Origin of the sequence: Trinickia symbiotica (genome assembly GCF_003028655.1) — a bacterium.
Classification (GTDB): Bacteria; Pseudomonadota; Gammaproteobacteria; order Burkholderiales; family Burkholderiaceae; genus Trinickia; species Trinickia symbiotica_A.
This window is the reverse complement of sequence record NZ_PYUC01000014.1, coordinates 1-55,207: the sequence shown is the minus strand read 5'-3', so window position 1 is coordinate 55,207 and position 55,207 is coordinate 1. Positions and strand designations below refer to the sequence as shown.

Below are 55,207 nucleotides of genomic sequence, written 5' to 3'. Positions count from 1 at the left end.
GCGGTGACGGGTGGGCCGATCGGCGTCGGCTGCACGTCGACGGTCGTCAACCTCGCGGCCGCGCTCTCGGGTATCGGCAAGGACGTGCTCGTGATCGACGAATGCCTTGGCGCGAACTCCGTCTCGACGATGGTGGGCGGCGTGCATGGCGCGGGCAGTCTGCGCGCCCTGCTGCAGGGCGAAATCGGTATCGAGGAGGCCGCGCCGCGTCATGAGCTCGGCTTTTCCGTGCTGGCAGCCTCGCGCGAGAACTGCGCGGGCTACAGCGCGGCGCAGCTCGGCGTCATGCTCTCGGGGCCGGCCGACGTCGTGCTCATCGATGCGCGGCTCGATCGCAAGGGCGCGCTGTCACTCCTCGGCGCGCAGGCGCATGACGTCATCATCGTCACGCGTGTGGCCGCGCAGGCGATCACCGAGGCGTATGCCTGCATGAAACGTTTGCACTACGAGCATGCGATCGGGCAGTTTCGCGTGCTCATCAATCACGTATCGAGCTTGGCCGATGCGCATACCACGTTCGAGAACCTCGCTGAGGTAGCGGGGCGTTATCTGACCGTTTCGATCGCAAATGCCGGTTGCGTGGCGTCGGACCCGCTGATGGAGCATGCGCTCGAGCTCGAGCGCTGTGTCGTCGATGCGTTTCCGTCGGCGCCGGCCGCGCGCGATTACCGGCACGTTGCGGCCGAAATGCTTTATTGGCCGATGCGCGCGGCGCTTTCGCCGCGCGAGGGTGCGCTCGTCGGCACGGGGATGCCGGCCTCGGCGCTCGCCGACGCGCCATCCGCGCGCCAGCATGCGTAACACGTAGGGGACAAGGAGAAAAGGGGGCCCTCGATGTACAACGCTCAAGGGAAAATGTCCCAGACGGATGTGCTGACGCAGTACGCGCCGCTCGTGAGACGGCTCGGACTGCAGCTCGTGGCGAAGATGCCGGCGAGCGTCGATCTCGACGATCTGATTCAGGCCGGCATGATCGGTCTGCTCGATGCGGCGAGCCGCTATAAGGAAGATCAAGGCGCGCAGTTCGAGACGTATGCGAGCCAGCGGATCCGCGGCGCGATGCTCGATGAGCTGCGCAACAACGACTGGCTGCCGCGCAGCCTGCGCAAGACGTCTCGCGAAGTGGAATCGGCCGTGCATCAGGTCGAGCAGAAGCTCGGGCGCTCGGCGAGCGAGACGGAGATCGCCGACCATTTGAAAATGCCGCTCGATTCGTATCAGACGATGCTGCAGGATCTGCATGGTTCGCAGCTCATCTATTACGAGGACTTCGATCGGTCGGCCGACGACGAGCCGTTTCTCGATCGGTATTGCGTCGATCATACGGATCCCCTGTCGGCGCTGCTCGACGAGAGCCTGCGCGCGGCGCTTGTCGAGGCGATCGAGAAGCTGCCGGAGCGGGAGAAGCTCTTGATGTCGCTCTATTACGAGCGCGGGATGAACCTGCGCGAGATCGGTGCGGTGATGGAGGTCAGCGAATCGCGGGTTTGCCAGTTGCATAGCCAAGCGGTGGCGCGGCTGCGCACGCGGTTGCGCGAAATGGCTTGGGCGGGGGTGGATTGAGGTTCGCTATGCTTGGCTAGGTGAACGTCGTAACGAATGGGCCGCTTATCCAAGCGGCCTTGTTGCTGGTTGTTCCGTCATTGTTGAAACAGCAAGCCTGCCTCGCGATCGGCGAGAAAATTTAGAGGCAGGGCGTCGCCGCGAGGCCACAACGGGACGCGGAACGCCTAAACCGCCGCCATCCGGCCATCCGGCCCGTACACATTGGCGGCGCCACCGCGCGTGGACGTTGCGCCGCGCAAGACGGCAAGCGCTTTGTCGTTGTAGTTCATTCGCACGCGGATCATCATGCCGTTGGTCAAATTCGCGTGACGCGCGCGCTGAACCACGCCCTGCAGCAGCTTCCACTGGTTGGCCACGCGCGCATCGTCGGCACCCGCGAGCTCCATCCCTTTCCAGCCGGCTGGCAAACCCATTTGGCGCAACTGCCCGTCTCGCTGCTTCTCGAGCGAGGCCAGCTTTTCGGTCAGTTCGGTTTTCTTTTCGATGATCGGAGGCAACTTCTCGAGCGGCGACACCTCGGCGAGGGCCTTTTGCTCGTATGCCAGAAGCGACGCGAACGCTTCGAGCGTCGCATGTTCTTCGATGAGGGTGTTGAGTAGGACGTCTTTCATCGGTTTCGCCAAAACACGAGCGCATGCGCCCGATCGATCAAATCAATCCAATCGTGTGCGACCGAAGGGAGTCCCTTCAGGGGTGACCGAACGAAATCCCTTTAGGGACGACCGCAGGAAGTCCCCGTGGGGGTGACCGAAGGAAATCCCTTCAGGGGTGACCGAAGGGAGTCCCTTCAGGGGTGACCGAAGGGAGTCCCTTCAGGGACGACCAACGGAAATCCCCCAGGGACTTTCCCGGCAAGACCGACGCTCGCGCGTCAGCCGCCCGACGATTGAGTTGCTTGCAGCAGATTGCGAGCGGTTTCCAGGATCCCGTCCGCGATCTTTCCGGTGTCGATCGTCAGCGTGCCGTCCTTGATGGCCTGCTTGATCGACTCGACTTGTGCTACGTCGATATCCGCGGCGCCCGACGTCGCAAGCGAGTGCAGCTGCGACGACAGCCCCGACAAGCTGACGTTGGCGTCGCCGCCCGACTCGCCGCTCGTCGCCGGCGTATAAGCCGCACCGGCGTTCGCGGCGCCCGTGCCGCCTGCCGCGCCGCCCTGGCGCGTGCCCTGCACGCCGCCTTTCGTCGACGACAGGCTGGAACTGGTGGATGAATCGACTTTCACGATTGGCTTCCCGAGGATCTCGATTTGAGTGTGATATCGGCGCTCCTTACCGAAACTTTAGCGCAACCCGCCACCCCTTTGCCCGTCCTGTTTCCGCCTTTTCCCCATCCGCTGCCGATCCTTTCGCCGGCATTCATCCACTTTCGAATCACCTTTCAGTCGTCGTCAGGCCAGGCTCGCCCTTGTCCCGCCACAGTTAGGACCGCCCGAATCTCCGCTTCACATCTGGATTTCGACCGTCGACCCATCCTTGACTATGCCCGAGATGATCTGCCCCCCGGGCGTCTTGACGCGCACTTGCTGGCCGGGCGACGCGTTGTTCATCACGCTGCCTTCCGACGAAATCGTGAATCCCGGGCCGACGGCGACGACGCGCACGGTCTGCCCGATCGTGACCGACGTGGCACTGCGCAGCATGTCCTGCCGCAGCGGCATGCCGGCGCTGATGCGCGAGAGCGCGACGGCGCCGACCGCCTGCGACGGATCGGTGACGATCTCGCGCGGCAGGTTCGACAAGTCGCCCTCGCGTGTGGTGAGGTCCGCCACCGTCAGCACGCTGCCCGGCTCGATCTGGCGAGCGGCCAGGTAGTAGGTCGCCTCGAGCGAGACGCGCGCCTGCAGGTACAGCGTCCACGGCCGCTCGCCCGCGCAGCGCACGCCGACGGTCGTGCGGCCCCAGAGGCGCGCGCCGGGCGGCGTGAACGGCACCATAGTGGTGCAGGCGGCAAGCCCGCGCGCAAATGCGGGCGCGACCGTGACGGTGACCTTGCCGGGCAAGCCGACCGTCTGCTGTTCGAGGTAAGTCTGCGCGACACGGCGGATCGATTCGCCGTCCTGTTGGCCGGTTGGTGCAGACGCGCCTTGCGCCGGCACAAGTGCGGCCGCAGGCGTCGCCGGTGCAAGCGCCGGCGCTTGAGCGGGCGAGGGCGAGGCCGGCATCGAAGGCGCGGGGGCGGGCGGAACGGCTTTCATCGACACCCGCGTCAGCGCGCCGGTGCCCGCGCTCGGGCCCGAGTTCGGCCCGAGGCGAGGCGGCTCGCCGCGCGCAGCGAGCGGATCGATGCTGATGCCGGCGTCATTCGCGCTGGCCGGCCGATCCACGACGATCGGCTGCGGCGCCCGAGCGGCACGCGCGGATGACGTGACGATGACAGGCATGACACGCTGATCACCCTGATTCATCGTTTCGCGCCGCAACCCGACGCTAGCGGCCGGCGTTTCAGTCACGGGCACGGGCTGGCTTGCGTGTTCGCCGGGCCCCGGGATGACGATCATCCCGCTTGCTGCGTTGGCATTGGCGCCCGCGACGGCCCCCGCATTCGCGGCAGATACCGTATTCGCCGCCGAGGCACCCGTCTCACCGGGACCGGGAATATAGATCTGTCCGCCGCTCACATGCTGCGCGTGAGCGGCCCCCATCGACAGCGCGCAGGCCGCGAACGCACCCACGGCCGCGCGCATCCATGCGCGCACGCCGGAACGCGCGCGGCATCGGGGCGGGCAAGCGGCCTCAAGCGGACAGGTCGGCGACAGCGGCGACATCGGTTCAGTTTCTCCATCGGACGGGCCCCGCGCTCATTGCAGCTCGCCCTGCACGCTGCATCGCATCGCCTGAGCACACAGACCCCATGACTGCAACGGCATTCTAGGAGTCCGTCGATTGGCGCAAACGTTGAATAGAGGGCTGCTTCCCCGGTTATTCGTCCGATTGCGGCTTGCGCCTCGCCCCTAACATGCAGCCCATGTGAAAAAGCCTTCCCGGCGCGCGCATGCCGTACGCCTGTTGTCGCCCGGGAGCCGTCAACCGTCACTCGTCTCGCGCCGCGAGTCGAAGCCAAGCCTGGCTGGCAACGGAGAACGCTCGATGCTGGATCAACTCGATGCCAATTTCGCTTTCAACCGCGAGGCGCTCGATGTGCGCGCCTATCGGCAGGAATTGCTGTCGTCGAACATCGCGAACGCGGACACGCCGGGCTACAAGGCGCGCGACGTCGATTTCTCGTCGTCCCTCGCCGGCGCGCTGAAGAAGGCTGGCGCGTCGGGCAGCACGAGCGCGGCGACGATGGCCGGTACCTCGAACGCGGCGCCGCTGCCGATGGCGCAGCCGGCCGGCGTGACGGTGAGCATGTCGATGGCGGCCACCGAGGCCGGCCATATGTCGGGCAACGCGAAGCTGATCCCGGTCGGCGGCGAGAGCGGGAGCTACGGCCAGCTTGCCTACCGCATTCCGAGGCAGCCCGCCCTCGACGGCAACACCGTCGATCTCGACGCCGAGCGCGTGCAGTTCGCCGACAACTCGCTGCACTACGAAGCGGGGCTCACGGTCGTCTCGCAGCAGATCAAGGGAATGCTCGCGGCGATCACGTCGGGCGGCTGACGCCGACGCGCGCCTGGAACGATGAACGATAAGCGACCGATGAATTCGATAAAACGCTACGGGGTTAATACCAAAGGCCGCAAGGAGGCTATGCCGCCATGTCATTGATGAACATCTTCACCGTCGCGGGTTCGGCGCTGTCGGCCCAATCCGAACGGCTCAACGTCACCGCGTCGAACCTCGCGAACGCCGACAGCACGACCGGCCCCGATGGTCAGCCTTACCGCGCGAAGCAGGTCGTCTTCGCGGTGAAGCCGATCGGCGGCGGGGCCACGAGCTCGGGCCAGCAGGTGGGCGGCGTCGAGGTGACGAACGTCATCGACGATCCGACGCCGATGAAGACGACTTACGACCCGAGCAACCCGGCGGCCGACGCCAACGGCTACGTGACGATGCCAAACGTCGACCCGGTGCAGGAAATGGTGAACATGATCTCGGCCTCGCGCTCGTATCAGGCCAACGTCGAGACGCTGAACACCGCCAAGAATCTGATGCTGAAAACCCTGACGATCGGCTCGTAAGGAGAGACCTGTTGAGCTCCACTTCCAGCACTTCCAGCGCGAGCAGCGTCTCGCAGCAGTTGCTCAATACGATGAACGGCACGACGTCGACGTCGTCGTCTTCGACGACGAGCTCGTCATCGTCGACGGGCTCATCGTCCGCGACCGATCTGCAGACCACGTTCCTGAAGCTGCTCGTCACGCAGCTGCAGAACCAGGACCCGACGAATCCGATGGACAGCTCGCAGATGACTTCGCAGCTTGCCCAGATCAACACGGTGTCGGGCATCAGCCAGTTGAACACGACGCTCACCTCGCTGGCCTCGCAACTGCAGGCAGGACAGAACGCGCAGTCGTCGCTGCTCATCGGCCAGAACGTGCTCGTGCCGGGCACTTCGGCGATTGTCTCGAGCGGCAAGTCGCCGGGCTTCGGTGTCGAGCTCACCTCGGCCGCAACCGACGTGCAAGTCACGATCAAGGATTCCTCGGGCAACCTCGTCAACACGATCGACCTCGGTGCGCAATCGGCAGGCACTATTCCCGTCTCGTGGACGCCGACCGATTCGTCGGGCAAGACACTCAGCGACGGCACCTACACGATTTCGGCCGCGGCGACGGTCGGCGGAAAAACCAGCAGCGTCACTACGCTTTCCGGCGAGCAGGTGCTCTCCGTCATCCAGCAAAGCTCGGGCACGACGGGCCTGCGGCTCTCGGATGGCTCGACAGTCGATGCGACGAGCGTCGCGGCGATCCTTTAATCAAATTCAGGACTAACCGGACAAGGACCAGCAATGGGCTACCAGCAAGGTTTGAGCGGCTTGGCCGCATCGTCGAGCGACCTCGATGTGATCGGCAACAACATCGCTAACGCGAACACGATCGGCTTCAAGCAAAGCACGGCCGAATTCGCCGACGTCTACGCGAACACAATCGCCACGTCGGTCAACAACCAGATCGGTATCGGCACGCAGCTCGCTAACGTCCAGCAGGATTTCGCGCAGGGCACGATCAACACGACGGGCACGGCGCTCAACGTCGCCATCAACGGCCAGGGCTTTTTCCAAATGTCGAACAACGGCTCGCTCGAGTACTCGCGCAACGGCGTATTCCAGCTCGACAAGAACGGCTACATCACGAACGCGCAAGGGCTGAAGCTGCAGGGCTATTCGGCAAGCTCGGGCGGCGTCGTCAACACGGCACAGACGGTTCCGATCCAGGTCCAGACGGCGAACATCGCACCCGTGGCGACGCAAACCATCACGGCGCAGCTGAACCTCGACTCGCAGGACACGATCCCGACCACGACGACATTTTCGGCGACGGACAAGACGAGCTACAACTACTCGACGTCGGTTCAGGTCTACGACTCGCTCGGCGGCTCGCAGCAGGTCGACATGTACTTCGTCAAGACGGCGGCGAACACGTGGCAGGTCTACGGCGGCACCTCGGGTGCGGTAAGCAGCCTCGGCACGGTGACCTTCAGCAGCTCGGGAGCATTGGCGACGCCGTCCAACGGCCAACTGACGATGTCGATCGCGAACGCCGACGGCAGCTCGACGCCGCAATCGATCACGCTGAACATGTCGGGCACGACGCAATACGGCAGCACGGACGGCGTCAACAATCTCGCTCAGGACGGCTATGCGAGCGGCCAGCTCTCGAACTTCACGATCGGCTCCGACGGCACGATCACCGGCAACTACTCGAACGGCAAGACCCAGACGCTCGGCCAGATCGTGCTCGCAAACTTCGCGAACCCGAACGGGCTCCTGAACCTCGGCGGCAACGAATTCCAGGAGACATCGGCTTCGGGCGTGGCGCAGGTGTCGGCCCCGGGCAGCACGAACCACGGCACGCTGACGGGCGGCGCGGTCGAGCAATCGAACGTCGATCTGACGACGCAGCTCGTCGACCTGATCACGGCGCAACGCAACTACCAGGCGAACGCGCAGACGATCAAGACGCAGCAGACCGTCGATCAGACGCTCATCAACCTGTAACGGCTGACGCTTCGATCGATATCGCGGGGAGTTGAGCGAATGGACCGATTGATCTACACGGCGATGACGGGCGCGAGCCAGGCGCTCGAGCAGCAGGACGTCGTCGCCAACAATCTCGCGAACGCGTCGACGACGGGTTTCCGGGCACAGCTCGCGGCATTTCGCGACGCGCCGCTCGCGTTCGGCGACGGCACGACAATCAACACCGACACGACGCGCACGTTCGTGCTCTCGTCGACGCCGGGTGCCGACTTCTCGCCGGGTCCGATTTCGCAGACGGGCAACCCGCTCGACGTCGCCATCGAGGGCCCGGGCTGGCTCTCGGTGCAGACGCCCGACGGCAATGAAGCGTACACGCGCGCGGGCAATCTGCATGTCGATCAGAACGGTCAGCTCGTCACCGCGAACAACCTGCAGGTGATCGGCACCGGCGGCCCGATTTCGGTCCCGCCCGGCGCCGATGTGACGATCGGCAAGGACGGCACCGTCTCGGCGCTGATCCCGGGCAACCCGCCCACGGCGATCGCCACCATCGATCAGTTGAAGCTCGTGAATCCCGATCCGGCCACGCTTCAGCGCGGCAACGACGGGCTCTTCCGCACGGCCGACGGCCAGCCCGCGGATGCGGACCCGACGGTGCAGGTGGCCTCGGGCGCGCTCGAAGGCAGCAACGTGAACTCGGTTGCGGCGATGGTCGCAATGATCACGAATGCGCGGCAGTTCCAGATGCAGACGAAGCTGCTTCAGACCGCCGACCAGAACGACCAGTCGGCCAACCAACTGCTGCAGTTCAGCTGATCCGCGCACCTCGTGTGAGCCGATCGATCTACCAGGAGAAGTTTTACCGTGAACCGCTCGCTCTATATCGCCGCCACGGGCATGAACGCCCAGCAGGCCCAGATGGACGTGATCTCGAACAACCTGTCGAACGTCAGCACGAACGGGTTCAAGGGCTCGCGCGCCGTGTTCCAGGATCTGATCTATCAGACGCTGCGCCAGCCCGGTGCGAACTCGACGCAGCAAACCGAGCTGCCGTCGGGCAGCCAGGTCGGCACCGGCGTCGAGCAAGTGGCGACCGAGCGTCTTTACACGCAGGGCAACCTGCAGCAGACCGGCAACTCGACCGACGTCGCCATCAACGGCAACGGCTTCTTCCAGGTGCAGATGCCTGACGGCACCACGGCCTATACGCGCGACGGCGGGTTCCAGAAGAACGCGCAGGGACAGCTCGTCACGGCGAGCGGCTATCAGCTCATTCCGGCGATCACGATCCCGAACAACGCCACGTCGCTCACGATCGGCACTGACGGCGTCGTCAGCATTACGGTGGCCGGCTCCACGAACACGCAGAACGTCGGCACCCTGCAGCTCGCCACGTTCATCAACCCGGCCGGCCTCGAGTCGAAAGGCCAGAACCTCTTTTCCGAGACGGCCTCGTCGGGCACGCCGAACGTGACGACGCCGGGCCTGAACGGCGCGGGCATGGTGCAGCAAGGCTACCTGGAGGCGTCGAACGTGAACGTCGTGCAGGAGCTCGTCAACATGATCGAGACGCAGCGCGCGTACGAAATCAACAGCAAGGCCGTTCAGACTTCGGACCAGATGCTGCAGACCCTCAGTCAGATGTCGGTGTAAGGGTCGGCCGTGTCGTCGTCGTCGAAGATCAGGCGGTAGAAAAAGATGTCGCAAACGAGCCCCATTCCGTTTCGCATGCGCACGCTGCGCGCGGCGCTCTCGCTGGTTCATGCGGGCGCGCTGGCCGGCATGCTCGCGGGCACGCTGGCCGGTTGCGCCCAGATCGAGCACCGGCAGCCGATCACGCAGCAGCCGATGACGGCCACGCCGCCCGTGCCGCCGCAGCTTCAGCCGCCGGGCTCGATCTACAACCCCGGCTTCGCCGGCCATCCGCTTTTCGAAGATCAGCGGCCGCGCAACGTCGGCGACATCCTGACGATCGTCATTCAGGAAAACATCAACGCGACGAAGACGTCGGGCGCGTCCGCGAATCGGAACGGCTCGACGGGATTCTCGGCAACGGGGCCCACGGGCGTATTGCCTGGTCTCTTCAGCCACCTGAACGGCTCGGGCACGGGGACCAACACGTTCTCGGGCACGGGCGGCGCGAACGCGTCGAATACGTTCAGCGGCACGATCACCGTGACCGTCACCAACGTGCTGCCGAACGGCAATCTCGTCGTGAGCGGCGAGAAGCAGATGCTCATCAATCAAGGCAACGAGTTCGTTCGGTTCTCGGGCGTGGTGAATCCGAATACGGTCACCGGCGAGAACACGGTCTATTCGACGCAGGTGGCCGACGCCAAGATCGAATATTCGGCGAAGGGCTACATCAACGAAGCCGAGACGATGGGCTGGCTCCAGCGTTTCTTCCTCAACATAGCGCCGTGGTGATCATGAAGACGGACTTCGCCCGACGCGTACACGCAGTGTTGCACCGTATCGCCGTACTGACGCTTGCCGCCGCCACCGTCGCTTGCGGCGTTTTTGCCGGCGCCGACGCCGCGCACGCCGAACGCCTGAAGGACCTCGTCTCGATCCAGGGCGTGCGCGACAACCCGCTCATCGGCTACGGTCTCGTCGTCGGCCTCGACGGCACGGGCGACCAGACTTCGCAAACGCCGTTCACGACGCAAACGCTCGCGAACATGCTCGCGAACCTCGGCATTTCGCTGCAAAGCGGCAGCGTGAACGGTGGCAACAATACCGCGCCGAGCAGTATCTCGAACATGCAGCTGAAGAACGTCGCGGCAGTGATGGTGACCGCGACGCTGCCGCCTTTCGCGCGCCCCGGCGAAGCGATCGACGTGACGGTCTCCTCGCTCGGCAACGCGAGCAGCCTGCGCGGCGGCACGCTGCTGCTCACGCCGTTGAAGGGTGCCGACGGTCAGGTCTACGCGCTCTCGCAGGGCAACGTGGCCGTGGGCGGCGCAGGCGCGCGGGCCAACGGCAGCCGCGTGCAGGTCAATCAGCTCGCGTCGGGCCGGATTCCGGCGGGCGCCATCGTCGAGCGCGCGGTGCCCACGCAAGTCGCGCAGGCGGGCGGCACGATGCAGATGGAGCTGAACGACATGGACTACGACACGGCGCAGCGCATCGTGTCGGCGGTCAACAGCCGGTTCGGCGGCGACACGGCCACGGCGCTCGACGGCCGCACGATCCAGTTGCGCGCGCCGGTCGACCCGACCCAGCAGGTGGCGTTCGTCGCCGAGCTCGAGAACATCGACGTCAAACCGGCCCAAGCCGCGGCCAAGGTGATCCTGAACTCGCGCACCGGCTCGATCGTCATGAACCAGATGGTGACGCTGCAAAACTGCGCCGTCGCGCACGGCAATCTGTCGGTCGTCGTGAACACGACGACGGCCGTCAGCCAGCCGGGCCCGTTCTCGAACGGAACGACCGTGGCGACGCCGCAATCGCAGATCCAGTTGAAGCAGGACAACGGGGCGCTCAAGTACGTCACGGCGGGCGCGAATCTCGCCGACGTCGTGAAGGCGCTGAACGCGCTCGGCGCCACGCCGGCCGACCTGATGTCGATCCTGCAGGCAATGAAGGCCGCCGGCGCGCTGCGCGCGGACCTCGAAATCATTTGATGCGCGGCTTACGGAGACGCAGATGGACTCCAATCTACCGAACGCCAACGTCGACTTGACGCAGCGCTTCGCGCTCGATTTGCAGGGCTTCGACAGCCTGCGCGCGCAGGCGGGCGCCTCGCCGCAGCAGAGCCTGAAGACCGTCGCCAAGCAGTTCGACGCCGTGTTCTTGCAGATGATGCTCAAGAGCATGCGCGAGGCGACGCCGAGCGACGGACCGCTCGATTCGCAAGACGGCAAGCAACTGACCTCGATGCTCGACGAGCAGCTTGCGCAGTCGATGTCGTCCAAAGGCGTCGGCGTGGCCAATGCGCTCATCTCGCAACTGTCGCGCAACGCGGGGCTTGCCGGCAGCAATACGAGCGCGGGCGGTGGCGCGGCCGGCATGCTCGGCGCGTTGACGGGCGGCGGCAACGCTAGTGGCGGAGATGCCGGCAACACGGCCATGCTCAACGCGCTTGCGCGCGCCTATTCGAACTCGGCGGCGAACGGGGCGCTCGCGAACGGCTCGGGCTACTCGGCGGCGAGCGCGCTGACGCCGCCGTTGCGCGGCAACGGCGAGTCGCCGAAAGTCGATGCGTTCGTCGAGAAAATGGCCGCGCCGGCGCAGGCGGCGAGCGCGGCGACGGGCATTCCGGCGCGCTTCATCATCGGCCAGGCCGCGCTCGAATCGGGCTGGGGCAAGGGTGAGATCAAGAATGCGAACGGCACGCTGAGCCACAACGTCTTCGGCATCAAGGCGACGAAGGACTGGACCGGCAAGACGGTCACGGCCGTCACGACCGAGTATGTGAACGGCAAACCGCAAAAGGTCGTCGAGAAATTCCGCGCCTATGATTCCTATGCCGATGCGATGACCGACTACGCGAAGATGCTGCGCAACAATCCGCGCTACGCCTCCGTCGTCAACAACTCGCATGACGCGGCGAGCTTCGCGCGCGGGATGCAGCGGGCCGGCTATGCGACCGATCCGCACTATGCGCGAAAGCTGATTTCGATCATGCAGCAGATGGTTTGACCGAGCGATAAAAAACGGGAAAAACTCACGCAACGCGCTGCGCGATATCGAGTGCGACGGGGCCCTCGTTGTCACGATTGCACCCAAAAAACAGAAAAATCAGTCAAACTATAAAAAATTTTCTGTAGGGCTACTAAACTTTGCACGTTTGATGCCGCTAATCAGATAGTCCCTGTTCGGATCGCTGTAAAGCATTCGAAAGCATGCGCGCCGGCGCCTTCGGGGCAGCGCGTTACTACGCATACGGCAAGACCATGGATACCAATCAGGCGAACGACTCGACTTCGGATGCCGCTCCGCACGCCGCGGAGCCCGAGTTCGATTTCGGCCGGCGCAACCCGCTCGAGATCGGCGTGCAGTTGCGCAACCTCGCCAACCGGGGAGACTTCCTGACCGTCCAGTACAAGGGCGGCCAGTTCGTGACGCGCATTCTCGAAGTCGACGTGCGCGCCCGCACGTTCCTGTTCGATTGGGGTGCGCTGCCCGAGCAGAACCGCGGTGCGCTCGCCTCGCCGGCGCTCACGTTCCGTGCCTCGCCCGAAGGCGTGCGCGTCGAGTTTTCGACGGCCACGCCGACGGAAACGCGCTTCGAGGGGCTTCCCGCATTCGAGGCGGCGTTCCCCGAGGTGCTCTTCTACATGCAGCGGCGCGAGTACTTCCGCGTCGACGCGCCCGTGCTCGATCCATACTTTTGCCGCGGCACGCTGCCCGAGGGCGACTCGTTTCGCTTCGAGATTCACGATCTTTCGCTTGGCGGCATCGGCCTGCGCACGACGGACGAGCGGGTCAGGGAGCTGCCGATGGGTGTCACGCTGCCCGACGTCGAGGTCAATCTTTCCGGCCACGGCACGCTTTCCGTCGACCTCGAACTCGTCTCGATGCGCTCGACGGAGCTGCCCAACGGCCTCAAGCGCTTCCAGCTCGGCATGCGCTTCCTTTCGCTGCCCGGCAGCGCCGAGAACACGCTGCAGCGGATCATCACGCAGCTCGAAATGAAGCGGCGCTCGCTCGTCAGGGCTTAGCCGGCGCCGAGGGCGTAATACGACGAAATGCGCTGTCGCCCTTAAATTTTCTTACCGACGGCCGATATACATCTGTTGGCACTCTCTCAACAGGCGGCGGCACGTATGCCGGCCGCCCTCCAGGATGAAGCATGTCAAGCAGCGATATCTTCGGCATCGGCTTGTCGGGCCTCTCGGCCGCCCAGTGGGGCTTGACGACGGCGGGCAACAACATCAGCAACGCGTCGACGGCGGGCTATACGGTCGAGACCAATGTCTACGCCGAGTCGGCGGGACAGTACACGGGTTCGGGCTATTTCGGCAGCGGCGTGACGACGGTCACGGTCCAGCGCAACTACAGCCAGTACCTCAGCACCGAGCTCAATAACGCTAATTCGACGGGAAGCGCGCTGTCGGCCAACTATTCGATGGCGTCGCAGCTCAACAATCTCGTAGGCAGTCCGACGGCCGGCATATCGGCGGCGATTTCGGCCTATTTCACCGGGTTGCAGAACGTCGCGAACGCGCCGAGCAATCTTGCCAATCGCCAGACGGCGATCAGCGACGCACAAACGCTCGCGACGCAGCTCAATGCCGCGGGCCAGCAGTACGATCAGTTGCGCCAAAGCGTCAATCAGCAGCTCACGGAGTCGGTCAACCAGATCAACAGCTATACGCAGCAAATCGCGCAGCTCAACGTGCAGATCAAGAACGCGAGCTCGCAAGGCCAGCCACCGAACCAGCTGATGGATCAGCGCGACCAGCTCGTTTCGCAGCTCTCTCAGCAAGTCGGTGCCTCGGTTGTGCAGAATTCGGACGGCTATAGCGTCTTTCTCTCGAGCGGCCAGCCGCTCGTCGTCGCCAATTCGAGCTTCGATCTCGGAACGTCGGTATCGTCGGGCGATCCGAGCGAGCTGGCGGTGACTTATAAAGGCTTGCACGGCGCGACGTCGGCCTCCGGTTCGACGCAATACCTGTCCGACAGCACGCTGTCGGGCGGTACGGTCGGCGGCCTGCTGGCCTTCCGCAGCCAGACGCTCGATCCCGCCGAGTCGCAGCTGGGCGCGATCGCGACGAGCTTTGCTGCGCAGGTCAATGCCCAAAACGCACTCGGCATCGATCTATCCGGCAGCGCGGGCGGCAACCTCTTTACCGTGGCCTCGCCGACGGTCTATGCGAATCTGAACAACACCGGCAACGCGACGCTTTCGGTTTCGCTCGCCAACGCATCGTCGCCGACGACCGACGACTACTCGCTTTCATTCGCGAGCGGCACCTACACGCTGACCGATACGACGACGGGTTCGGTTGTCGGCACCGCAACGTCCATCGCGACAGGCAGCCCCGGCACGACGATTGGCGGCCTGGTTCTCACGATGCCGTCGGGCTCGATGAGTGCCGGCGACTCATTCACGATCCAGCCGACACGCGGCGCGCTCAACAGCTTCGCCCTCGCGACGACGAACGCGTCGGCGATCGCCGCCTCGTCGCCGGTGCTCGTCTCGGCCTCGAGCACCAACACGGGAACGGCGACGGTCACGCAGGGCTCGGTAGCGGCGGGCTATAGCGTCTCGAGCATGACGCTGACTTACAACTCGGGTTCGGGGACGCTCAGCGGTTTTCCCTCGACGTCCACAATATCGGTCAACGGTACCGCGCAGAGCGCGGGCACCACGAGCATCACCTACAACTCGGGCGATACGATCACGGTCAACGGCGTCAGCTTCACGATCAGCGGGACGCCGGCGAACGGCGACACGTTCACGATCGCCAAGAACACGGGCACGGACGACGGCCGCAATGCGTTGACGATATCGAACCTCGTCTCGAGCACCGTGTTCTCGAACAGCACGACGCTGACGGGTGCCTACGCCAACTACATCAACAACATCGGCAACTCCGCGAGCCAGCTCAAATCGGCGAATACGGCGCAATCGGCGCTCGTTTCGCAGATCCAGTCGGCTCAACAGTCGGTGTCGGGCGTGAACCTCGACGAAGAAGCCTCGAATCTGCTCAAGTACCAGCAGCTCTATCAGGCGAACAGTAAAGTGATCCAGACCGCCGAGTCGATGTTCCAGACTCTCATCGGCGCCATCCAGTAAAGGGTCCAGGCCATGCGTATCTCGACCGCACAGTTTTACAACCAGAGCGTCCAGTCGATGGACAACCAGCAAAGCGAGCTGAACGACCTCTATCAGCAGATTTCGACCGGAAAGTCGCTGCTGACGCCGGCTGACAATCCGGTCGGCGCCGCGCAGGCGGTGCAGCTCACCCTGACGTCGGAGACGCTCACGCAGTACACGACCAATCAGAACGCGGCGCTTTCGTCGCTGCAGCTCGAGGACAAGACGCTCCAGAGCGTGACGGGCGTCATGGCGAGCGTCAAGTCGCTGATCACGCAGGCGGGCGACGGGTCGCTCACGGACTCGCAGCGCTCGGCGATCGCGAAGACGATGGAAGGCTATCGCAGCCAGCTTCTCTCGCTTGCGAACACGAGCGACAGCAACGGCAGCTACGTCTTCTCGGGTTTTCAGTCGAAGACGGCGCCGTTCACGAACAATGCGTCGGGCGGCGTGACGTACCTCGGCGACAGCGGCGTGCGCGAAGTGCAGGTGGCCAATACGACGACGATCGCGACGAACGACAGCGGAGCGAACGTGTTCCTGTCGGTCCCGGGCCTCGGCACGTCTCCCGTTGCGGCGAGCTCGACGTCGAACACGGGCAACGGCACGATCACGCAGCAACCTGTCATCACCGATCCGACCGCCACTTCGAACAGCGACAGCTTCACGATCACGATCGGCGGCACGTCGGCGGCACCGACTTACTCGATCGCGGACACGTCGCCGACCGGAGGCACGACGACGACGGGGCCGTTCACCTACACCGCCGGTTCAAGCATCTCGCTCGGCACCGGCATGTCGGTGACGCTTTCGGGCAACCCGAACCCCAGCGACACGTTCACGGTGACGCCGTCCACGGCTTCGCAAAACAGCAGTCTGTTCACGACGATCGACTCCATCATCTCGGCCCTGCAGACGCCGACGAGCGGCAGCGCGGCGGCCGGTGCCACGCTCGCGAACGCGCTGTCGACGGGGACGGTGCGCTTTCAGAACTCGCTGTCGGCCATCACCGTCGTGCAAGCATCCGTCGGTGGCCGAGAGCAGCAGCTCAACGCGTTGCAGACCGTGACGCAGACCAACTCGGTGCAGACGCAAAGCAATCTCTCGAGCGTGACCGATATCGACATGACGGCGGTCATCAGTCAGTACGAGCTCCAGCAAACGTCGCTGCAGGCGGCTCAGCAAAGCTTCGTCAAGACGCAAGGGATGTCGCTGTTCCAATATCTGTGACCGCACGTCGATACACGCCGGGCTAACCCTGGCGTGCCAACATGAGGCAGGCCCCTCGCTGAGCGAGGGGCTTTTTTTAACGCTTCAACGCATCCCCGCCGCGACGCGCCCCATCGCCTCGGTGCCGAGATCAAACAGCCTGGCGAAAAACGGGATCATGTTCGGCAGCATCAGTTGCAAGAGCAGCAGGCCCGCGAGCAGCGTCACCGAAAAGCCCACCTGAAAGATGCCGATCTGCGGCGCGGCGCGGTTGAGCACGCCGAGCGCGAGGTTTGCGATCAAAAGCGCGACGACGACGGGCAGCGCGAGCAGCAGCCCCGCCGAGAACACGGCGCCGCCCCATTGGACGAGCGCGTTGAAGCCGCCTCGGCCGAGCATGTCGGCGCTGACCGGTATCGTCTGGAACGAGGCGGCGAGCGACGTGATCAGTTGCAGGTGGCCGTCGAGCGCGAGGAACGCGAGCATCGCAATCGTGCTCATGTAGCGCGCGACGACTTCGGCCGAGGCGTTCGAGGTCGGATCGAAAAACGTCGCAAACCCGAGCCCCATCTGCAGGCCGATCAGCGTGCCCGCCTGCTCGACGGCCGCGAACGCGAGCTGCATCGTGAGCCCGAGCGCCGCGCCGATCACGAACTGATTGACGAGAATCCAGATGCCGGTGGCCGAGAAGACCGTCGCCTGTGGCAGCGGCGCGAGCGTCGGCGAGACGACGAGCGTCAGGAACGCCGCGAGACCAATCTTGACGCGCGCGGGCACCGACGACTGACTGACGACGGGCGCCGTCCCGATCACGGCCGCGATGCGCGCGAACGGCCAGAGGAACGCCGTCATCCAGACGTTCAACTGCGCATAGGTGACGGTGAACATCGGTCCGTTGGCGAGGAGAAGGGGAGAGGAGCGGCGCCGGCCTACCCTGCCATCGAAGGAATGCTCGTCAGCACCTGGCGCATGTAGTCGAGCACGATCGAGAGCATCCAAGGCCCGGCGATGACGAGCGTGAGCGCCACGGCGACGAGCTTCGGAATGAACGTCAGCGTCGCCTCGTTGATCTGCGTCGCGGCCTGAAAGAAGCTCACGAGCAGCCCCACGACGAGCGAGATGACGAGCGGCGGCGCGGTGATGAGCAGCGCGACGTACATCGCCCGATGCGCGAGCGTGAGGACGGATTCCGGCGTCATTCCCTGCGACTCCTGCTGGACATTTATGAGGCGAAGCTCTGAGCGAGCGAGCCGATCAAAAGCTGCCATCCGTCGACGAGGACGAACAGCATCAGCTTGAACGGCAGCGAGATCGTGACCGGCGAGACCATCATCATCCCCATCGACATCAGCACGCTCGCCACGACCATGTCGATGATCAGAAACGGGATGAAGATCGTGAAGCCGATCTGAAAGCCCGTCTTCAGCTCGCTCGTGACGAACGCCGGCACGAGCAGCGAAAGCGGCACATCCTCGGGCCCTTGCATCGGCGGGGCGTGCGAGATCCGCGCGAAGAGCGCGAGGTCCGATTCGCGAGTCTGGCGCAGCATGAATGTCTTGAAAGGCGCCACGCCGCGCTGCACGGCCACGTCCATCGAAACCGTGCCCTCCGAGAAGGGCTTGTAGCCGTCGTTGTACGCCTTGTCGAGGACCGGCGACATCACGAACAGCGTGAGAAAGAGGGCGAGGCCGACGAGTACCTGGTTCGGCGGCGTCGTCGCCGTGCCGAGCGCCTGCCGCAGCAGCGAGAGCACAATCACGATGCGCGTGAAACTCGTCATCATCAGTACCATCGCCGGCAGGAACGACAGCATCGTCAACACGAGCATCGTCTGCACGGTCAGCGAATAAGTCGTGCCGCCGTTCGCGCCCGGTGTCGCGGTGAGGGCCGGCAGGCCGGCGGCCTGCGCGAACGAGGAGATGGGCGCGAGCGTAAGCGTCAGCGCGATCAGCGCGAAAGTGACGGACGATGCGGCTCGCGCGAGCCGCGCCGCCCGCGCGGTCGAGCACAACGACATTTACTTGCCTCCGCCCGAGGGCAGGAAAAAGCGCTTCTTCGCCTCGGCCGCGAGCGCGGCGCGAAAGCGCGAGCTGAATGAGGTGGGGGATGCGGGATGCCCGCCGTCGGGCCCGCCCGAGCCCAAGCCGCCGCCCGCGGCATGCGCGACATCTTTCGAGCCGGCCGGCAGCGTGTGGAGCAATCGCACGTTGCCGGGCGCGGCGCCGAGCACGAGCCAGGTGTCGCCGATCTCGACGACGGCCACGCGTTCCTTGCCGCCGAGCGAGACGCCGCCGATCGTCCTCACGATATGGCCGCGCGCACCCGGCGCGAAGCCGGTACGGCGCGCGACCCATGCGCAGGCGAGCACGAGGGCCACGACGGCGGCGAGGCCGAAGAGCGTCTGGAGAACGGCGCCGATGCCGAGCGACGGCGCAGCGGTGCCGGCCCCGACGGCCGACGCGATGCTTGCGGCGTGATTGACGGCGTTCATGTCGGCGGCGAGCGCACTGCCGGGCAGCGCGAACAACGCTAACAACGCGGCCAGCGCGCCGGCCGCGGGCCGGCGCAGCACTTCGATCATCGGTTCAGCTTCCGGATGCGTTCGGACGGCGTGATGATGTCGGTGAGCCGGATACCGAACTTGTCGTTGACGACGACGACTTCGCCCTGCGCGATGAGGCAGCCGTTCACGAGCACATCCATCGGCTCGCCGGCGAGCCCGTCGAGCTCGACGACGGAACCCTGTGCGAGCTGCAGCAGATTGCGGATCGCGATCTTCGTGCGGCCGAGCTCCACGGTCATCTGGACCGGGATGTCGAGGATCATGTCGATGTCGTTGCGCGTCGACGTCGGCGCGACCTTCGAGAGCGGCTGGAACACGCCGGCCGCGGCCGTCGGCGCCTCGTTCGAGTTCTGCTCGGCGAGCGCGCTCGCCCAGTCGTCGAGGCTCGTTTCGTCGCTGGCCGCGGCGGCGGCCTGGGCTTCCATCGCGGCGGCCATCTGGGCTTCGACCGCGTGGGTGCCTTCGTTGGGCGTGGCGTTGAGGTCACTCATATCCAGCTTCCTTCATCGTATCGGCCGCGCTGATCATCTTTTGCACGCGCAGCGCGTATTGACCATTGAAAATTCCGTAGCCGCATTCCATGACGGGCACGCCATCGACTTTCGCCACGATGTGCTCGGGGATGTTGATCGGCAGCACGTCGCCGGCTCGCATGTTGAGGATGTCCTCGAACGTCACGTCGATGGCGGCGAGCTCGGCCGTCAGCTCCACTTCGGCCGCCTGCACCTGCTGCGACAGCACGCGCACCCAGCGCCGGTCGACTTCGAGCGCTTCGCCCTGGATCGGCGAGGAGAGCACGTCGCGAATCGGCTCGATCATCGAGTACGGCATGCAGATATGGAGCGTGCCGCCCGTCGGCCCGAACTCGATCGAGAACTGCGTGACGATGACGATTTCGTTCGGCGTCGCGACGTTCGCGAACTGTGTATGCATCTCCGAGCGTACGAACTCGAACTGCAGCGGCCGCACGCTCTTCCAGGCCGTCGTGTAATGCTCGAAGACGAGGTTCAGCAGCTTGCCGATGATGCGCTGCTCGGTGGCCGTGAAGTCGCGGCCCTCGACGCGCGTATGAAAGCGCCCGTCGCCGCCGAACAGATTGTCGACGACGAAGAAGACGAGGTTAGGATCGAACACGAACAGCGACGTGCCGCGCAACGGCTTCACGTGCACGAGATTCAGGTTCGTCGGAATCGGCAGATTGCGCGTGAACTCGCTGTATTTCTGCACCTTCACCGGCCCGACGGAGATTTCCGCCGTGCGGCGCATGAAGTTGAAGATGCCGATGCGCATGAGACGAGCGAAACGCTCGTTGATGATCTCGAGGCCGGGCATCCGGCCGCGGACGATGCGCTCCTGCGTGGCGATGTTGTAGGGACGTACGCCCGATTTCTCGCCATGCTCGGCAGCGGAGTCGGACTCGCCCGTAACGCCCTTGAGGAGTGCATCGACTTCCTCTTGGGACATGAACTCTTCGTGGCCCATCGCGCTTGTTCGTCCCTCGTTTGATGAGATCGCTCAGGTGGCGTCGGTTGGTGCCCGGTGTGTCACGTCATCCACCCGGGCGCGGACGCCGCTACTGGACGACGAATTCCGTGAACAGCACTTCCTCGACCTGCACTGGCGGCGCGCCCGCATCGGTCGGTTGCTCCACGAGCGACTGCAATTCTTTCGCGAGCGCGCGCTTGCCGTCGAGCGTCGAGAGATCCTCGGGGTGCTTGTTCGACAGGTCGAGCAGAATCCGGCTGCGCAGCTCGGGCATATGCTCCGTCAGGCGCGCTTGCATCTTTTCGTCGGCGAGCTTGAGCGTCAGGCCTACGCGCAGGTAGTGCTGGCCGTCGTCGGAGAGCAGGTTCACCGTCATCGGCTCGAGCGCGAAGAAGACCGGCGGCGCGGGCGGAGGCGGCGCCGCCGGCTTGCCCGGGGCGCTCTTCGACAAAAAGAAGTACATGCCGCCCGCAGCCGCGCCGGCCGCGACGAGAGCGATCAGGAGGATCAGCACGATGCGCTTGACCTTGCCCGTCGTAGCGGGCTGGGCGGCGTTCTGCTGAGTGGCTGCGGTCGTGGAGGCCATGAAAATGCGTTGCGTGTGAGCGGTAGGATGGATTGTTGGCCAAACGGGGCGCCAACGATAAGCCGAAAAGAAGGGAGATTCGACGCCATCTCGTCCGTTTGGCGCGGCCGGGCGAACCGCGCCCACGCTGACGTCGGCCGCCGCCGGCACCCCCGCATGGGTTTTTCTCCGAGGGGACGACGCGAACGCGTGCGTTCAGGACGCGTCGCTCATGCTGATTGTCTAAGCGGCGACACGCCCAGAGGCTCGTCGATCGTTCAAGCGAACGTGTCGACCAAGCCCGTCGTGCGGCGCGTGGGTAGCGTGCTCGTCGTGGTGACGGTGCCGTCGATCGCATCGTCGGCGCCCGCGCGCCGCGAGCCGTTCCGGCCACCGCCGCCCGATTGATATTGCTGGTTCGCCTGGCGCGCGGAGCCGTCGCTGACGCTTGCGCTGCCCAGGCTCAACCCGCCCGATTCGAGCGCGTCGCGCAGCTTCGGCAACGCCGCTTCGACGGCTTCGCGCACTTGCTGGTGCTGCGAGACGAAGAGCGCGTGCGCATGGTTGTCCGCCACTTGCAGCACGACCTGCAGCGGGCCGAGGTCGGGCGGGTTGAGCGTGAGCTCGGCGCTTTGCTGATGCGCGTTCGAGAGGAAGACGACCTTCTGGGAGAACGCGTCTTCCCAGTCGTCCGTGCCGACGGTCGGCGCAAGCGAGGCGGCGCTCGCTGCCGCGCTGGCCGTCGTCGTCGCGCCGGCCGCGCTCGATGCCTGGGCGGTCTGTGCCGCCTGCGCGGCCTGCGCCGTCTGTGCGTCCGTCAATGCGGCATGGGCCGCGTCGGCGACGCCCTTAAGCGCCGCGGCGTCCTGCGAATCGCCGCCGCTCGCCGCCAGTGCCTGCGCGGCCGTCGAAGCAGCCGTGCCGTCCTGCGAGACCATCGCGCCTTGCACTGTCTTCGCGGCTTCCGGCGTGCCCATCGCCGGCGCGCCGTTGGCATTCTTGCCTTGGCCCGTGAGCGAGGCGAGCGCCTTCGAGGCCAGCGGGGAAGCGCCGATGCCCGTCGTCGAGCCGCCGCTGCCGCCGAGTATATGCGTGCCCGTGCTCGCTGCCGACGATCCGCTCGACGCGGCGGCCATGCCGGCCGCGGTGGCCTGCGTGCCCATCTGCGCGGCGAGCGCGGCTTCGATCGCGTCGCGCACCGACTTCGGCGTCGTGCTTGCCGGCTTGGCGATGCCCGTCGCCGTCACGCCGGCGAGAGCGGGGTCGCCGTCGTCGGCGCTCGACGTGGCGCTGGTGTCCGTCTGCGTGCTGCCTTGCCCGGCGGCATTCGCGGCCTGTGCCTGCGCCTGGGCTTGCGCGGCGGCTGCCGCGGCCGCCGCCGCGGCTTGGCTTGCCGCGTCCGTATTGGCGTTTTGCGCGGCGCTCGTCTGCCCGTCGCTCGATTTGCCGTTCGTTCCCTTGCCGGTGCCGCTTGCGCCGTTCGCGCCGTCGCCGCTCGCCTGAGTCGAGCCTTGCGCCGATGCGGAGCCGTCGCTGGGGCTCGTGCTGGCCGTGCTCGAGTTATCGCTCGCACTGCTCGATGCGTTCGCGCTGCCCGCGTTGCTTGAACTGCTAGCGCTGCTCGAGCTGCTCGATGCGGCCTGCGTGGACGACGAGGCATCCGACGAAGCGCCGGAACCGGCGTTGCTCGACCCGCTGCTTGGCGGTTGCGCCGCGGCCTGCTGCTGAGCGTCGATGCTTTGCTGCAAGGTTTGCGCGAACGACGTGCCGGCCGACGCGCTCGAGCTCGCCGAGCCATCGGCCGCGCTCGCCGGCGTGCCGGCGCCGACGCCCGTGAGCGAACCGAGGAAAGAAAAGAGCGACATGGGAAAAGTCCTCTGAAAGTCAGTTCAGCTGATCGCGGCGCTCCATGCGCAGCATTTTCGCGGCATGCTCGTCCGCTTCGCGCTGCTCACGCCGCGCGGTGACGCGCGCTTCGGCGGCTTCGCCGCGCGCGGCCAGCACCTCGTACGAACCCAGCTTGCGCTTCTGACGCTGCCACTCGGGCTTGGCCGCCTCGACGCGCGAGGTGGCTGCCGCGAGCAGGCGCCGCTGTTGCTCGATGGCGCCGTCGAGCGTGTCGATGAACGCCTGGAAGTTGCGCCAGTTGCCGGCCGGCATGCCCGATTGCGCCGCCGTCGAAAAGCTCGCGTGGTATTCATCGCGATAACGGATCAGCGCTTCGAGCTGCGCTTCGATATCGGCCCGCTCGCGCTGGACACGGCCGAGCTGCCGCGCGGCCGCGTCGACATCGTCCTGGGCCAGATCGATCAGCGTCTTGATCGGAAAATCCTTTGTCATCGCCGGACTCCTGGGTCTTCCTCGTTATTCGAACAACGCGCCGAGCAATTCGAGGCTCGGCGCGAACGGCGCACATTCGCGATAGCCTTGCTGCAGGAACGCTTCCATTCGCGGGTAGAGCGCGATTGCACGGTCGAGCAGCGCGTCGCGCCCGCTCGAATACGCTCCGACGTTGATCAGATCGCGGTTGCGCTGGTAGCGCGAGAGCAATTGCTTGAACATGCGCACGCGCTCGAGATGTCGGTCGTCGATGAGCGCCGTCATCGCGCGGCTGATCGACGCCTCGATGTCGATCGCCGGATAGTGCCCCGACTCCGCGAGCGCGCGCGAAAGCACGATATGGCCGTCGAGAATCGCGCGGGCCGCGTCGGCGATCGGATCCTGCTGATCGTCGCCTTCGGTCAGCACCGTGTAGAACGCCGTGATCGAGCCGCCGCCCGCCGGGCCGTTGCCCGTGCGCTCGACGAGCGCCGGCAGCTTGGCGAACACCGAAGGCGGATACCCCTTCGTCGCGGGTGGCTCGCCGATCGCGAGCGCGATTTCGCGCTGGGCCATCGCGTAGCGCGTGAGCGAATCCATCAGCAGCAGCACATGCTTGCCCTGATCGCGGAAGTATTCGGCGAGCGAGGTCGCGTAAGCGGCACCCTGCATCCGCAAGAGGGGGGAGACATCGGCGGGGGCCGCGACGACGACCGAGCGCGCCAGGCCGTCGCTGCCGAGGATCTGCTCGATGAACTCCTTCACTTCGCGCCCGCGCTCGCCGATGAGACCGATCACGATGACCTCGGCGCTCGTATAGCGCGCCATGGTGCCGAGCAGCACGGATTTGCCGACGCCCGAGCCCGCGAAGAGGCCCATGCGCTGGCCGCGCCCGACCGTCAGCAGCGCGTTGATCGCGCGCACGCCGACGTCGAGCACTTGCTGGATCGGCTCGCGCTGGAGCGGATTGATCGAAGGCGAGGAGAGCGGCGCATCGGCGCCGGCCTCGAGCTCGCCGAAGCCGTCGAGCGGCCGTCCCGACGCATCGACGACGCGCCCGAGCATGCCCCAGCCGACCGGCAGGCGCTTGGCGCCGGCGAGCGGATCGGCGACGGGTGCGCTCTCGCGCGGAAAGACGCGCGCGCCGGGCAAGAGGCCGGCGACTTCGGTCGTCGGCATCAGGAATAGCCGGTCGGCGGCGAAGCCGACCACTTCGGCCTCGGCCATGGGCAGCGAGCTGCCGGGCGGCAGCTCGATCATGCATTCGGCGCCGACGCCGAGGCGCAAGCCGACGGCTTCGAGCACGAGGCCCGCGGCGCGTGTGAGCCGCCCGCACGACGAGAGCGGGCGCGCGAGCGCGTTGCGCTCGCCGGCCGCGTTGAGCCGCGCGCGCCAGGCGGCGAGATGCGGGTTGCCGGCGAGCGCCGGATCGGGAGCGGAAAGCGGCATGCGCAACGAGGGCGCGGCGGTTCGGGCCGTCACCACTGGCTCACCTTGCCGAGCGCGCCCGCCACGCGCTCCCAGCGTGTGGCGACGCTCGCGTCGATCTCGCCGCTCGCGGCTTGCGCGCGGCAGCCGCCGCGCTCGATGGCCGGGTCGGTGCGCACCTGCCAGCCGAGCGATTCGAGCTCCTCTTTCAGATAGGCTTCGACGACCGGCAGATCGGCCGGATGGACAATCAGTTGCGGCGAGCCAGTGAGGGCCGGCTCGGCGGCGAGCACCTCGCGCGCGCAGGCGACGAGCGCCGCCGGGTCGTGCGCGATGTGCTGGCGGACGACTTGTTGAGCGATGTCGAGCGCGAGCGCGACGAGCGATTCGGCGAGCTCGCTTTGCACGCCCTCGAGCGCCGACTTGAAAACGCCTGCGAGCGCGCTGATCCGCGCGGCCTCGGCGAGTGCTTCTTGCCGGCCTTTTTCGAAGCCTTGGGCGTGGCCCTGGTCGAAGCCGGCCTGATAGCCGAGCGCCTGACCGGCGACGTGTCCCGAGGCGAAGCCTTGCTCGTGTGCCGCTTCGCGCAGCCGCTGCAGCTCCGCCTCGAGCGCGCTTTCGGCGGCCGGGTCGGGCCGCGGCGGCGGATCGAACGAGGCCATCTCCCAGCGCTGGTACGCCGAGAGCTGTCCTTTGTCCGAGCCGCGCGAATCAGACATAGGCATCTTCCGCCTTTCCGCCGATCACGATCTGGCCGCTCTCGGCGAGATTGCGCACGATCTGGAGGATGCGCCGCTGCTGCGTCTCGACTTCGGACACGCGCACCGGTCCGCGTGCGTCGAGGTCTTCGGCGAGCAATTCGGCCGCACGCTGCGACATGTTCGAGAGGAACTTCTGCCGCAGCGCGGGCTGCGCGCCCTTCAGCGAGATGATGAGCGCCTCCGACTCGACTTCCTTGAGCAGGAGCTGGATCGCACGGTCTTCGAGGTCGAGCAGGTTTTCAAAGACGAACATCTGGTCGATGATCTTTTGCGCGAGCTCGGCGTCGTATTGCTTGATGTTCTCGAGCACCGTCTCTTCGTGGGAGCTCGTCATGAAGTTGAGGATTTCCGCCGCCGTGCGCACGCCGCCCATCGGGCTGCGTTTCAGGTTGTCGCTGCCCGAGAGCAGGCCCGTCAGCACGTCGTCGAGCTCGCGCAGCGCGGCCGGCTGAATACCGTCGAGCGTCGCGATCCGGAGCAGCACGTCGTTGCGCAGCCGGTCGGTGAAGCAGGCGACGATTTCGGAAGCCTGATCGCGATCGAGGTGAACGAGGATCGTCGCGATGATCTGCGGATGCTCGTTCTTGATGAGCTCGGCGACGGCCGGCGAATCCATCCACTTGAGGCCTTCGATGCCGCTCGTGTCGCCGCCTTGCAGAATGCGGTCGATGAGCGCGCCGGCCTTGTCCTCGCCGAGCGCCTTCGTCAGAACCGAGCGGATGTACTCGCTCGAATCGAGCGACATCGCCGTGTGCTGCTCCGCCTCTTTGACGAAGTCCTGCAACACGTTCTCGACCTCTTCGCGCGTCACGTTCTTGAGCGCGGCCATCGCCGCGCCGATCTTCTGCACCTCGCGCGGCCCGAGGAACTTGAACACCTGCGCCGCTTCCTCCTCGCCGAGCGACATCAGCAGCAGCGCGCTCTTGGTGACCCCTTCAGCGCTCATCGGACACCCAATTCTTGACGACGGTGGCTACGATCTTTGGATCCTGGCGCGCGATCGTGCGCGCGTAATCGAGGTTCCGCTCGAATTTCTGCTTCTCGCTCTCGAACGCGAGCAGATTGATCTCTCTGTCGTTGTCGTGCTCGAGCGCCGTCGTGACGGGCGAAGCGTTGGCCGGCGAGCCGTCGAGCAGCACGGGCTCGTCGGGCGAGCCGACGTTCGGGCGCGCCGCCTCGGTCGCCGCCTGCGGCGGCGGGAAGGCGCGGCGCAGCACCGGCCGGACCATCATGAAATAGAGGACGAGGGCGACGATGCCGATGCCGATCCATTTGGCCGCCTGCATCGCGAGCGAGATCACGTCGGGCTGGCGCCACCACGGCAGGTTCGCGAGCGGATCGACCTCGGTCTCGAATGCGCTGTTGACGATGTTGACCGAGTCGCCGCGCTTCGCGTCGTAGCCCATCGCGTCCTTCACGAGCTGCTCGACCTTGGCGAGCTGATCCGCGGCGAGCGGCTGCATCGTCACGTGACCCTTGGCATCGACGACGCGCTGATAGTTGATGACGACCGCCGCCGAGATCCGGCGGATCCCGCCCATCGGCTGCTCCGTATGCGAGACGCGCTTGTCGAGCTCGTAGTTCGTCGTCGCGTCCTTATGCTCGCTGATCGGCGTCGTCGCGGCCGTCGTCGCGCTGGTCCCGCTGGCCGCGACGATCGGCGCCGAGGCCGGCTGCGGCGGCGTGTTCGACAGCGCGCCCGGCACGCCCGAGGCGCCCGTCTGCCCCATCTCCGTCGACGAGCTCGTCTGCTGGCTGCGGATTGCCGCCTGCTGCGGGTTGCCGTTCGGGCCGTAGCTCTCGGCCGTCTGCTCGCTTTGCGCGAAGTCGATATCGGCGCTGACCTGCGAGTGGGCGTTGCCGGCGCCGAAGAGCGGCGCGAGGATCGCATCGATGCGGCGCTGCGTGTTGCGCTCGACCTGCTGCACGTACTTGAGCTGACTAGCATCGAGGCCCGAGCCCGTCGCCGGCTGCGTGAGCAGGTTGCCGTCCTGATCGATGACGGTCACGTTCTTGAACGGCAGGTCGGGCACGCTCGACGCCACCATGTGCGTGATCGCGGCGACCTGTCCTTCGTCGAGCGCGCGGCCCGGAAAGAGGTTGACGAGCACCGACGCCGTCGGCGCTTCCTTCTCGCGCACGAAGACCGTCGGCTTCGGAATCGCGAGGTGCACGCGCGCGCGGCGGACCACGGAGATCGACTCGATCGTCCGCTCGAGCTCGCCTTCGAGCGCGCGCTGGTAGTTGATCTGCTCGGCGAACTGACTGATGCCGAAACGCTCGTTGTCCATCAGCTCCATGCCGACGGAGCCGCTCTTCGGCAGCCCTTGCGAGGCGAGCCGCATGCGCACTTCGGCTACCTGATCGGACGGCACGAGAATCGCGGAGCCGTTCTCGGATAGCTTGTAAGGAACATTGGCCTGCTGCAGCGCGGTAATGATCGCGCCGCCGTCCTGATCCGACAGGTTGCTGTAGAGAACGCGGTAGTCGGGTGCACGGCTCCAGAGGACGAGGGCGGCCACGACGGCGACGAATACGGCCACGGCGACGATCAGCGCCGCGCGCGGGTTGCCGCGCACTTGCGAGAGCGACGACAGGCGCTGGGCGAAGCCGCCGAAATCGGCCGCCCCCGCGCCGCCGGCGCCTGCCACGGCGCCCGCGGCCGGCGCGCCCGGCTGCGCGCCGGCCGCGAGGCCCATGCGGGCGTCGGGGTTGATCAAAGAGTTGGCCTGCGAATCCATGCGTCGGGGTTCTCCGGGATGCGGGGGTGTCCGTCCGGTGCGCGTGCAGGACTACGTGAAACGTAGGCCAAGCCGGCACGGGCAGACACTTTCACGAGGGGGATTATCCATGCCGGGCTGACAAGCCATCAGTCGAATAGAACCGGGTTTACCCCCCAGTTTCGCAAGTTTGGGAAAGGCGGCATTGCTATGCTTGTCATCCATCACCGCTATCACGGTTATGCATGAATGGGCGAGGCGGCCAAAGCGCCGGGCCCGGACAACAGAGCAGAGGGAGAAACGATGACAGTGCCAGTCAACCCGCTCACATCCGCGCTGCAGCAGATGCAGGCGATGGCGGCCGAGGCCGCCGGCGGCTCGAAGGCGTCCGCGCTCGGCGAGCAGGCGGGCGCGGCCAATGCCGGCAGCTTCGCCGCCGCGCTCAAGAGCTCGCTCGACAAGATCAGCACCGACCAAAAAAAGGCCGACAACGAGTGGAAGGCCTTCGAAGTCGGCGCCTCCAACGTTTCGCTCAACGACGTGATGGTCGACATGCAAAAGGCCGGCATCGGCTTCCAGTTCGGCCTGCAGGTCCGCAACCGGCTCGTCACGGCTTACAACGAGATCATGCAGATGTCGATCTGATCGCGCGTTGCCGCCCAGGCTCCCGCTCGGCGGCTCGCTGACGGCAGCCGCCCCATGATGACTTTCCCACCGTAGGGAGTGCCGAAAGGCGGCTCTCTTCGGCGCGCGTTTCATTTCATCAGAAGATTAAATGCAGCTTTCAAAACGGCATTTTTTGAAAGGCTTTTCGCCGAAATTGCGTGTTAATACGACTAAAGCTTTCCTTTCGCGATCCGATAACCGCCTTATAAGCGAGGCATGCCGGGCGAGGCGTGTCCGGGGCTGGCGCGGCCCCATGCTCGGCCTGCGGCGTGCGCGCGCCGCGGCGGGCCGGTCGCGCCTGGCGTTCACCACTGCGAACCATTGAAGAAGAAGGAGAAGCGCCGATGTTTTCCCAAGGCAACGCTGGAGCAAGCGCTTACGCGCGCGTCGGCGTCGAGACAGGGGTGATGGGCGCGGATCCGCATCGGCTGATCCTCATGCTTTACCAGGGTGCGCGCCAGGCGATCGCGCAGGCTCGCATGCATCTTCAGCAAGGCAATATCGGCCCGCGCGGTGAAGCGATCAGCAAGGCCATGAACATCATCGCCGGCGGCCTGCAGGCATCGTTGAAGAAGGACGTGGGCGGCGACCTCGCACTGCGGCTCGACGCGCTTTACAACTACATGGTTCGCCGCCTGCTCGACGCCAACCTGGAGCAAAGCGAGGCGATCCTCATCGAAGTCGATCGGCTGCTCGCGACGTTGGAGGAAGCCTGGATCGGCATCGGCGATCAAGCGGCAAAAAGAGCAGCGCAGGGAGCGCCGGACGCACAACGATGAACGCCAAAGCTGACTATTTCGCCCGCTACGAGGCGATTGCGGCCATTTCAGCACGCATGCTGACGGCGGCGCGCAAGTCGCTGTGGGACGAGCTCACCGAGCTGCAGGACGAGTATCGGGTGCTCGTCGACGCGCTTTGCGCGATCGACGCGGACGTTTCGCTCAACGAGAGTGAACGGCTGCGCAAGTACGACCTCATCCGCCAGATCCTCGCCGACGATGCCGCCATTCGCGATCTCGCCAACCCGAGCATGGCGCGCCTGCAGGTTTTTTTTTCGGCGCCGCGTCCGGCTCACGTGTTGAAGGGGTTGTTCCGCGCGGGATAGCCGCGCCGTATCAGACGCCGCCAGCCGTCACCCCCTACGCACGCAGGTGACGCGGCACACGAGGCCCGAGCATGTCCGGAATCGACTCGACGCTAGGCTCCATGCTGACGAGCCGCCTCGACGCCCTCATCGAGAACGTCGGCGCCGGCGCACGCACGGCCACCACGCAAACGGGCGCTTCCGCCGAAGCCACCGATACGAGCACCGCGCCGATCGGCGGTGCGATACCGATTGCCGACGCGCCGCCGCCTGCCTCGGCGCAAGCGATCTTGTCCGAAGTCGCGCTGACGCTCGACGCCATCTCGCGCTTCGGCGGCGATGCTACGCAGCCTGTACTCGGCGAGGCACCGATCTGGCCGGCGCCGCCCGCGATCGACGCGCAACCGGCCGCCGGCGCGGGGCCTTTGGGCGCGGGCGCCGCCGCGGCGAGCGCATCGGGCGGCACCGCGATGTCGGGCGGGGCGGCCGCCTCGGCGAGCTCGGCGGCCACGGCCGCGACATTGGCCGCGGCGCTTCCCGTCGAAGCCCTCGCGGCCGCGCTCGAAAAGACGGTGGCCGAGACGGGCCTCTTTTACGAATCGCATCTTGCACAGTGGCTCTCGGGCAACTATCCGGCCGAGCTGCTCGCCGACGAACCGCAGACCCGGCTCGCCGCGGCGGCCGCCCAGCTTTCGTTCGATTGGGAGCAGACGGCCTCCGCCGGCGCTGACGGCTCGGACGCGTTCTTCGGTGCGTCGCCGGCGTCATCGGCCTTCGCATCGGCGGCAGGCGTCCTCCGAGACGGCGCCGCGCTGGCCACTGCCTTGCTGCAGCACGCGACGGGTTCGCAGCCGTCCGCATCGCCGATGCTGCCTGGAGATCCGCGCATGTCCGCTTCGGCCTATGCCGGCGCGCGCCCATTTCCAGGACAGCCGGGCGCGGCGACGGCCTTCGGCAACGCGGCCGACAGCTTGCGCTCCGCGGCGACCGGCTCAGCCGGCGCATCGGCCCGCTCGGCGAGCGCGCTCGGCGTGTCCGGCGACCCCTTCGGCGGCGCGCCCGCGTCGGTCGCCGCATCGATTCATCCGGCGACGATTCCGCTCGTGCGCCAGCAACTCGATCTGCTGGCGACCGAGCAATTCCGCTGGACCGGCGAAGTCTGGCCGGGCACGAAGCTCGACTGGACGATCGAGCCCGAGCCCGACCGTTATCGAGGCCCCGGCGAGCAAGAGGCCCCGGACGAGCAGGCCTGGCGCACGCGCCTGACGCTCGCCTTGCCGACGCTCGGGACCGTCGATGCGGATCTCGTCCTGAAGGGGACGAGCCTCGTCGTTCGCGTGCAGGCGAGTCCGGCCGGGGCGGCCCGGCTCGCCACGGGCGGCGAGGCGTTCGGCCGCCGGCTGCGCGCGGCCGGCATCGAACTGACGGGGCTGACGATTCGCGAAGTCGGCGGAGCCGATTCCGCCGCGACGGCCGATGCGGCGCAGGCGGCGACATCGGCCTACGCGCGCGCGGCGGCGGCCGCCGCCGACGCGCAGGCGCACGATGCGGCCGTCGCGCCGGACGCTGTCACGGCATCCGGTGCGGGCGAAGGGCGGCGCGGGCCGCCGTCGCCGCTCGAGGGCCTCTTCGACGATCCATTCGAATGGAGCGGCACGTGAGCCGCCCGCGACGCCGAAGCGCCGCGGCGCTTGCCTACGACGGCAAGGGCGAAGGCAGCGCGCCGCGTGTGGTGGCGAAGGGCTACGGCCTTTTTGCCGAGATGATCATTCAGCGAGCACAGGAGTCGGGGCTCTACGTGCATCGGGCGCCCGAGATGGTCTCGCTGCTGATGCAGGTCGACCTCGACGCGAAGATTCCGCCCGAGCTCTATCAGGCGGTAGCGGAGCTGCTGGCCTGGCTCTACCGGCTCGAGAGCGGGGCCGCCGATGGCCCGGCGCCGGCCGAGGCCGACGCGCGATCGGAGCCGGTCGGCCCGATTTCGTATCCATTGCTGCCTTCGGCGGAGTGATGGGCGAGAAGGGCGGCGCTCCCGCCCCAAAGATCAGAAAGGTTACGGAACCGGCCGGCGCTCGAAAAGCCCGGCCGCCCGACAATTACGAGCCGGTCGTCCACGCTTTCCAGCACTTCGCTCCCTTTCCGGCGGGAGCCGATTCGGCAACGGCCGCATGCTGTACCGAAGGGTCGGACGGCAGCGGCGCATCGCCGACGACGCCGAAGCCGTCACCCGCCACACAAGCGGCAAAGCGCTTGCCGAACTCGTCGGCGAGCTTACGCAGGCCCCCCGCGGAGCCGTTCGCCTGGCTCTCGGCCTGATAGGACAGTGTCGTCGACGCGTCCCCGTCGGCGTCGAGATGGACGCGCGCATTGCCGACGGCGCCGGCCTCACTGCCCGCATCGCTTTCGAAGCGTAGTGTGCAGGTGTGCGGCGGATCGGTGTCGAGCATGCGGAGGTGTCCCGAGAAGCGCGCTCGGACCCCATCGACGGACAGATTGACCGCGAACGTGAAGGCGTCTTCGCCATCCGCGCGTATCTGCTCGCAACCGGGGATCGCGGTGCGCAGGACTTCGGCATCGGTCAGCGCTTCCCACGCACGTTGCGGTGGCACGGGCAGCGTATAGCTTTGCGTCAATTCCATTGCGTTGTCTCCCACTTTGAAGGACGACCGACGACTGCCGATGCGACAGATCGCCGGCCAACATTCATTATGAACCTGGGATGACAAGACGCCAGCGCGACGCGCCGCCGCGGGCGGCGCGCCCAAAAAGGGGCTGAAGACGTGGGCAGAAACGCTCAGCGCGAATGGACGGCGAGCAGCGAGCGGCGACGCGAATAGCCGAAGTAGACCGTCATGCCGATCACGAGCCAGACGAGGAAAGCGATCCAGGTAATGGCCTGCAGGTTGACCATCAGGAAGACGCATGCGGCGACGGCCAGGACCGGCACAACGGGAACACCGGGGCAGCGGAACGCGCGCGGCAGATGCGGGTGCGTGCGCCGCATGATGAGCACGGCGATCGAGACCATCGAAAACGCCGCGAGCGTGCCGATGTTGATGAGCTCGGCGAGCACGTCGAGCGGCACGAGCGCGCCGATGAAGCCGAAGAAGAGCCCGACGAGCCACGTCGTCGTGAACGGCGTCGCGAAGCGCGGATGCACGCTCGAAAGCTTCTTCGGCAGCAGCCCGTCGCGCGACATCGCGAAGATGATGCGGGTCTGGCCATAGCTCATGACGAGAATGACCGTCAGCATGCCGAGCACGGCGCCGAGATCGATGAAGCCGGCCACCCAATTCTGCCCGGCCACCTGCAGCGCGTATGAGACCGGATGCGAGATGCTCGCGAACTGCGCCGACGGCACGATACCCGTCACGACGGCCGCGACGGCAACGTAGAGCACCGCGCAAACGGAGAGCGAGGCGATGATGCCGATCGGCAAGTCACGCTTCGGATTCTTCACTTCCTCGGCTGCCGACGAGACCGAATCGAAGCCGATGAACGCGAAGAACATGACGGCCGCCGCGCCGAACACGCCGTGCCAGCCGTTCGCCATGAACGGGTGCCAGTTGGCCGGCTCGACGTGAAAGGCGCCGACGGCGATCACGGCGAGCACGACCGTGACCTTGATCGCGACCATCAAGTTATTGACGCGCGTCGATTCGCGCACGCCTACGGAGAGCAGCGTCGTGATGATCATCATGACGAGGAAGGCGGGCAGATTGAACAGCGTGGAGGCGCCGGGCACCGTGCCGGGCGCGGCCGTGAGCGCGACGGGCAGTTTCAAGCCGAAGCCGGCCAGCAGCGATTGCAGATAGCCCGACCAGCCGACCGAGACCGCCGACGTCGCGAGCCCGTACTCGAGCATGAGGTCCCAGCCGATGACCCAGGCGGCCAGCTCGCCGATCGTGGCATAGGAGTACGTGTAAATAGAGCCGGCGACCGGGATCGTCGAGGCGAACTCCGCGTAGGCGAGCCCGGCGAGCGCGCAGGCGACGGCCGCGATGAGGAACGAGACCATGAGCGCCGGGCCGGCCTGCACGGCGCCCGTGCCCGTGAGCACGAAAATGCCGGTGCCGATGATGGCGCCGATGCCGAGGAACGTCAGATCGAGCGCGCCGAGCGCCTTCTTGAGCCCGGTGCGCTGGGCCCCGGCGATCATTTGCTCGACGTTCTTTTTGCGGAAAAGGGACATGGGAGGTGGTCTCCTACGGATTGCACCGGCTTGGTGCGTGCCGGCCGTTGGGAAAACCTGCGATTTTAGCCGATCCGGGTCGGCAGGCTTGCGCAGCCCTAAGAACTCAGATAGATCCTGCGCTCAGGCACCAAAATAGCGCGCGACAGGCTGGGCAGGTCGAGCTGTCCCGCCGACGCGGTGGACGCGATCGTCAGCTTGGCGAAGTGTCGATCGTGGCGGCGGGATTGAAGTCGATGAGGCGATTGCTCATGACGTAGAACGTCAGCTCCGCGTTGTTGCTGAGCTTCATCTTCTCGAGCAGGCGCGTGCGATAGACGCTGACCGTCTTCACCGAGAGCGAAAGCGTGTGCGCGATGTCGGTCAGCCGCTTGCCCGATGCGAGCATGCAAAGCGTCTGATACTCGCGATCCGAAAGCTTTTCGTGCGGCAACGGCTCGTTCTCGACCGAGACGTATTCGGCCAGCGCCTGCGCGAGCGCGGGGCTGACGTACTTGCGGCCGGCCGCTACCTGGCGGATCGCGTCGATCATCTGCGCGGCCGTCACCGTCTTCGACAGATAGCCGGCCGCGCCGGCCTTGAGCGCGCGGACCGCGTACTGGTCCTCGCGAAACATCGAGAACATGAGGACGGGCGTGCGCGGCGCGCGGCGCTTCACGCGCTTGAGGACTTCGACGCCGTTGATGTCGGGCAGCGAGATGTCGAGCACGATGACGTCGAACGGATACTCGTCGTCGAGGCTCGCGAGCGCTTGCGCGCCGGTGTCGGCTTCGGCGACTTCGCGCGCGACATCGTGCGTCAGCAGCAGATGCCGCACGCCTTGACGCACGATCGCATGGTCGTCGACGAGCAGAATGCGCAATGACATAGCCCTAGCTCGCCGATGCCATGTTGCCCCGCAGCGGCACCATGCGGGCTTGCGTGCGCGTCATGTCCGTCGTGCCCCTCGTGCCGGTGGTGCTGGTGATGCCGGCGATGCCGGTCGTATTGGCCGTGCCCGCCGAGGTCCCGACGCGCTCGGCGAGCGCGCCGAGCAACGCGTCCCAGGCGAAGCGGGCCCGCACCGTCGTGCCCGTCCCCGTCCCCATCCCGCCGGCTTTGGCTTTCCGCTGCTCGCGCGTAGTCACGCGCAGCGAGCCGCCGAGCGCCTCGCAGCGCGCGCGCATGCCGGGAAGGCCAAAGCCTGTCGCCGATTCGTGATCGGGCTTGCGCGCGCGGCGCGGCATGCCGCGGCCGTCGTCCGCGATGACGAGCGTCAGATGGCGCTTGTCCGTATCGATGCGCACGTCGGCGCATGACGCGTTGGCGTGCTTGGCGACGTTGCCGAGCGCTTCCTGGGCGACGCGGAAAATGGAGAGGGCCGCATCGTGCGGCAACTGCGTCAGCCGGACGTCGGCTGCGCAGACGAAGCTCGTCCGCAGGCCTGTCCGTTCCGTGAAGGCGAGCGTCCATTGCGACAGCGTGCCGACGATGCCGCCTTCGAGCTGCGGCCCGTGGAGTTCGGCCACGATGCGGCGAGTGGCCTCGCAGGCGGCTTCGAGCGAGCGCTGAGCGAGCGCGAATGCCTGTTCGGCGTCAGGCCATGCTTGCGTGCCCGAAAGGGCGGCGCCCATGCTGGCCAGCGCGAAGCGCGCGGCCGTCAGTTCGGGCCCCACGCCGTCGTGCAGCTCGCGAGCAAGATGAATGCGGGCGGCTTCGCTCGCCTGCGCGAGCTCGCCGGCAAGCTCGCGCAGGCGAGCTTGCAGTTTGGCCAGGCTTTCTTCGCTCATCGCTGAAAAAGGGCAGCTAAAAAAAGCTGTTACGACTCGAGCGTTACTGTTGAGCCGGCAGGAAAAACACCGACGGAGCAGGTAACGATATTTACATTTTGTAACTAACAGATCACACAGTAGGAATCGATTCCGTCCGGTGACCGATGCGGCGGATGATATCTCAAAAACAAGAAATAGTCAGACGCAACAAGGCTTGGAGCGCGACCGCAAACGACCGCTGGCAAAGGCCGTGTCGTTCTCTCGTAGGAAAAGCCTTACGATAAAACAAGGCAAGCGGTGTGGCGCCGATGTAACAGACGTAACAGCACAGCGCGAGCAATGTTGCAGCGCAGCGGCGGCTGAAAGAAGACCGGAGCACAGTGGCTCCGGTCGCGAGGTGATACGAGTGTGGCTGTAGCTGCCCAGCTGTCGGCGATTCGCCGCTCGTTAGCCGACGAACGCCTTCTCGACGACGTAGTGGCCCGGATCGTTGTTGCTGCCTTCCTTGAACCCGAGCCCGTCGAGCAACTCGCGCGTATCGCGCAGCATGTGCGGGCTGCCGCAGAGCATGACGCGGTCCGTCTCGATCGAGAACGGCTGCAGGCCCAAATCGGCGAAGAGCTTTTGCGTGTCGATGAGCTCGGTGATGCGGCCGCGATTCATGAACGATTCGCGCGTCACCGTCGGGTAGTAAATGAGCTTTTCACGGACGATCTCGCCGATATGCTCGTGCGCCGGCAGATGCTCGGTGATGTATTCCTTGTAGGCGAGCTCGTCGACGAACCGGCACGTGTGCGTGAGCACGACCTTCTCGTAGCGGTCGTAGATGTCGGGATCCTTGATGATCGACATGAACGGGGCGAGGCCCGTGCCCGTCGAGAGCAGCCAGAGCGTCTTGCCGGGCAGCAGGTTGTCGGCCACGAGCGTGCCCGTCGGCTTCTTGCCGATGAGGACCTTGTCGCCCACCTTGAGGTGCTGCAGACGCGAGGTCAGGGGGCCGTCGGGCACCTTGATGCTGAGGAATTCGAGGTTTTCCTCGTAGTTCGCACTGGCCATGCTGTAGGCGCGGATCAACGGCTTGCCGTCGACCTCGAGGCCCACCATCGTGAACTGGCCGTTCTCGAAGCGGAACGAATCGTCGCGCGTGCAGGTGAAGCTGAAAAGCGTGTCGGTCCAATGATGGACGGTAAGGACGGTTTGCGGATTAAGGTTGCTCATGGGCTTCGAGAGTGCGACGCGTCTGGCTGACGCAGAATTCGCTATTTTAGCGCGCTTTGGACGGCCAGGCTTCGCGTCGCCGTTCCGGTCGCGCGTCGCCCGCCTCTCGAAGGCGCCGTGCCTTTAGTCGGGCCGTTACGGTCCGTTCCGTTCGATCGGCGTTCGATGCCGCCCCTTCGGCGCTCAATCGTCGAGCCGAAGACGCGCGACATACGGCAGATGATCGGAGAGCCAGGCCGTTTCCTGTGCGGGCGGGATCCATTCGACCGGGCGCATGCCGCGCACGAACATCTTGTCGAGCGCGAGCGCCGGCGAGAAGGCCGGGAACGTGCGCGCGCTTTCGCCGAGCTCGGTCGCGACCTCCTGGAGACCGTGCTCGCCGAAAAGCGGAATCGAGTCGTTGCGCCAGTCGTTGAAATCGCCCGCGAGCACGAGTGGACCGTCGGGCGCTTGGCGCGCGATCCAGTGCGCGATCCAGTTCATCTGGCGCAGCCGTGCCGAACGCGTGAGCGCCAGATGGGCGCAAAGGAGCGTGACCGACTGGCCGCCGAACATCGCGCGCGCGACGAGGAGCCCGCGCTTTTCGAAGCGGTGCGCCGAGATGTCCCAACGGCCGCCGAGGTCGAGCGGATGCGGCGAAAGAATCGCATTCCCGTGCCGCCATGACGGCTTGAAGACATTGGGTCCGAGCGCGATCTCGAGCTCGAGCGCCTGCGCGAGCTCCGTCGCCTGACAGTCCCACACGTCGGCGAGCGGCTCGTGGACCGGCGCGCCAAAGCTCGTCGCGAGCGTCGGTCCGGGCATGCGCCGCGCCATTGCCTCCTGGAGAAAATAGGCGTCCGCATGTGTCGATTGGACCCAGCGCTGCATCGCCTTCCACGCTGTGAAACCGAGCGGCGTGCGCCCTTTGTGCAGATTCCAGCTCACTGCGACGAAGTCCTTCTTCTCGCTCGCCGCGGCCGCTTGCAGGAGTTCTTCGGGATTTCGCATGCCGAGCGGTTCCTGCTTCAATGATCCATATTAGTGAGAAGCGACGCTGGCGCGAACGCGATAGACGAGTGCCGGATGACTCTCGAGGATCGTCCAGTTCGTCCATTGGCCGCTCGGCACGACGAGGCCCGGATGCGACGCGGTGAGGCGCCTCGGCTCGGGCGGCAGCGGACAGCCGTCGGGGGTGCGCTGCTCGGTATCGTCTTCGATCGTGTCTTGCGCCTCGATCGCGAGCGTGACGCCCGACGGATCGAGCCTCACCGGCGAGACCGTCAGCGAGCGAACGAGGTCGATGCTGGCGGCCGGCGCTTGCTTGCAGCCCACGCGATGCACGGTTTCATGGTGATGCGTGGCCGCGGCCGCCTGGCCGATCGGCGTGGTGCCGTCGAACGTATCGATCGTGGTGCCATCGCGCACGACGTCGATCTCCCACGTCACCACAGGCGGCTCCGTCGTCGTTTGCGCGCAAGCGACAAACGAGACGCAACCGAACGCTGCCGCGATGACGGCTTTTGCTCTCATCAGCTACTCCTTTGCTGCACCGATGCGTCGAAGCTTGAACCGCTCATCTTACGCCTAACGACCCGCCCTCGCCGTATCGGCTGTTACGCTGTCATTTGACGTCGAGATGGCGTGAGATGCAGCGATTAGGGCCAACCGAACTATCAGCAGCACGGTAGGCCGGCTGCTTGCTTTGCGCATGGAACTTGCATGGCTACACTTGAATCGTGATGTCGACATGAAGCGAAGCAGTGCGCGCCTTGGGCGCAGATGGGCGGGGTCGACCTGTGACCGAGTGGGGCGCTCGATTCGCGGGGTGAGGTGAGCAATGACAACAGCGATGGTGAAACAGGAACTCGCGGTGGCATCGTTCAGCAAGGTCTACGATCTGGATCAGGTCGAGACAGCGCTGAACGAACTGGGGGACAGTGCGAACGAAGCACTGCGCGCCACTTACGAGAAGATGCTGAAGGTCGGCAATCTGCGGTTTTGCGTCAAGCCGAACCGCATGCCGGCGATCGATGCGCTACTCGATCGGCTCCCGAATTTTTCCGAGCCGCTCGAAGACGTGCGACGACAAGTCGCACTCTGCATGGAGACGGAAGACCGGCTCGAGCTGATGCCGATCCTGTTGCTCGGCGATCCCGGCATCGGCAAGACGCATTTCGCGAAGGCGCTCGCGCGGCTCTTGGGAACGGCTTATCAATATGTCGCGATGAGCTCGCTCACGGCCGGCTGGATTCTTTCGGGCGCCTCGTCGCAATGGAAGAACGCGAAGCCGGGGAAGGTGTTCGAGACGCTCGTGAATGGGAGCTACGCGAATCCCGTCATCGTCGTCGACGAAATCGACAAGGCCAACAGCGATTCGCAATACGATCCGCTCGGCGCGCTCTACGCGCTGCTCGAGCATGAAACGGCGCAAGCGTTCATCGACGAGTTCGCCGAAGTGCCCATCAATGCCGCGCAAGTCATCTGGGTCGCTACGGCTAACGACGATCGGTCGATTCCCGAGCCGATTCTGAGCCGGATGAGCGTTTATGAAATCACGCCGCCCGATACGGAAGGCGCGCGGCGCATTGCGCAGGCCATCTACGAGGAGATCCGCTCGGCGCATGGATGGGGGCTGCGGTTCCCGGAGGCGCTCGGGGAGGACGCGCTCGAGGTGCTCGCGCGGGCCTCGCCGCGCGATATGCGGCGCGCGATCCTGCATGGGTTCGGTACGGCGAGAGTCGATGGGCGCGATGAGATTCGTGGCGACGATATTCGGTTGGAGCGGGGGACCCGGCGGAGGCCGATCGGGTTTTGAGTACAATCCCCCATGCACGTGAGCGGCGCCATACCGCGATACGAAATGTGCGAATGAACGTGCGTTCGGGCAGCGCTAGCCGGAGCGTCCCGTCAACGGCCATACCGGCAACGACGCGCGGTCGCGGAGCCGCAACGGACAACCATGGATCAGATCGAATGCGTAGTGATCGGCGCAGGAGTGGTCGGTCTAGCCATCGCGCGCGCGCTCGCTGAGCGCGGCCGCGAGGTGATCGTGCTGGAAGCGGCCGAGGCCGTCGGCACGAGCACGAGCTCGCGTAACAGCGAAGTCATTCACGCCGGTATCTACTACCCGCGCGGCTCGTTGAAGGCAGCGCTCTGCGTGCGCGGCCGCGAGATGCTCTATGAATACTGCGCTGAGCGCGGCGTTCCGCATCAGCGTTGCGGCAAGCTGCTGGTCGCCACCGCGCGCAATCAACTGCCGCAGCTCAAGACGCTCGCCGCCCGCGGCAAGGAAAATGGCGTCCTCGACCTGATGCCGCTCACCGCGGACGAAGCCCAAGCCCTCGAGCCGGCGCTCGAGTGCGTCGCGGCGGTCTTCTCGCCGCAAACCGGCATCGTCGATAGCCATCAGCTCCTGCTGGCGCTCGAAGGCGATGCCGAGCGCGGCGGTGCCGTCTGCGCGTTCCACTCGCCCGTCGAATCGATCGAAGCAACGGCCGGCCGGTTCGTCGTTAAAGTCGGCGGATCGTCGCCGACGACATTGAGCGCGGCATGCGTCATCAACAGCGCCGGCCTTCACGCCAATGCGCTCGCGCGCAAAATCCACGGGCTCGATGCGCGTCACGTGCCGCCGCTTTACTTCGCGCGCGGCAACTATTTCAGCATCTCGGGCCGCGCGCCGTTCTCGCGACTCATCTATCCGATGCCGAACGAGGCCGGGCTCGGTGTCCATCTGACGCTCGATCTGGGTGGCCAGGCGCGCTTCGGCCCCGACGTCGAATGGGTCGATTCGATCAACTACGACGTCGATCCGAGTCGCGCCGAAAGCTTCTATGCCGCCATTCGCGAATACTGGCCGGGCCTCGCCGACGATGCGCTGCAACCGGCCTATGCCGGTATCCGGCCCAAGCTCTCGGGACCCGGCGAGCCGGCCGCCGATTTCGTCATCCAAGGGCCAGCCGCGCACGGCGTGCGCGGGCTCGTGAACCTGTTCGGCATCGAGTCACCGGGCCTGACGGCGTGTCTCGCCATCGCGCAACGCGTCTGCGAAATTCTCGGACGCAACTGAAGGGTGAGGGGCAACGGCTGCTGTCACGGCGCTCACTTCCTCCGGCGGAGCCGGCGCGGCGAACGCGAATACTCGTTATCCCGGCCATTGCGGAATTCGGCGATGCGCAAAACGTTCTTCGTTGTATGCTCGGTCTTGCCGTTCAACGGTGGCAGACAAGGTCCCTGACAAACGGGCCCGATACAACACTTGGAGAGTTCCCCCAATGAAATCGTCTCGTCGCACGTTTTTGATTACGAGTCTCGGCGCCGCTTCGGCGCTCGCCCTCTCGCGCCAGGCGTTGGCCGATGCGCCGCACGTTGCCGAAAGCGACCCGACCGCCCAAGCGCTCGGCTATAAGGAAGACGCCACCAAGGTCGACAAGGCCAAGTACGCCAAGTATCAGGCCGGCGAGACGTGCAGCAATTGCCAGTTGTTCCAGGGCAAGGCGGGAGACGCGTACGGCCCCTGCGCACTCTTCGGCGGCAAGCAGGTCAACGCGAAGGGCTGGTGTAGCGGCTATACGAAGAAGGCCTGACGCTCGCCCCAAAAGGCGCTTGCACTGGCAAGCGCCTTTGTCGCCTCTTAAAGATGGGCGGACAAGAACGTCAGCGTCCGACCGAGCGCGAGGGCGGACGAGCGCTGATCGTAGGACGACCGGTCCGTACAATTGAACCCATGCCCCGCGCCAGGGTAAACGTGAAACTCCGCGTTCGCCTTGCCCGCGAAGCTCGCCTTGACGCGCTCGACGGCATCGAGCGGAATGGACCCATCCTTCTCGGCATAGTGGAACAGGATCGGCGCGCGAACCTTGCCGGCTTCGTCGAGCTTGTTCTGAATCCCGCCGCCGTAATACGCCACGGCGGCATCGACCGAACCTTGCGCCGCCAGCAGATAGGCGAGCTGCCCGCCGAAGCAGTAGCCAATCGCGCCCACCTTGCCGCCCGTCACCTCGGGCCGGCTCTTCAACGTGCGCGCGGCGGCGCCGAGATCGGCGACGGTCTTGCTCACGTCGGTCTTTTGCATCAGCGCGATACCCTTGTCACGGTCGGCCCCCTCGTAAGTGAGCTCCACGCGCCGCTCGCTGCGCCAGAAAATATCGGGTGCGAGCGCGACATACCCCGCAAGCGCGTATTGCTCGACGACCGAACGGATATGCCCGTTCACGCCGAAAATCTCCTGAATGATGACGATGCCGGGGCCGCGGCCCGTGCGCGGCAGCGACAGATAGCCCTGGAAGCGCCCGCCGTCGTCGCTTTCGATGTCGATCCATTGGGAAGTCACGTTCATGTCTTTCTCCACTCCAAGATAGATGGGCGATTCGCTCAGGCGCGACAGTTTGGCACCAATCGCGAACCGCTGCAGCGAGCCACCGGTTAGTCGATCCGCGCGAACGCAAATCGAAAGGCGACTGAATCGTCCGCCGATTCTTCCCGGCCAATCGGGGCTGCACAAAAGGGGTTGCACAAAAACGACGGCCCAAAACCCCGATCGCCCAAGACCCGCGCCGGCTGCGCGTTCCGACCGATCCGGCCGGTCCGCCCTCGACGCCGCACGGACATCCGGCATAAACCTATTAGTACTCCTCCCAACTATCTCAAAAAAATCCCAAACTTTAATTTGTTGCCCTACACTTCTCGCGCAGCACGGAGTGCGGCTTGTCACGAACTTGCCACTTTCCGTGCAAGCAAAGTGCATGACGATGCATTCCGGCGTGTACGCCCCTCGAGTCGATCGAAAAAGAAGGCGAAGACGGGGTTCGGGCGGTCACGTCGTTTTTGGACCGAAACTGGAGACTTACATGAAAATGAAGATGCACAAGGTGTTGCCGATCAGCGCGGCGGCGATGATGTTTGCTGCGATGGCAACGGGTGCTGCGGCGGACGAGGTCGTCAAGATCGGTCACGTCGCTCCGCTGACGGGGCAGATCGCTCACCTCGGCAAGGACAATGAGAACGGCGCGCGCCTTGCTGTGGAGGAAATCAACGCTAAGGGTCTCACGATCAACGGCCAAAAGATCAAGCTGGAGCTCGACGCGCAGGACGACGCGGCTGACCCGCGCCAGGCTACGCAGGTTGCCCAGAAGCTCGTCGACGATAAGGTCGTCGCGGTTGTGGGCCACTTGAACTCCGGCACGTCGATCCCGGCGTCGAAGATCTACAGCGATGCGGGCATCGTCCAGATCTCGCCTTCGGCGACGAACCCGCAGTACACGCTGCAAGGCTTCAAGACGACGTACCGCGTCGTGGCGACGGACGCTCAGCAGGGCCCGGCGCTCGCGCAGTACGCGGCCGACAAGCTCAAGCTGAAGAAGGTTGCGATCGTCGACGACGCGACGGCGTACGGCCAGGGTCTCGCGAACGAGTTCGAGAAGAAGGCCAAGTCGCTCGGCATGCAAGTGCTCTCGCACGACGCGACGAACGACAAAGCCACCGACTTCCGCGCCATTCTGACGAAGATCAAGGGTGAGAACCCCGACGCGATCATGTACGGCGGCATGGACGCCACGGGCGGCCCGTTCGCGAAGCAAGCGCGCCAGCTTGGCCTGCGCGCGAAGATCCTCGCGGGCGACGGCGTCTGTACCGACCAGCTCGCATCGCTCGCCGGCGACGCCACCGACAACGTCGTCTGCTCGGAAGCGGGCCGTTCGCTCCAAGCGATGGGCAAGGCTGGCGAGGAGTTCCAGGCCAAGTTCCAGAAGCGTTTCGGCGTGCCGATCCAGATCTACGCGCCGTTCACGTATGACGCCGTCTATATCATCGTCGACGCGATGAAGCGTGCGAATTCGACCGATCCGGCGAAGATTCTGGCCGCGATGCCGAGCACGGACTACAAGGGCGTCATCGGCGAGACGACGTTCGACTCGCACGGCGATCTGAAGCATGGCGTGATTACGCTGTACGACTATAAGTCGGGCAAGAAGACGCCGCTGACCGAAGTCAGCATGTAATCGGCGCGGCCGGCCCGATGCGGTCGGCCAAGCTCATAGCCGGACCGGTTAGCCTGGTGGGCCGGCTGCGGCTTCAAGCGATAAACACGGGCGGGCGAGCTTCTCGCAGACCCGCGCGGCAGGGGAGCGGGCGTGCCTATGCGGGTACGCCCGTTTTATTTTGGGGTGCCCTGTGGGAGCGTTGGGGGCCTTTGGGGGCTTCGGTTGAGAGGAAGACCCTTCGGCTCCGCCCTGCGGCGACAGATGCCGGCTTCCTCGACGCAGCCGTACCCGACCTGGGCCTTGCCTCGGGTTGGGCGGACCGCCTCGCCTCAGACATTGAGCCGCTTCAGCACGCGCGGCCCGACGACCGCGACGAGCGCCGCGCACAACGCGACGACCGAGAGCCCGATCGTCAGATTCGTGACCTGGGCGACCCCGCCGATCATGACCGGGCCGAACAGCAATCCGCAATAGGCGAGGCCGGCGACGTGCGCCATCCCTTCCGCCGCGTGGATGCCCTTGACGCGCATCGCGGCCGCGAAGAGCACCGGCATCATGTTCGCGAGCCCGATGCCCATCAGCGCGAAACCCGTCAATGCCGTCAGCGAGAACGGCAAGATAAGCGCGCCGACCATTCCCGCACAGGCGATCGTCGCACTCACGAGCACGAGCTGAACAGCGCCGAAGCGGGCGCGCACGGCGTCGCCGGCGAACCGGCCCGCCGCCATCGCGCCCGAAAACGCCGCGTAGCCTGCGCTCGCGAAGGCGGGCGTCGCATGAACGACGTCGCGCATATAGACCGTCGCCCAGTCGTACATCGCGCCTTCGGCCACGAGCGCAATCAGCGCGACGATCCCGAGCGCCCAGAGCGCGGGCGAGCGCCAGCGGTTCGTGCCGTGCTGAGGGGCGTTCGGATGCGCTTCGTGCGGAACGTGCGGCAGCACGGCCGGGCAAGCCCAGCAAAGCACGAGCGTGCCGAGGACGGCGACGAGCGCGAGATGAAGCGTCGGCGCCATGCCGAACGAGAGCAGAAGGCCGCCGCCGGCCGCGCCGGCCATGCCGCCGATGCTGAACATGCCGTGCAGGGATGACATGATCGGACGCCCGATCGCCGCTTCGACGGCGCTTGCCTCGGCGTTCATCGCGACATCGAGCGTGGCCATGCCGCCGCCGAACGCCGCAAGCACCGGCAGCAGCAGCCAATAGGAAGGCGTGACGAGGATCAGCGCCGTGCTCACCATCATGACGATCCCGCCGACGAGGCAGGCGCGGCGCGTGCCGACGCGCGCGATCCACTTGCCGTTGGCCGTCATCGTCGCGATGGAGCCGCCCGTCAGCGAGAAGAGGGCAACCGAGAGCCAGGCCGAATCGAGACCGAACTTGTCGCGCACGGTCGGGACGTGGACGCCCCATGACGCGTACACCATGCCCGCGATGAAAAAGAGCGCCATCGTCGCGAGCCGCGCGCGGCGGCGCGCCGACATCGACAGATTGCGGTGGGCGGCGGGCAGTGCGGAGGTTTCGGCGGTCTCAGACACGGGGAGGAATGGCTGAATTTCGATGAAGAAACGCTACGATTGATGCAAGTCGACGATTCTAACGGAGCGCTTTCATGCCTGCTCGGAGCCGGGCGGTTTCTCCGACGCGGGGAACGTGGGGAACACGGGGAAGCGCGCACGCCATCGTGAGCCGCTCAACGCTGCGCGGTAAAAGGAAGGAGCATCGCCCATGAATATCCCGAACCAAGCCCCACTCGGTCTACTGCATCGCAGCCCGGTCGGCACACTGGCGACGCATCTGCGCGAGCCGGACGGTTTCCCCTACCCGACGATGCTGCCTTACGCGCCCGACGCTCGCCACCGCCCCGTCATTCTCGTCAGCGGACTGGCCGAGCACACGCGCAATTTGCAGGCCGATCCGCGGGCCGGGTTTCTGGTCGTCGATGCAGCGAACGCCGACGTGCTCGCCGGAGAGCGCGTCACGCTGATCGGACGCTTCAGCCTCATCGAGCCCACGCCCGCGCTCGTGCGCCGCTATCTTCGCTACCACCCCGAAGCCGAGCGCTACCTGGCGCTGGGCGACTTCGCATTCCATGCAATGGAGATCGACCGGCTTCGCTATATCGGCGGCTTTGGCGCGATGGGTTGGCTCAAGGGCGACGAGCTCGACCCGCTCGAGCCGCTCCCGGACGAAGACGAGAACGCACTCATCGAGTTTTTCGCCAGCCACCCGGCACGGCCGGCAGGGCTCGAGTTACTGGGAATCGACCATTACGGCGCCGACGTGAAGCTGCCGGGGGATACAGAAAAGGCCGCCGTGCGCCGACGCGTCAACTTCGACGGTGCGAAGACAACGTTTGCCGAATTGAAGCGCTCACTGACGGATTGGATTGAGTCGACATGAGAACCTTTCACGTTATGAAAGGTTTAATTGAGATAGCTGCATCTCATTTCATGATTTGATAGATATCCCGTGCATCTATGCTGATTCCGTCAATAGTGTGCAAAACGCGCACTGGGTAAATCCCCGATACGCCGAAGCAGGAAAGAATCCGGAAAGGTTCCTTTACGATTTGTGTTTTTCGGGCTTTTCTCACGCTGCATTTTTGTGCTAATCTCCCCCCGAAATATCCGAGGCACCATGTATTCGAATGGCGAGCCGGCGAAGAGACCGGTGTCATTTAACGAAACCGCAAGGGAACCCATGTCTTCTTACAAGGAACTACTCGCACAGCGCGAAAAGCTCGAAAGGCAGATCGAAGAGGCGAAGGCGCGTGAATACGCCGAAGTGCTGAATGAGATCAAGCAAAAAATGGCCGACTACGGCATTACGCTCGCCGAACTCGGCGGCGGCCGCGGCAAACATGGCAAGGCTGGTCGTCCCCGTGCTGGCGTGGCTCCGAAATATCGCGATCCGATCTCGGGCGCGACGTGGTCGGGCCGCGGCAAGGCGCCCCGCTGGATTGCCGGACAGAATCGCGACCAGTTCCTGATTCAACGATAACCACACCGCCAAATCAGGCGCCAAACGCACAGACCAGTCTTTTCGGCGTTGCGGCGAATCGAAGCTCGGCGCCACCAGACGAATGTGCGAGAAAACCGCATGCCTTACGGGCGTGCGGTTTTTTCATTTGTATAACTTTATCTCCGAGTGGTGCGTAAGTGGAATGCTTCGTGAGTCGCACAACTGTTTTTGCCGGGCGGCATCACGCTATCTGAACGCAAATCGTTACCGTTCTCATAAGCAACTGATTTAAAAGGGAAATTCAAGGCGATCTCCGGCATGGCGGCGTGAGGCTTGATACAATTGAGGTGTTTGCGAGCGTTACTCGCCTCGTCCCTCTCCTCTGGTTCCCATGCGTTCCGAACTCGAATCTGAATCGGCCGTTAAGCAGACGGTCGCGCGCCGAAGCACGTTGGCGAGCGTTGCCGTCAACATCGTGCTGATGTCACTGCAAATCGTCATCGGTTTCGTCGCCCACTCCCAGGCGCTCGTTGCCGATGGCGTCCACTCGCTCGCCGATCTCGTTTCGGACTTCATCGTGCTCATTGCCAATCGCGCGAGCGGCGAGAAACCCGATGCCGACCACAATTACGGCCATGCTCGCTACGAAACGGTCGCTTCGCTGTTTCTCGGTGCGCTGCTGATCGCCGTCGGCGTGGGCATGCTTTGGCGCGCGGGTACGCGCATCGCCAACCTCGGCGATATCCCGCCGGTCCACGTCAGTGCATTGGCCGTTGCCGCACTCGTGCTCGTCTCGAAAGAGGGACTCTTTCGCTACATGTTGCGCGAAGCGCAGCGCGTGCGGTCCGCGATGCTGATTGCCAATGCGTGGCATGCGCGATCCGATGCGGCGTCGTCACTCGTCGTCGCGATCGGCATTATCGGAAGCCTTGCCGGCGTGCGGCTGCTCGATCCGATTGCCGCCGCCATCGTCGGTTTTCTCGTCGCGCGGATGGGTTGGACGTTCGGGTGGAATTCGCTGCAGGATTTGTCCGATCGCGCGCTCGATGAAACCACGGCGTCCGATATCCGCAAACTGCTGGCTTCGACGCCCGGCGTGCTCGACGTGCACGAGTTGCGGACGCGGAAAATGGGCGACTTCGCGCTCGTCGATGCGCATATTCTCGTCGATCCGATGATTTCCGTTTCCGAGGGACACTACATCGCCGAATCGGCGCGAACGCGCGTGATGACCGATAAACGCGTCCTCGATGCGCTCATTCACGTCGACCCAGAAAACGACGCCGTGACTCATCCGCCTGCCCGGATGCCGACGCGAGCCGCCGTCGCCGCGCTGGTCGATGCCGAATTGGCGAAACAGGGCTTACGCGCCGTCGGATATAACGTGCATTACCTCAGCACCGGACTCGACGTCGATATCACGCTCGCCGCCGATGCATCGGCCGATCGCGAGCATGATGACGATCTTGCGAAACGCATCGATCTCAGCGAGCTGAAAACGCGGCTCGGCGCGCGGAACGTCACGCTGCAACGGCGCGTCGAGTCGTCGGCGCATATGGCCACCGTCGCCACGACACGGCCTATGTAGATTCGGGATTTGAGTGCACCACGCCAAGGGCATTAGTGCTCGCTAGAAACGAGCGCGCCGCGCGGTTCAAAGCGGCAATTGCGTATCGAATTTGATTTCGCGCAGCACGACGCTCGTGCGCACCTGAGCGACCGCCGGGATCTTGAAAATGCGCTCGTGCAGGAAAGCGTCATAGGCTTTGATATCGGGCGCGACGATCTTGAGGATGTAATCCGATTCGCCCGTCGTGCTGTAGCACTCCGTGACTTCGGGGCAAGTGGCGATTTCGCGCTCGAACTGCTCGACGCCGCCTTCCGTATGGCGAGTCAGATGGATATGCGCGAGCGCGCAGACGTGCAGGCCGAGTTTTTCGCGATCGAGCAGCGCCGTGTAGCGCTGGATAATGCCCGACTGCTCCATGTCCTTGATGCGCCGCCAACAGGGCGTGCTCGAGAGGCCGACCTGATCCGAGATCTCCTGGACCGAACGGCGCGCATCGAGCTGCAAGAGGCGCAGGATCTTCTGGGAAAACGTATCGAGTGACATCCGCGCCTCCGGTTCGCCGCAATGTTTTTTAATATTAGTGGCGGAAGAAACAAAAGGCAACCGAACGCGGGTTTAATGAGACAGATCGCCTAATTTGGCGGGCTCTCGGCGTCGTTTTGTCCTATCTCGTCCTGCTCGTGCGCTCGAGCTTCGGATTCGTCGGCCTTGCCGATCGGCGGTGCGTTTTTCTGCCAGACGCGCAAGTCGGCCAACATATTACAGAAGAGCGCGCCTTGCTCGATCGCGTCGTCGAGCGCGATATGCGTATGCGGATGATCGTCGAACCAATGCTTCGGCATCCGCGGCTTGATGCATTTGCGATAGGGCAGCCCCGTCATCGCGAACGCGAGCGTCTTGATATCGAGCGCTGACCACGAGAACGGGCACTTACCCGTGAACCGCATCATGTACCAGAACATGAACGTGAAATCGAACCCGGCCGGCATGCCGACGAACACCGGCTTGCCCGGCAACGCCTCGACCCACGCCACGTAGGCCTGCAACGCTTCTTCGGGCTTGCGCAGGTCTTTGCGGCAGGCCTCCCACGCCTCGCGCTGCGTCTTCCACCAGGCCGCCTGCACCGGATGCGCCTGAGCACCCGGCAACGTCTCCAGATTGGCCGAGAACGTGCCGATCAACTGCTTGTCTTCCGTGAACGCCGCCGAGGCGAAGCTCAGCATCGAATGCGGACCGGGGATCGGGCCGTCCGCCTCGACGTCCGTGCTGACGTAGATCTCGGGCGTGGGCTTCGTCGTCACGCGCGCACTCCGTCGGCCACGAACGGATTCGTGCGCCGCTCTTCACCGAATGTCGAGGTCGGGCCGTGGCCCGGGACAAACGTGATGTCGTCTCCGAGCGGCCAGAGCTTCGTGCGGATCGACGCGATCAGATCGGCATGATTGCCGCGCGGGAAATCGGTGCGGCCGATCGAGCCCGCGAACAGCACATCGCCGACCAACGCGACCCGATGAGCGCTGCTGACGAAGACCACATGCCCCGGCGTATGGCCCGGGCAGTGGTAGACATCGAGCGACTCGTTGCCGAAGCGGACCGTATCCCCATCGACGAGCCAACGATCCGGCTCGAACGGCTCGGCCGGCGGAAACCCGAAGCGCTGACTTTGCGTGGCCAACTGATCGATCCAGAAACGCTCGTCGACTTGGGGACCTTCGATCGGCACACCGTAGCGAGCCGCGATCGCCTTCGCGCCGCCGCAGTGGTCCAGATGGCCGTGCGTCAGAAAGACCTTCTCGAGCGTGACCTTCTCCTGCTCGATCGCTTGCACGATCCGCTCGACATCGCCGCCTGGATCGACGACAGCAGCATGGTGCGTTGCTTCACAGACGAGCAGCGAGCAGTTCTGCTGGAATGGCGTGACAGGGATGACGAAGACCTTCATGGCGATGCCGTGCGGGCGAGGGCGAAAACCACGATTGTACCGGCCGCGTCACGACCGTGCCGCGCTTGGCCGATCGGACGAGGCTACCGTCTTCGGCTATGCGCTACGGATACATATTGTTACATCCATTGCTTTAATTAATATGAAAGAAGCCCGCCCTGGCGGGATTCCAACGCAGCTTTGCTATAATCCCGGTCATCGAGCGCGGAGATCCGCGCCGCCAATGGGCGACCGGGCTTTTTGAGTAGCTTACCGGTCGCTGTCATGTGGAGCGGTCAAAGACCGCTTCGCTCTGTATCGACAGAGTTCGATGCACACGTCTTTCCCGGCCGGGCGCCACGCGCCTGGAGCGGTCCTAGCCGGCCGCATGCCGGGGAGGCCTATGCCGCCGTTCCTCGCGTCGTGAGACGACGCAAGCGGGCGTGGTTTGGACGACACGTCTGACGGTGGCATGTGGGGTCTGGGAAGGCTGCTGGGGACAGTTGCACCAGACGTGAATACCAACCGGGCAAATTGCGGCCGAGTGTGGCCGCACCCGAGCTTCATCCGCTGGCCGCGTTCGCGCGTCCCGCGCGTTTGCTGCTTGGTTGCCAGAGTCGCTCTTGCAAGCGGAGTGCTGCCTGCGCGACGGCTCGACACTGTGGCGTGCACGTCTTATGAAACGTCGACTACATCGATTCGTGGGGACACTTTTTGCCGCCGGCGTGCTGGGAGGCTGCGCGGTGCCGCCGTCCCAAACCGGCGACGCGAAAGTGACGACGATCACCTCACGAACTGGCGCGGGCGCACCGCTCGCATTCGGCCAGAACAAGCCGGCAACGCCGGCTCCCGCCGCGTCGGATTCCAAGCTGGCCGACGCCAAGCCGATCGATGAGAGCATTCCCGACATCTCGGGGTTCCATCAGGTCGGCCGGGCGTCGTGGTACGGCCGCTGGTTCCATGGCCGCCGCACCGCCAGCGGCGAGCGCTTCAACATGCACGCACTGACGGCCGCGCACAAGACGCTGCCGCTTTCGTCGTATGTTCGGGTGACAAATACCGAGAACGACAAGACCGTCGTCGTCAAGATCAACGACCGTGGGCCCTACGTGCGCGGCCGGATCATCGATCTTTCGTACGCGGCCGCGCGCGAGCTCGGGCTGCAGCACGACGGCACGGCGCATGTGAAGATCGTCGGACTCTCGCAGGAAGAGGCGAGTGAGGTCGAGCGCGGCGAGAAGCTCGCTTCGGCCGATACGCCGAAGAGCCCGCAGTGATGCGGTGGGCTCGGTAGGCTCGGTAGTCGAAGAAGGCTTGGGCTCGGCCCAGGCCTCTTTGGGGGCGCTCGCGTCCGGCAGTCCCTCAGTTTCTCACTCAGTTTCTCAGTTAGTCAGCCTTCTTCTTGCTCTTTCTTGAGCTCGAGCGCGCGTGCGTAAAGCGCGTTGCGCGAGGCGCCCGTGATCGACGCGGCGATACGGGCTGCTGAGCTGACCGTCACCTCCTCCAGCAGCAATCGAAGCAGCGCATCGTGTGCTGCGGCGTCTTCGTTCGCCCCATGCGCTTGCGCCGGCGCACCCTCCACCACGAGCACGAACTCCCCGCGCTGACGATTCGAATCCTCCTCCAGCCACGTTGGCCCTTCGGCCAGGGTGCAGCAATGCAGCGCCTCGTGTAGCTTCGTCAATTCGCGGGCGATCAGGATTCGCCGCTCACCCCCCAAGGCTTCGCCAAGCGCGCGCACCGTTTCGACGATGCGATGTGGCGCTTCGTAAAAGACCAGTGCATGCGGATGGGCGGCGAGCGGCTGAAGAAACGCCGCGCGTTGCTTCGCTTTGGTCGGCGCGAAACCGAGAAACGTGAACGTCGCGGCCCAGTCACCGGCAACGGAGAGGGCTGTCGCGACAGCGCTTGCGCCCGGCAGGGGAATCACGGGATAGCCCGCGGTGCGCACCGCATCGACGAGCTTCGCGCCCGGGTCCGAAATGCCCGGGGTGCCCGCGTCCGATACATAGGCGATCCGCTCGCCCGCTTGCAGAAATTCGATGATGCGCTCGGCCGCCGCGCGTTCGTTGTGCTCATGAACGGCGACGAGCGGCTTCGCGATGCCATAGCGAGCGAGCAGTTGCCCCGTATTGCGCGTGTCTTCCGCCGCGATGCGATCGGCGAGGCCGAGCAGGTGGAGCGCGCGCAGCGTGATGTCGGCCGCATTGCCGATCGGCGTTGCGACGATGTAGAGCGCCGAGGCCGGGTATTGCTGCCGTTGGGCGAGTTCGAGGAGGTCAGACATGGAACGAAGAACGCGGCCACGCGAAGCGAGGAGGCCGCCATTGTGCCACGCGGGGCAGAGCCGGCCTCACGCTAATGCGGCTGGAACCGCGATGCGGACGCCGAGCGATGCCGACAACTTTTCGACGCGCCGAGAGTCGAAGCGGCTCGGAGCCGTCTTCGAAGCGCGCGCATGCGAGTACTTGCAGCGACAGCGCTTGCGCCTCGTTGCCCGCAACGTGACATGCCGCGGCGGCGAGATCGACCTTGTCATGCGAGACGAAACGGGTGGGCTCGTGTTCGTCGAAGTACGTGCGCGGGCCTGGCGCGGCTATGGCGGCGCGATGGCGAGCGTGGGGCACGAGAAGCGTCGCAGGGTCGTGCATGCGGCGCAGTACTTTCTGGCCACGCGCGGCGCGATGAATAGCGTGTGCCGCTTCGACGTCGTGGCCTTCGATGGGTGCGAAGTCGTCTGGGTGCGCGATGCGTTTCGCGCCGATGGACTATAGGTTTTTGGCTGTTATTTGAAGATCCGAGGTGCCGTGCCGCATGAGGAGTGGGTTAAACTTGCGCGCGAATGTAGTGGTCGAAGTCAGTAGTAGCGGTGCGCGGATACAGTCGAAAAGCCCGCGCGCCGAATACGTAGAGAAGCGATGTCACTCGAACGGATTCAACAGCATTTCCGCGATAGCGCCGCGCTCCAGCTCCAAGCGTTGGATGCGCTCTCGATGCCGATTGCCGCGGCTGTCGACACGATGTTCGGCGCGCTGGCGAACGGCAACAAGATACTGGCTTGCGGCAACGGGGCTTCGGCGACGGACGCGCAGCGCTTCGCCGCGCAATTGACGGCGCGCTTCGAGCGCGAGCGGCCCGGGTTGCCCGCGATTGCGTTGACGGCCGATTCCGCGGTACTGACGGCGTTGGCGGCCGATGGCCCGTTCGACGACGTCTACGCAAGACAGGTGCGCGCGCTTGGACACGCCGGCGACGTGCTGTTGGCCGTGACGGCGACAGACGATTCGGCCAACGTGCTCGCGGCGATCGGCGAAGCGCACGAGCGCGAGATGTTCGTGATTGCGCTGACCGGCAACGGCGCGGCGAGCGTTGCGGGCGGTGCGGGCGGGGCGAACGGCAGCGGTCCCAACGGTGGCAATCGCGGGGGCAAGGTTAGCGAAGCGCTTGCCGATACCGACATTCATATCTGCGTGCCGTCCGAGCGCGTGGCGCGCATTCATGAGCTTCACTTGCTGACGATTCATTGCCTGTGTGACGGCATCGACGCCATGTTGCTCGGCGAGGACTAACTTCACCTTTCTTTCGATAAAGGGGATACGGCTGATGAACGCGAAGTGCGTCGCGAAGACGCTTGTGCGGGGGACGCTCGCCGCCGGATTGGCGGCATCGCTCGTGGTGACGCTGCAAGGGTGCGTGCTGGCCGTGGCTGGTGCGGCAGGGGGCGGCGCGCTGCTGGCGACCGATCGGCGCACGATCGGGACGCAGACCGAGGACCGCGAGATTCAAGTCAAAGGGTATTCGCAGATCGCCAATGAGTTGGGCGATGCGTCGCATGTCGATCTGACTGTGTTCAATCGACGGGTGTTGTTGACGGGGGAAGTGCCTGACGATAACGCCAAGCGCAGGGCCGAGGAAATCGTGCGCGGGCTGCCTAATGTCGATGCTGTGGTCAACGAGTTGGCTGTCGGGCCGAAGACCGATTTTGGGACGCGGGCCAATGATTCTTATCTGGTTGCACGCGTGAAGGGCGGGCTCGTGGCCGAGAAGGGGATTTCGGCGAACGACTTCAAGGTCGTAGGCGAGAACGGGAATATCTATTTGATGGGGCTCGTGACGCAGGATGAAGGGGATCGGGGGGCGAGTGTTGCGGCTTCGGTGCCTGGGGTTACGCGGGTCGTGAAGGTGTTTCAGTACATCTCGCCGCAGGATCAGCAGGCGGTGGCGGCTGCGGCTGGGACGGCTGCTAGTGCGCCGAGTTCGGCGCAGTCGGCGGAGGCCGCGCCGACGGTCGGGGCGGTGCCCTCGTCAGCGATCAGCTCGCAGCCGTTGGGGCAAGCGCCCGCGCCGGTGTCGGATTCGACGCAGGTTCGGCCGGGGAATGGTAGCCGTAGTCAATGAGGGGCGGGATGGTGGG

59 protein-coding genes (1 of these 59 cut by a window edge) are annotated in these 55,207 nt (G+C 65.2%); 30 read left to right on the top strand and 29 right to left on the bottom strand.

The features are described from left to right. A protein-coding gene (locus C9I57_RS24760; RefSeq protein ID WP_107153236.1) for a MinD/ParA family ATP-binding protein crosses the window boundary here: on the top strand, positions 1-801 show its 3' portion. It extends 72 nt beyond the left edge of the window; the window shows 801 of its 873 coding nt (coding positions 73-873); its start codon lies beyond the left edge, outside the window; its stop codon occupies positions 799-801. Between the two features lie 33 nt (positions 802-834). Further along, positions 835-1,563: an RNA polymerase sigma factor FliA gene (locus C9I57_RS24755; protein WP_107153235.1), complete on the top strand. Its 729-nt coding sequence runs from the start codon at positions 835-837 to the stop codon at positions 1,561-1,563. 167 nt (positions 1,564-1,730) lie between these two features. Here C9I57_RS24755 and C9I57_RS24750 read toward each other — a convergent pair whose 3' ends face one another. From C9I57_RS24750 to flgA, 3 genes are all read right to left on the bottom strand, one after another. Then, on the bottom strand, positions 1,731-2,177 hold the full coding sequence (locus C9I57_RS24750) for a flagella synthesis protein FlgN (RefSeq protein ID WP_107153234.1): 447 nt from the start codon (positions 2,175-2,177) through the stop codon (positions 1,731-1,733). A gap of 260 nt (positions 2,178-2,437) precedes the next feature. After that, on the bottom strand, positions 2,438-2,791 hold the full coding sequence (gene flgM / locus C9I57_RS24745; RefSeq protein ID WP_258187804.1) for a flagellar biosynthesis anti-sigma factor FlgM: 354 nt from the start codon (positions 2,789-2,791) through the stop codon (positions 2,438-2,440). Positions 2,792-3,010: 219 nt separating this feature from the next. Then, positions 3,011-4,333, bottom strand: coding sequence for a flagellar basal body P-ring formation chaperone FlgA (gene flgA, locus C9I57_RS24740; RefSeq protein WP_107153233.1), 1,323 nt, complete (start codon positions 4,331-4,333; stop codon positions 3,011-3,013). 322 nt (positions 4,334-4,655) lie between these two features. Here flgA and flgB point away from each other — a divergent pair, with 322 nt between their 5' ends. The 12 genes from flgB (at position 4,656) to flgL (ending at position 16,648) form a co-directional block, all read left to right on the top strand. After that, positions 4,656-5,168, top strand: coding sequence for a flagellar basal body rod protein FlgB (gene flgB, locus C9I57_RS24735; RefSeq protein ID WP_107153232.1), 513 nt, complete (start codon positions 4,656-4,658; stop codon positions 5,166-5,168). A gap of 98 nt (positions 5,169-5,266) precedes the next feature. Further along, positions 5,267-5,689 carry a flagellar basal body rod protein FlgC gene (flgC, locus tag C9I57_RS24730; RefSeq protein ID WP_107153231.1) on the top strand — a complete coding sequence of 141 codons (423 nt, stop codon included), beginning with the start codon at positions 5,267-5,269 and terminating at the stop codon, positions 5,687-5,689. A gap of 8 nt (positions 5,690-5,697) precedes the next feature. Continuing rightward, a complete protein-coding gene (locus C9I57_RS24725) occupies positions 5,698-6,426 on the top strand; it encodes a flagellar hook assembly protein FlgD (protein WP_181321949.1) in 729 nt (242 codons plus the stop codon). A 33-nt stretch (positions 6,427-6,459) separates the two neighbouring features. Next, positions 6,460-7,668, top strand: a complete 1,209-nt coding sequence (flgE, locus tag C9I57_RS24720) for a flagellar hook protein FlgE (protein WP_107153229.1) — start codon at positions 6,460-6,462, stop codon at positions 7,666-7,668. A gap of 39 nt (positions 7,669-7,707) precedes the next feature. Continuing rightward, the gene (gene flgF, locus C9I57_RS24715) at positions 7,708-8,466 is read left to right on the top strand and encodes a flagellar basal-body rod protein FlgF (protein WP_107153228.1); all 759 of its coding nucleotides are present in this window, start codon (positions 7,708-7,710) and stop codon (positions 8,464-8,466) included. A 48-nt stretch (positions 8,467-8,514) separates the two neighbouring features. After that, positions 8,515-9,303 carry a flagellar basal-body rod protein FlgG gene (gene flgG, locus C9I57_RS24710; RefSeq protein ID WP_107153227.1) on the top strand — a complete coding sequence of 263 codons (789 nt, stop codon included), beginning with the start codon at positions 8,515-8,517 and terminating at the stop codon, positions 9,301-9,303. Positions 9,304-9,378: 75 nt separating this feature from the next. Then, positions 9,379-10,077, top strand: coding sequence for a flagellar basal body L-ring protein FlgH (locus C9I57_RS24705; protein WP_018443264.1), 699 nt, complete (start codon positions 9,379-9,381; stop codon positions 10,075-10,077). Between the two features lie 2 nt (positions 10,078-10,079). Continuing rightward, the gene (locus C9I57_RS24700) at positions 10,080-11,276 is read left to right on the top strand and encodes a flagellar basal body P-ring protein FlgI (protein ID WP_258187803.1); all 1,197 of its coding nucleotides are present in this window, start codon (positions 10,080-10,082) and stop codon (positions 11,274-11,276) included. Positions 11,277-11,298: 22 nt separating this feature from the next. Continuing rightward, a complete protein-coding gene (flgJ, locus tag C9I57_RS24695; RefSeq protein ID WP_107153225.1) occupies positions 11,299-12,294 on the top strand; it encodes a flagellar assembly peptidoglycan hydrolase FlgJ in 996 nt (331 codons plus the stop codon). Positions 12,295-12,548: 254 nt separating this feature from the next. After that, positions 12,549-13,316 carry a flagellar brake protein gene (locus tag C9I57_RS24690; protein ID WP_107153311.1) on the top strand — a complete coding sequence of 256 codons (768 nt, stop codon included), beginning with the start codon at positions 12,549-12,551 and terminating at the stop codon, positions 13,314-13,316. Between the two features lie 131 nt (positions 13,317-13,447). Further along, positions 13,448-15,397 (top strand): flagellar hook-associated protein FlgK, encoded by a 1,950-nt coding sequence (flgK, locus tag C9I57_RS24685; RefSeq protein WP_107153224.1) that lies wholly within the window; start codon positions 13,448-13,450, stop codon positions 15,395-15,397. 12 nt (positions 15,398-15,409) lie between these two features. After that, positions 15,410-16,648: a flagellar hook-associated protein FlgL gene (flgL, locus tag C9I57_RS24680; protein ID WP_107153223.1), complete on the top strand. Its 1,239-nt coding sequence runs from the start codon at positions 15,410-15,412 to the stop codon at positions 16,646-16,648. 84 nt (positions 16,649-16,732) lie between these two features. On the opposite strand, the gene fliR is transcribed toward flgL, so the two are convergent. The 13 genes from fliR to fliF form a co-directional block, all read right to left on the bottom strand. Then, positions 16,733-17,515, bottom strand: coding sequence for a flagellar biosynthetic protein FliR (fliR, locus tag C9I57_RS24675; RefSeq protein WP_107153222.1), 783 nt, complete (start codon positions 17,513-17,515; stop codon positions 16,733-16,735). 41 nt (positions 17,516-17,556) lie between these two features. Beyond that, complete coding sequence (gene fliQ, locus C9I57_RS24670) at positions 17,557-17,826, bottom strand: flagellar biosynthesis protein FliQ (RefSeq protein WP_107153221.1); 270 nt, start codon at positions 17,824-17,826, stop codon at positions 17,557-17,559. A gap of 23 nt (positions 17,827-17,849) precedes the next feature. Next, positions 17,850-18,644: a flagellar type III secretion system pore protein FliP gene (gene fliP / locus C9I57_RS24665; RefSeq protein WP_258187802.1), complete on the bottom strand. Its 795-nt coding sequence runs from the start codon at positions 18,642-18,644 to the stop codon at positions 17,850-17,852. Then, positions 18,645-19,208, bottom strand: coding sequence for a flagellar biosynthetic protein FliO (gene fliO, locus C9I57_RS24660; RefSeq protein ID WP_107153220.1), 564 nt, complete (start codon positions 19,206-19,208; stop codon positions 18,645-18,647). It abuts the gene before it with no gap. After that, the gene (fliN, locus tag C9I57_RS24655; RefSeq protein ID WP_107153219.1) at positions 19,205-19,681 is read right to left on the bottom strand and encodes a flagellar motor switch protein FliN; all 477 of its coding nucleotides are present in this window, start codon (positions 19,679-19,681) and stop codon (positions 19,205-19,207) included. The genes fliO and fliN overlap by 4 nt, the downstream gene beginning before the upstream one ends. Then, a complete protein-coding gene (fliM, locus tag C9I57_RS24650; RefSeq protein WP_107153218.1) occupies positions 19,674-20,672 on the bottom strand; it encodes a flagellar motor switch protein FliM in 999 nt (332 codons plus the stop codon). Before fliM ends, fliN begins: the two co-directional genes overlap by 8 nt. 91 nt (positions 20,673-20,763) lie before the next feature. Beyond that, positions 20,764-21,261, bottom strand: coding sequence for a flagellar basal body-associated protein FliL (fliL, locus tag C9I57_RS24645; protein WP_107153217.1), 498 nt, complete (start codon positions 21,259-21,261; stop codon positions 20,764-20,766). Between the two features lie 257 nt (positions 21,262-21,518). Beyond that, complete coding sequence (locus C9I57_RS24640; RefSeq protein ID WP_107153216.1) at positions 21,519-23,105, bottom strand: flagellar hook-length control protein FliK; 1,587 nt, start codon at positions 23,103-23,105, stop codon at positions 21,519-21,521. Positions 23,106-23,124: 19 nt separating this feature from the next. After that, positions 23,125-23,580: a flagellar export protein FliJ gene (gene fliJ / locus C9I57_RS24635; RefSeq protein ID WP_107153215.1), complete on the bottom strand. Its 456-nt coding sequence runs from the start codon at positions 23,578-23,580 to the stop codon at positions 23,125-23,127. A 24-nt stretch (positions 23,581-23,604) separates the two neighbouring features. Continuing rightward, the gene (gene fliI, locus C9I57_RS24630; protein ID WP_258187812.1) at positions 23,605-25,008 is read right to left on the bottom strand and encodes a flagellar protein export ATPase FliI; all 1,404 of its coding nucleotides are present in this window, start codon (positions 25,006-25,008) and stop codon (positions 23,605-23,607) included. Between the two features lie 29 nt (positions 25,009-25,037). Beyond that, on the bottom strand, positions 25,038-25,712 hold the full coding sequence (gene fliH, locus C9I57_RS24625; protein ID WP_107153213.1) for a flagellar assembly protein FliH: 675 nt from the start codon (positions 25,710-25,712) through the stop codon (positions 25,038-25,040). Then, positions 25,699-26,694, bottom strand: coding sequence for a flagellar motor switch protein FliG (fliG, locus tag C9I57_RS24620; protein ID WP_107153212.1), 996 nt, complete (start codon positions 26,692-26,694; stop codon positions 25,699-25,701). The genes fliH and fliG overlap by 14 nt, the downstream gene beginning before the upstream one ends. Beyond that, entirely contained in the window at positions 26,684-28,489 is a 1,806-nt protein-coding gene (fliF, locus tag C9I57_RS24615) for a flagellar basal-body MS-ring/collar protein FliF (protein ID WP_107153211.1), read from the bottom strand. The genes fliG and fliF overlap by 11 nt, the downstream gene beginning before the upstream one ends. Positions 28,490-28,771: 282 nt before the next feature. Between fliF and fliE the strand changes: the two genes are divergently transcribed. The 5 genes from fliE (at position 28,772) to C9I57_RS24590 (ending at position 32,229) form a co-directional block, all read left to right on the top strand. Next, positions 28,772-29,113 carry a flagellar hook-basal body complex protein FliE gene (gene fliE, locus C9I57_RS24610; protein ID WP_107153309.1) on the top strand — a complete coding sequence of 114 codons (342 nt, stop codon included), beginning with the start codon at positions 28,772-28,774 and terminating at the stop codon, positions 29,111-29,113. 365 nt (positions 29,114-29,478) lie between these two features. Further along, a complete protein-coding gene (gene fliS, locus C9I57_RS24605; protein WP_107153210.1) occupies positions 29,479-29,913 on the top strand; it encodes a flagellar export chaperone FliS in 435 nt (144 codons plus the stop codon). Next, on the top strand, positions 29,910-30,239 hold the full coding sequence (locus tag C9I57_RS24600; RefSeq protein WP_018442655.1) for a flagellar protein FliT: 330 nt from the start codon (positions 29,910-29,912) through the stop codon (positions 30,237-30,239). The genes fliS and C9I57_RS24600 overlap by 4 nt, the downstream gene beginning before the upstream one ends. 71 nt (positions 30,240-30,310) lie before the next feature. Further along, positions 30,311-31,879: a flagellar hook-length control protein FliK gene (gene fliK, locus C9I57_RS24595; protein WP_107153209.1), complete on the top strand. Its 1,569-nt coding sequence runs from the start codon at positions 30,311-30,313 to the stop codon at positions 31,877-31,879. Beyond that, entirely contained in the window at positions 31,876-32,229 is a 354-nt protein-coding gene (locus tag C9I57_RS24590) for an EscU/YscU/HrcU family type III secretion system export apparatus switch protein (protein WP_107153308.1), read from the top strand. The genes fliK and C9I57_RS24590 overlap by 4 nt, the downstream gene beginning before the upstream one ends. 85 nt (positions 32,230-32,314) lie before the next feature. On the opposite strand, the gene C9I57_RS24585 is transcribed toward C9I57_RS24590, so the two are convergent. The 7 genes from C9I57_RS24585 to C9I57_RS24555 all read right to left on the bottom strand — a co-directional run bounded on the left by C9I57_RS24585 (position 32,315) and on the right by C9I57_RS24555 (position 38,891). Beyond that, positions 32,315-32,857: a CoxG family protein gene (locus C9I57_RS24585; RefSeq protein ID WP_107153208.1), complete on the bottom strand. Its 543-nt coding sequence runs from the start codon at positions 32,855-32,857 to the stop codon at positions 32,315-32,317. A gap of 155 nt (positions 32,858-33,012) precedes the next feature. Continuing rightward, positions 33,013-34,410 carry an amino acid permease gene (locus tag C9I57_RS24580; protein WP_107153207.1) on the bottom strand — a complete coding sequence of 466 codons (1,398 nt, stop codon included), beginning with the start codon at positions 34,408-34,410 and terminating at the stop codon, positions 33,013-33,015. 193 nt (positions 34,411-34,603) lie between these two features. Further along, positions 34,604-35,278: a response regulator transcription factor RqpR gene (gene rqpR / locus C9I57_RS24575; protein ID WP_107153206.1), complete on the bottom strand. Its 675-nt coding sequence runs from the start codon at positions 35,276-35,278 to the stop codon at positions 34,604-34,606. A 4-nt stretch (positions 35,279-35,282) separates the two neighbouring features. Next, positions 35,283-36,179, bottom strand: a complete 897-nt coding sequence (locus C9I57_RS24570) for a sensor histidine kinase (RefSeq protein ID WP_107153205.1) — start codon at positions 36,177-36,179, stop codon at positions 35,283-35,285. Positions 36,180-36,608: 429 nt separating this feature from the next. After that, a complete protein-coding gene (locus tag C9I57_RS24565) occupies positions 36,609-37,379 on the bottom strand; it encodes a ferredoxin--NADP reductase (RefSeq protein WP_107153204.1) in 771 nt (256 codons plus the stop codon). Between the two features lie 183 nt (positions 37,380-37,562). Next, positions 37,563-38,369: an endonuclease/exonuclease/phosphatase family protein gene (locus C9I57_RS24560; protein WP_107153307.1), complete on the bottom strand. Its 807-nt coding sequence runs from the start codon at positions 38,367-38,369 to the stop codon at positions 37,563-37,565. 30 nt (positions 38,370-38,399) lie between these two features. Beyond that, positions 38,400-38,891 carry a hypothetical protein gene (locus C9I57_RS24555; protein ID WP_107153203.1) on the bottom strand — a complete coding sequence of 164 codons (492 nt, stop codon included), beginning with the start codon at positions 38,889-38,891 and terminating at the stop codon, positions 38,400-38,402. A gap of 319 nt (positions 38,892-39,210) precedes the next feature. Between C9I57_RS24555 and C9I57_RS24550 the strand changes: the two genes are divergently transcribed. The 3 genes from C9I57_RS24550 (at position 39,211) to C9I57_RS24540 (ending at position 41,944) form a co-directional block, all read left to right on the top strand. After that, complete coding sequence (locus C9I57_RS24550; protein ID WP_181321943.1) at positions 39,211-40,176, top strand: AAA family ATPase; 966 nt, start codon at positions 39,211-39,213, stop codon at positions 40,174-40,176. A 144-nt stretch (positions 40,177-40,320) separates the two neighbouring features. After that, positions 40,321-41,427 (top strand): NAD(P)/FAD-dependent oxidoreductase, encoded by a 1,107-nt coding sequence (locus tag C9I57_RS24545; protein WP_107153201.1) that lies wholly within the window; start codon positions 40,321-40,323, stop codon positions 41,425-41,427. A gap of 205 nt (positions 41,428-41,632) precedes the next feature. Continuing rightward, entirely contained in the window at positions 41,633-41,944 is a 312-nt protein-coding gene (locus C9I57_RS24540; RefSeq protein WP_107153200.1) for a high-potential iron-sulfur protein, read from the top strand. A 47-nt stretch (positions 41,945-41,991) separates the two neighbouring features. On the opposite strand, the gene C9I57_RS24535 is transcribed toward C9I57_RS24540, so the two are convergent. After that, positions 41,992-42,690, bottom strand: a complete 699-nt coding sequence (locus tag C9I57_RS24535; protein ID WP_181321947.1) for a dienelactone hydrolase family protein — start codon at positions 42,688-42,690, stop codon at positions 41,992-41,994. A gap of 517 nt (positions 42,691-43,207) precedes the next feature. Here C9I57_RS24535 and C9I57_RS24530 point away from each other — a divergent pair. Then, the gene (locus C9I57_RS24530) at positions 43,208-44,356 is read left to right on the top strand and encodes a branched-chain amino acid ABC transporter substrate-binding protein (RefSeq protein ID WP_107153199.1); all 1,149 of its coding nucleotides are present in this window, start codon (positions 43,208-43,210) and stop codon (positions 44,354-44,356) included. Between the two features lie 311 nt (positions 44,357-44,667). Here the strand turns inward: C9I57_RS24530 and C9I57_RS24525 are convergent, their stop codons facing one another. Next, entirely contained in the window at positions 44,668-45,822 is a 1,155-nt protein-coding gene (locus C9I57_RS24525; protein WP_107153305.1) for an MFS transporter, read from the bottom strand. 244 nt (positions 45,823-46,066) lie between these two features. On the opposite strand from C9I57_RS24525, the gene C9I57_RS24520 reads away from it, so the two are divergent. The 3 genes from C9I57_RS24520 to C9I57_RS24510 all read left to right on the top strand — a co-directional run bounded on the left by C9I57_RS24520 (position 46,067) and on the right by C9I57_RS24510 (position 48,890). Next, positions 46,067-46,741, top strand: coding sequence for a HugZ family pyridoxamine 5'-phosphate oxidase (locus C9I57_RS24520; protein ID WP_107153198.1), 675 nt, complete (start codon positions 46,067-46,069; stop codon positions 46,739-46,741). Between the two features lie 300 nt (positions 46,742-47,041). Continuing rightward, positions 47,042-47,341: an H-NS histone family protein gene (locus C9I57_RS24515; protein ID WP_018442672.1), complete on the top strand. Its 300-nt coding sequence runs from the start codon at positions 47,042-47,044 to the stop codon at positions 47,339-47,341. 352 nt (positions 47,342-47,693) lie between these two features. After that, on the top strand, positions 47,694-48,890 hold the full coding sequence (locus C9I57_RS24510; protein ID WP_107153197.1) for a cation diffusion facilitator family transporter: 1,197 nt from the start codon (positions 47,694-47,696) through the stop codon (positions 48,888-48,890). A gap of 66 nt (positions 48,891-48,956) precedes the next feature. Here C9I57_RS24510 and C9I57_RS24505 read toward each other — a convergent pair whose 3' ends face one another. From C9I57_RS24505 to C9I57_RS24495, 3 genes are all read right to left on the bottom strand, one after another. Beyond that, positions 48,957-49,415, bottom strand: coding sequence for an Lrp/AsnC family transcriptional regulator (locus C9I57_RS24505; protein WP_018442674.1), 459 nt, complete (start codon positions 49,413-49,415; stop codon positions 48,957-48,959). An 89-nt stretch (positions 49,416-49,504) separates the two neighbouring features. Then, the gene (locus tag C9I57_RS24500; RefSeq protein ID WP_107153196.1) at positions 49,505-50,173 is read right to left on the bottom strand and encodes an exonuclease; all 669 of its coding nucleotides are present in this window, start codon (positions 50,171-50,173) and stop codon (positions 49,505-49,507) included. Next, on the bottom strand, positions 50,170-50,814 hold the full coding sequence (locus C9I57_RS24495; protein ID WP_107153195.1) for an MBL fold metallo-hydrolase: 645 nt from the start codon (positions 50,812-50,814) through the stop codon (positions 50,170-50,172). Before C9I57_RS24495 ends, C9I57_RS24500 begins: the two co-directional genes overlap by 4 nt. 656 nt (positions 50,815-51,470) lie before the next feature. On the opposite strand from C9I57_RS24495, the gene C9I57_RS24490 reads away from it, so the two are divergent. After that, positions 51,471-52,070 carry a septal ring lytic transglycosylase RlpA family protein gene (locus tag C9I57_RS24490; RefSeq protein ID WP_181321942.1) on the top strand — a complete coding sequence of 200 codons (600 nt, stop codon included), beginning with the start codon at positions 51,471-51,473 and terminating at the stop codon, positions 52,068-52,070. Positions 52,071-52,183: 113 nt separating this feature from the next. Here the strand turns inward: C9I57_RS24490 and rsmI are convergent, their stop codons facing one another. Next, on the bottom strand, positions 52,184-53,080 hold the full coding sequence (gene rsmI, locus C9I57_RS24485; RefSeq protein WP_107153193.1) for a 16S rRNA (cytidine(1402)-2'-O)-methyltransferase: 897 nt from the start codon (positions 53,078-53,080) through the stop codon (positions 52,184-52,186). Between the two features lie 91 nt (positions 53,081-53,171). Here rsmI and C9I57_RS24480 point away from each other — a divergent pair, with 91 nt between their 5' ends. From C9I57_RS24480 to C9I57_RS24470, 3 genes are all read left to right on the top strand, one after another. Then, a complete protein-coding gene (locus tag C9I57_RS24480; protein WP_107153192.1) occupies positions 53,172-53,567 on the top strand; it encodes a YraN family protein in 396 nt (131 codons plus the stop codon). Positions 53,568-53,711: 144 nt separating this feature from the next. After that, entirely contained in the window at positions 53,712-54,362 is a 651-nt protein-coding gene (locus tag C9I57_RS24475; protein WP_107153191.1) for an SIS domain-containing protein, read from the top strand. A 34-nt stretch (positions 54,363-54,396) separates the two neighbouring features. Further along, positions 54,397-55,191, top strand: coding sequence for a BON domain-containing protein (locus C9I57_RS24470; protein ID WP_107153190.1), 795 nt, complete (start codon positions 54,397-54,399; stop codon positions 55,189-55,191). Positions 55,192-55,207: the final 16 nt, after the last annotated feature.

Bases quoted from the DNA above. Each gene is read 5' to 3' on its own strand.
- C9I57_RS24755 (WP_107153235.1), top strand. From the start codon at position 835: ATGTACAACGCTCAAGGGAAAATGTCCCAGACGGATGTGCTGACGCAG.
- C9I57_RS24750 (WP_107153234.1), bottom strand. From the start codon at position 2,177: ATGAAAGACGTCCTACTCAACACCCTCATCGAAGAACATGCGACGCTC.
- flgA (WP_107153233.1), bottom strand. From the start codon at position 4,333: ATGTCGCCGCTGTCGCCGACCTGTCCGCTTGAGGCCGCTTGCCCGCCC.
- flgB (WP_107153232.1), top strand. From the start codon at position 4,656: ATGCTGGATCAACTCGATGCCAATTTCGCTTTCAACCGCGAGGCGCTC.
- flgC (WP_107153231.1), top strand. From the start codon at position 5,267: ATGTCATTGATGAACATCTTCACCGTCGCGGGTTCGGCGCTGTCGGCC.
- flgE (WP_107153229.1), top strand. From the start codon at position 6,460: ATGGGCTACCAGCAAGGTTTGAGCGGCTTGGCCGCATCGTCGAGCGAC.
- flgF (WP_107153228.1), top strand. From the start codon at position 7,708: ATGGACCGATTGATCTACACGGCGATGACGGGCGCGAGCCAGGCGCTC.
- C9I57_RS24705 (WP_018443264.1), top strand. From the start codon at position 9,379: ATGCGCACGCTGCGCGCGGCGCTCTCGCTGGTTCATGCGGGCGCGCTG.
- C9I57_RS24700 (WP_258187803.1), top strand. From the start codon at position 10,080: ATGAAGACGGACTTCGCCCGACGCGTACACGCAGTGTTGCACCGTATC.
- flgJ (WP_107153225.1), top strand. From the start codon at position 11,299: ATGGACTCCAATCTACCGAACGCCAACGTCGACTTGACGCAGCGCTTC.
- C9I57_RS24690 (WP_107153311.1), top strand. From the start codon at position 12,549: ATGGATACCAATCAGGCGAACGACTCGACTTCGGATGCCGCTCCGCAC.
- flgK (WP_107153224.1), top strand. From the start codon at position 13,448: ATGTCAAGCAGCGATATCTTCGGCATCGGCTTGTCGGGCCTCTCGGCC.
- flgL (WP_107153223.1), top strand. From the start codon at position 15,410: ATGCGTATCTCGACCGCACAGTTTTACAACCAGAGCGTCCAGTCGATG.
- fliR (WP_107153222.1), bottom strand. From the start codon at position 17,515: ATGTTCACCGTCACCTATGCGCAGTTGAACGTCTGGATGACGGCGTTC.
- fliQ (WP_107153221.1), bottom strand. From the start codon at position 17,826: ATGACGCCGGAATCCGTCCTCACGCTCGCGCATCGGGCGATGTACGTC.
- fliP (WP_258187802.1), bottom strand. From the start codon at position 18,644: ATGTCGTTGTGCTCGACCGCGCGGGCGGCGCGGCTCGCGCGAGCCGCA.
- fliO (WP_107153220.1), bottom strand. From the start codon at position 19,208: ATGATCGAAGTGCTGCGCCGGCCCGCGGCCGGCGCGCTGGCCGCGTTG.
- fliN (WP_107153219.1), bottom strand. From the start codon at position 19,681: ATGAGTGACCTCAACGCCACGCCCAACGAAGGCACCCACGCGGTCGAA.
- fliM (WP_107153218.1), bottom strand. From the start codon at position 20,672: ATGGGCCACGAAGAGTTCATGTCCCAAGAGGAAGTCGATGCACTCCTC.
- fliL (WP_107153217.1), bottom strand. From the start codon at position 21,261: ATGGCCTCCACGACCGCAGCCACTCAGCAGAACGCCGCCCAGCCCGCT.
- C9I57_RS24640 (WP_107153216.1), bottom strand. From the start codon at position 23,105: ATGTCGCTCTTTTCTTTCCTCGGTTCGCTCACGGGCGTCGGCGCCGGC.
- fliJ (WP_107153215.1), bottom strand. From the start codon at position 23,580: ATGACAAAGGATTTTCCGATCAAGACGCTGATCGATCTGGCCCAGGAC.
- fliI (WP_258187812.1), bottom strand. From the start codon at position 25,008: ATGCCGCTTTCCGCTCCCGATCCGGCGCTCGCCGGCAACCCGCATCTC.
- fliH (WP_107153213.1), bottom strand. From the start codon at position 25,712: ATGCCTATGTCTGATTCGCGCGGCTCGGACAAAGGACAGCTCTCGGCG.
- fliG (WP_107153212.1), bottom strand. From the start codon at position 26,694: ATGAGCGCTGAAGGGGTCACCAAGAGCGCGCTGCTGCTGATGTCGCTC.
- fliF (WP_107153211.1), bottom strand. From the start codon at position 28,489: ATGGATTCGCAGGCCAACTCTTTGATCAACCCCGACGCCCGCATGGGC.
- fliE (WP_107153309.1), top strand. From the start codon at position 28,772: ATGACAGTGCCAGTCAACCCGCTCACATCCGCGCTGCAGCAGATGCAG.
- fliS (WP_107153210.1), top strand. From the start codon at position 29,479: ATGTTTTCCCAAGGCAACGCTGGAGCAAGCGCTTACGCGCGCGTCGGC.
- C9I57_RS24600 (WP_018442655.1), top strand. From the start codon at position 29,910: ATGAACGCCAAAGCTGACTATTTCGCCCGCTACGAGGCGATTGCGGCC.
- fliK (WP_107153209.1), top strand. From the start codon at position 30,311: ATGTCCGGAATCGACTCGACGCTAGGCTCCATGCTGACGAGCCGCCTC.
- C9I57_RS24585 (WP_107153208.1), bottom strand. From the start codon at position 32,857: ATGGAATTGACGCAAAGCTATACGCTGCCCGTGCCACCGCAACGTGCG.
- C9I57_RS24580 (WP_107153207.1), bottom strand. From the start codon at position 34,410: ATGTCCCTTTTCCGCAAAAAGAACGTCGAGCAAATGATCGCCGGGGCC.
- rqpR (WP_107153206.1), bottom strand. From the start codon at position 35,278: ATGTCATTGCGCATTCTGCTCGTCGACGACCATGCGATCGTGCGTCAA.
- C9I57_RS24570 (WP_107153205.1), bottom strand. From the start codon at position 36,179: ATGAGCGAAGAAAGCCTGGCCAAACTGCAAGCTCGCCTGCGCGAGCTT.
- C9I57_RS24565 (WP_107153204.1), bottom strand. From the start codon at position 37,379: ATGAGCAACCTTAATCCGCAAACCGTCCTTACCGTCCATCATTGGACC.
- C9I57_RS24560 (WP_107153307.1), bottom strand. From the start codon at position 38,369: ATGCGAAATCCCGAAGAACTCCTGCAAGCGGCCGCGGCGAGCGAGAAG.
- C9I57_RS24555 (WP_107153203.1), bottom strand. From the start codon at position 38,891: ATGAGAGCAAAAGCCGTCATCGCGGCAGCGTTCGGTTGCGTCTCGTTT.
- C9I57_RS24550 (WP_181321943.1), top strand. From the start codon at position 39,211: ATGGTGAAACAGGAACTCGCGGTGGCATCGTTCAGCAAGGTCTACGAT.
- C9I57_RS24545 (WP_107153201.1), top strand. From the start codon at position 40,321: ATGGATCAGATCGAATGCGTAGTGATCGGCGCAGGAGTGGTCGGTCTA.
- C9I57_RS24540 (WP_107153200.1), top strand. From the start codon at position 41,633: ATGAAATCGTCTCGTCGCACGTTTTTGATTACGAGTCTCGGCGCCGCT.
- C9I57_RS24530 (WP_107153199.1), top strand. From the start codon at position 43,208: ATGAAAATGAAGATGCACAAGGTGTTGCCGATCAGCGCGGCGGCGATG.
- C9I57_RS24525 (WP_107153305.1), bottom strand. From the start codon at position 45,822: ATGTCGGCGCGCCGCCGCGCGCGGCTCGCGACGATGGCGCTCTTTTTC.
- C9I57_RS24520 (WP_107153198.1), top strand. From the start codon at position 46,067: ATGAATATCCCGAACCAAGCCCCACTCGGTCTACTGCATCGCAGCCCG.
- C9I57_RS24515 (WP_018442672.1), top strand. From the start codon at position 47,042: ATGTCTTCTTACAAGGAACTACTCGCACAGCGCGAAAAGCTCGAAAGG.
- C9I57_RS24510 (WP_107153197.1), top strand. From the start codon at position 47,694: ATGCGTTCCGAACTCGAATCTGAATCGGCCGTTAAGCAGACGGTCGCG.
- C9I57_RS24505 (WP_018442674.1), bottom strand. From the start codon at position 49,415: ATGTCACTCGATACGTTTTCCCAGAAGATCCTGCGCCTCTTGCAGCTC.
- C9I57_RS24495 (WP_107153195.1), bottom strand. From the start codon at position 50,814: ATGAAGGTCTTCGTCATCCCTGTCACGCCATTCCAGCAGAACTGCTCG.
- C9I57_RS24490 (WP_181321942.1), top strand. From the start codon at position 51,471: ATGAAACGTCGACTACATCGATTCGTGGGGACACTTTTTGCCGCCGGC.
- rsmI (WP_107153193.1), bottom strand. From the start codon at position 53,080: ATGTCTGACCTCCTCGAACTCGCCCAACGGCAGCAATACCCGGCCTCG.
- C9I57_RS24480 (WP_107153192.1), top strand. From the start codon at position 53,172: ATGCGGACGCCGAGCGATGCCGACAACTTTTCGACGCGCCGAGAGTCG.
- C9I57_RS24475 (WP_107153191.1), top strand. From the start codon at position 53,712: ATGTCACTCGAACGGATTCAACAGCATTTCCGCGATAGCGCCGCGCTC.
- C9I57_RS24470 (WP_107153190.1), top strand. From the start codon at position 54,397: ATGAACGCGAAGTGCGTCGCGAAGACGCTTGTGCGGGGGACGCTCGCC.